We start from the raw sequence: 57,671 nt of genomic DNA, 5'->3' as shown, positions 1-57,671 counted from the left end.
GCGCCTGACTCAGGCGGGCGGGGTCCAGACCGTATTGCTCGAGCAGTGGATCAGGATTCTTGCCTAAGCGAGTGACCGCACCGGCCAGACTCTGGATGTAGCCCACCGACAGGTCACCAAGGCGCAGGGTCAAGGTCGGCATCGTCAAAGCCAGAGGTTTATCAGGCGGGCACCGCCAGCGGGGCCATTGTCAGACGACGGTTCGGCAATTGTCTGACCTGCGTGGCTGGCAAAACTTTGCCCGGCAACGCCCTGATTCCAGAATTGCCCGCGCATGAACACGCTGACCCCTGCCTGTGCACTGCTTTGCGCTGGACGGCCGATCAGGGTCAGGCGATGCCAGGCTTCGCCCTCGCTTGGATTGTCGGCTGCCATATCGATGCTTGAGTGCCGAGGCTTGCGCCACGGTTCCGACCAAGTGGCCTTGCCGATCACAAAGGCAGGCACCGCAATCAGCTGCGCACCGCTCTGATTCAAGCGTGCGTAATTGTCCGCGTACCAACTGTCGCTACCGATCAGCACGGCCAGACGCCCTGCGGGCGTGTCGAGCACATTCAATGGTGCGTCGCTCGCCGTGTGCACGTAGCGTTTCTGAAAACGGTCCGGGTACAGCTGACGCTGAGGCTGGCCGAGCGGCTGGCCATCGCTGCCGAATGTCAGGCTGATGTTGTACAGGGCGCCTTTACCGACTTTCAACTGACCGTTTTCAACGCTTGGTTCCGGCAGCACAATCGAGCCTGCCACCAGTGTTATACCGAACTCTTTGGCCAGGCTGCCGAACAGTGCCTGGTAGTCGCGTGCCATCGATCGTGCCTTGAGGCGCAGATGGGCGTCATCCACACGGTCCCGGCCTTCGGCACTGAGCATCGCCGTGATGAATTGCAGCGGATTGCTCCAGGACAGCCAGTCCATCGCTTCATCGACTGTTGCTGCTTGATAAAGCTCATCCTTCTCGCCACTGGCGAACAGCCAGGTGCCGATATGCTCGGGGAGTACTACCACCGTTCTGTGGTTGATCAGCCCGTAATCGCGGGCCTGTTGCAGATAGGCGGCCAGCTTGCGGTGCAGTCGGTCAGTGTTCTGATAGTCCGTGGGGAACAGCTCCGGCTCGATGCCCAGCAGGTTTCCGCGTTCACTGGGCTCGCCTTCATTGATTGCCAGGCGAATGCGCAGATCAGACAGGTAGTGGCCCGCCGGACGTTGTCCGGTCCAGACTGCGTAACTGACAAGGCTGGCTAAGCTCAGCAGGATCAGACAGATGGCGAAGAGTTTGCGCATAAAAAGGCCGGCTGGCTGCCATCAGGGAATTGTCGACTAGGGTAGGACGGCGTCAGGCGCTTGCCAAGTGCCGCTGCGCGTTTGGATCAATAACTTGTCACTTTCGGTCATTGAGTGTGGGGCTGGATGCGTCTTTACTGTTGCCCATGAGAGGACCCGCAGAGGTCCTTGTTTTCCCGTGATTGACTCGATGGAGCTTCGCCATGACTGCTGCTCATTACCCGCACCTGCTGGCCCCGCTGGACCTGGGCTTCACAACCTTGCGCAACCGGACCTTGATGGGCTCGATGCACACTGGTCTTGAAGAGCGGCCGGGTGGTTTCGAGCGCATGGCGGCTTATTTTGCCGAGCGGGCACGCGGCGGGGTCGGGTTGATGGTGACCGGCGGGATCGCGCCCAACGAAGAGGGTGGCGTCTACGACGGTGCGGCAAAACTCACCAATGCCGAAGAGGCGGAGCAGCATCGCATCGTTACCCGTGCGGTCCACGAGGCTGGCGGCAAGATCTGCCTGCAGATCCTGCATGCCGGTCGCTACGCCTATAGCCGCAAGCAGGTTGCGCCGAGTGCTATCCAGGCACCGATCAACCCGTTCACGCCGCGTGAGCTGGACGAAGAGGGCATCGAAAAGCAGATCGCTGATTTCGTGACCTGTTCCACGCTGGCCCGCAGTGCCGGGTATGACGGTGTCGAAATCATGGGTTCGGAAGGCTATTTCATCAATCAATTCCTCGCCGCACATACCAACCACCGCACCGATCGCTGGGGCGGCAGCTATGAAAACCGCATGCGCCTGGCGGTCGAGATCGTTACGCGGGTGCGTGAGGCGGTCGGTGCGGATTTCATCATTATCTTTCGACTGTCGATGCTGGATCTTGTGGAGGGTGGTAGCACCTGGGAAGAGATCGTCCAGCTGGCCAAGGCGGTCGAGCAGGCGGGTGCGACGCTGATCAACACCGGGATCGGTTGGCACGAGGCACGTATTCCGACCATCGCCACCAAGGTGCCGCGTGCAGCGTTCAGCAAGGTCACTGCCAAACTGCGTGGTTCGGTGAAGGTGCCGCTGATCACTACCAACCGCATCAATACTCCGGAAGTTGCCGAGCGTATCCTCAGCGAAGGCGACGCCGACATGGTCTCGATGGCTCGTCCTTTTCTGGCCGACCCGGAATTCGTCAACAAGGCTGCGGCGGGGCACGCTGAACGGATCAACACCTGCATCGGCTGTAATCAGGCCTGCCTTGACCACACCTTCGGCGGCAAGCTCACCAGTTGCCTGGTCAACCCGCGCGCCTGTCACGAGACCGAGCTCAACTACCTGCCCACCCGGCAGGTGAAGAAAATTGCCGTGGTGGGTGCCGGTCCTGCCGGTCTGGCTGCTGCAACCGTTGCTGCACAGCGCGGACATGAGGTGACGTTGTTCGATTCGGCCAGCGAAATCGGCGGCCAGTTCAATATCGCCAAGCGCGTGCCGGGCAAGGAAGAGTTCTCCGAGACGCTGCGTTACTTCCGCAACAAAGTGGAAGAAACCGGCGTGCAATTGCGCCTTGGCACTCGCATAAAAGCCGAAGACTTGCTGGGGGCCGGCTTTGACGAGGTGATTCTGGCAACCGGCATCGCACCGCGCACTCCTGCCATCCCAGGTATCGATAACCAAAAAGTGCTCAGCTATCTGGATGTCATTTTGCAGCGCAAGCCGGTCGGGCGCAGCGTGGCAGTGATCGGCGCAGGCGGTATCGGTTTCGATGTGTCGGAATTTCTCGTGCATCAGGGCGTGGCCACCAGCCTGGATCGTGAGGCGTTCTGGAAGGAGTGGGGCATCGATACCATGCTTGAAGCGCGCGGCGGCGTGGCCGGGATCAAACCTGATGTGCACGCCCCGGCACGCCAGGTGTACCTGCTGCAACGCAAGAGCTCCAAGGTGGGCGACGGCCTGGGCAAGACCACCGGCTGGATTCACCGCACCGGGCTGAAAAACAAGCAGGTGCAGATGCTAAACAGTGTCCAGTACCTGAAAATCGACGATGCCGGGTTGCATATTCGCATTGGTGAAGACGGCGAGGAAAAGCTGCTGGCGGTAGATAACATTGTGATTTGCGCCGGGCAGGACCCGCTGCGCGAGCTGTATGACGATCTGGTCTCCGCCGGGCAAAGCGTCCATCTGATCGGCGGTGCAGACGTTGCCGCCGAGCTGGATGCCAAACGCGCTATCGATCAGGGTTCGCGTCTGGCCGCTGCGCTCTGATTGAGCTTGTCTGTAAACTGCGCGGATGATTGTTGACGCCCTTGACTGGCAGCCCACTGCTGCGCTGCAACGCTTGAACCTGCCCTGGCTGCAAGATGCCGGGGTCGAGGTAGCGATCCTGCGCCTGGACCTTATTGACTCGCTCATCAGCGGCAACAAATGGTTCAAGCTCAGCGAACACCTGACCCAGGCTGTCGAGGCGGGTGCAGAGGGATTGATCAGCCTGGGCGGCGCACACTCCAATCATCTCCATGCTCTGGCAGCAGCGGGCAGGCGCTTCGGTTTCCCGACGGTGGGCCTGTTGCGTGGTCACGCCCAGCAGACGCCGACGGTACTGGACCTGCAAGCTTTTGGCATGCAATTGCACTGGTTGGGCTATGCGGGTTATCGAGCACGACATGCTGCGGATTTCTGGCTGCCCTGGCAGGCGCAATATCCTGAGCTGTATCCGATTGCCGAAGGCGGTGGCGGGCTTGCCGGTGCGCTGGGCTGCGCAAGGTTGCGGGAGATGGTCGATAGCCAGCTCGGGCACCTTGGCTGGGACGATTATCACGGCTGGTGGCTGGCAGTCGGCACCGGCACAACGCTTGCCGGTTTGCTGTTGGCCGAGGCCGGCGCCCATCCGGTATATGGCGCGATGGCGGTGCCGGACGATCATGGCGTTGCTCAAAACATCGTGGCTGTGTTGAAAGAAGCCGCAGGGTCGCAGGCGAACGCCTCGCCGAACCTGCCCGCTGCCTGTGTCCTGCTGGCGGCCAGCCGGGGCGGTTTCGCCAGAACCGATGCCGCGCTGCTCGACTTCATCGCCAGCAGCGAGGCGCATAGCGGCGTACCTCTGGAGCCCTTGTACACCGGCAAGGCTTTGCTGGCCCTGCACGATGAGGTGCTGGCCGGTCGGTTCAAGTCAGGCAGCCGTCTGGTCCTCGTCCATACCGGTGGCCTGCAGGGGCGGCGCGCGATGGGCCTGTAAGCCTTGTGGCAGAGCCTTTGGCATGAATTCTGCGCAGATCGGTGGCGAGACGTCGGCCATGACTACGTGGATGACACTTCTGGAGTGAGGCATCCGGGTCGCTGTCTCGATAATTGGTCCATTCCAGATCAATACGCTGAGGTCAGCCATGACAACTACCGCCGTAGAGCAAGTCGATCCTGCCACGCTGAAAAAGGTCATCGTCGCGGCGGCCATCGGCAACTTCGTCGAATGGTTCGATTTCGCCGTGTACGGCTTTCTGGCAACCACCATCGCGCTGCAGTTTTTCCCAAGCGGTGACAGCAGCGCCGCGTTGTTGAAAACCTTCGCCGTGTTTGCCGTGGCCTTCGCATTCCGGCCATTGGGCGGGATTTTCTTTGGCATGCTGGGTGACCGCATCGGGCGCAAGAAGACCCTGGCGATGACCATCCTGTTGATGGCAGGCGCGACCACACTGATCGGTCTGTTGCCGACGTATGCGGCGATTGGCGTAATGGCGCCGATTCTGCTGACCGTGATTCGTTGTGCGCAGGGTTTCTCGGCCGGTGGCGAGTATGCCGGGGCCTGCGCCTACCTCATGGAGCACGCGCCACGCACGCAGCGGGCCTGGTACGGCAGCTTTGTGCCGGTGTCGACGTTTTCCGCCTTCGCTGCCGCGGCAGTGGTGGCTTACGCGCTGGAGTCGTCACTGTCGACCGAAGCCATGGGCAGTTGGGGCTGGCGCCTGCCGTTTCTGATTGCAGCGCCCTTGGGGTTGGTCGGCTTGTACTTGCGCTGGAAGCTCGACGAAACCCCGGCCTTTCAGGCTGTCACGCAAGAGCACGCCGTGGCTCACTCGCCACTCAAGGACACCTTGCGCCATCATGCAGCGGCCATGTGTTGTCTGGGAGCGTTCGTGTCGTTGACGGCGCTGTCGTTCTATATGTTCACCACTTACTTTGCGACCTACCTGCAAGTGGCCGGCGGGTTGAGCAGGGCGACGGCGCTGCTGGTTTCGTTGATCGCACTGGCCTTCGCCGCTGCTCTCTGTCCGCTGGCCGGTGCCTATTCGGATCGGGTAGGCCGTCGGGTCACCATGGCAACGGCCTGTACTCTGTTGATGGTCGTGGTGTTTCCGTCATTCCTGATGGCCAGCTCCGGCTCGTTCATTGCCTCGATCGTCGGGGTCATGCTGCTTGCTGTGGGCGCAGTGCTGTGCGGTGTAGTGACGGCAGCGCTGTTGTCGGAAACCTTCCCGACCCGCACCCGCTATACCGCCTCGGCAATCACCTACAACATGGCCTACACCCTGTTCGGGGGCACCGCGCCGCTGGTGGCGACCTGGCTGATCGGTGTCACGGGCAGCAACCTGTCGCCAGCGTTCTACCTCATTGCCGTAGCCGTATTGGCGATGGCTGGCGGCCTGGCCTTACCGGAGACCTCGAAAATCTCGCTGCATGATGTGCCCGTTGCAGGCGAAGAGCCGGTGATGGGATCGATTGCCTGAGCGTCACGATCGGCATGCCATATAAATAGCAGCTGCCAACGCAGTGCGTTTCAACCGCGATGGCACTGGCGACGCAGAGTGCGACCTTAGTGACAGGCCGAAGGAATCCGACGAAGTCGGGCCGGAAACAGGAGCGAGGGGCTTTGGTTACTATGGCCCCTCAAAGTAACTCGCCGAGGGGCGAAAAAGGTGACCTGAGTCGAACCCCAATCCACCTGACATCGCAGAACCGCTGTGCTCTCGGCCGCGTTCCCGCGCCATCAATTCAACAGCGCAGTCGTCTCGGGCACAAAGTCGAATGAGTTCAGACTGAAACCCTGCTCATCCACCTGCAACACCCAGCCCTGACGATCCCAGTCGCCCAGCACAATGCGTCTGGCTGCCTGATCGCCAATCTGCAACTTATGAATCGCGGGGCGATGAGTGTGGCCGTGGACTAAGGTGCGCACGCCGAACTGCTGCATGATCCGCGGCACCTCGTCTGGCGTCACATCGACAATATCATTGGCCTTCATACGGGTTTGCGCACGGCTTTCATTGCGCAACTTGCGCGCCAGCTTGTGACGGGTACCCAGCGGCAAATGGCGCAGAATGAAAAGCGTCAGCGGATGGCGCAGGTAACGGCGCATCCGGATGTAACCTTCATCGCGGGTGCACAGGCTATCGCCATGCATCAATAGCACGCGCTCACCGTTCAACTGCACGACGCTTGGATCGCTCAACAGGGTGCAACCCGCTGCCTTGCAGAAACCCTTGCCGATCATGAAGTCGCGGTTGCCGTGCATCAGAAAAATTCGTGTGCCGCTGTCACTCAATGCGCGCAGGGCCTTGCAGATTGAAAGCTGAAACGGTGACATGGCGTCGTCACCGATCCAGACTTCAAAGAAATCCCCGAGGATATACAGCGCTTCGGCTTCGCGGGCGCGGCCCGCGAGCAGATCCAGAAACGCCCGGGTAATGTCCGGGCGCTCCTGTTCAAGGTGCAGATCGGAGATCAGCAGTATCACTCAACGATCTCGGCTTTCTCGATGATCACGTCTTCTGCAGGTACGTCCTGATGACCGGCTTTGCTGGTAGTCGCAACGCCCTTGATCTTGTCGACGACATCAGTGCCTTCGATCACTTCACCGAATACAGCGTAACCCCAGCCCTGAACGGTCTTGGCGCTGTGGTTCAGGAAGGCGTTGTCAGCCACGTTGATGAAGAACTGCGCAGAGGCCGAATGCGGCTCCATGGTGCGGGCCATGGCGACGCTGTACTTCTTGTTCGGCAGACCGTTGTCGGCTTCGTTCTGGATGCTTGGGCGCTTGTCTTTCTTTTCTTTCATGCCAGGCTCGAAACCGCCGCCCTGAACCATGAAGTTACCGATTACACGGTGGAAAACCGTGTTTTCGTAGTGGCCAGCGTTAACGTATTCGATGAAGTTGGCTACAGTCAGTGGCGCCTTTTCTGCGTTCAGTTGCAGAACGATGTCGCCGTGGTTGGTGGTCAGCTTTACTTTGGACATGTGGAAAGTCGCTCTAATAGTCATGCATGAATGGGCACATTATGACCCTGACGCGCAGTTTACGGACGAGGTTACATTTTTCAGCGCTTTTGCAGCTTTTATGCCCTCAAATGTGCACTCTGTTGTCAGGGACTTGACAGCTTCGGCTATGATAAGCGCTTTGATTTAGTCGGCCTACCCTGGCCGCGCACGTATGTCCAAGGATCCTATGAGCAAGCCCACTCCAGAACCCGCTGCCCATTCCAAGGCAGGCCCAGCCGTACCGACCAATTTCCTGCGTCCAATCGTGCAGGCAGACCTGGACTCGGGCAAGCACAGTAAAATCATCACGCGTTTTCCGCCAGAGCCCAACGGTTACCTGCACATCGGTCACGCCAAGTCGATCTGCGTGAACTTCGGTCTGGCCAAGGAGTTCGGTGGCGATACGCACCTGCGTTTCGATGACACCAACCCGGCCAAGGAAGACCAGGAATACATCGACGCCATCATGAGCGACGTCAAGTGGCTGGGCTTCGAGTGGGCGGGCGAAGTGCGCTACGCCTCGCAGTATTTCGACCAGTTGCACGACTGGGCGGTCGAGCTGATCAAGGCAGGCAAGGCTTACGTTGACGATCTGACCCCCGAGCAGGCCCGCGAATACCGCGGCACCCTGACCGAGCCGGGCAAGAACAGTCCGTTCCGTGAGCGCAGCGTCGAGGACAACCTCGACCTGTTCGCGCGTATGAAGGCTGGTGAATTCGAAGATGGCGCTCGTGTACTGCGTGCCAAAATCGACATGGCCTCGCCGAACATGAACCTGCGTGACCCGATCATCTACCGCATTCGTCATGCGCATCACCATCAGACCGGCGACAAGTGGTGCATCTACCCGATCTATGACTTCACCCACGGTCAGTCGGATGCCCTTGAAGGCATCACCCACTCGATCTGCACCCTGGAGTTCGAAAGCCATCGTCCGCTGTACGACTGGTTCCTCGACAACCTGCCGGTGCCGTGCAAACCGCGTCAGTATGAGTTCTCGCGGCTGAACCTGAACTACACCATCACCAGCAAGCGCAAGCTCAAGCAACTGGTTGACGAGAAACACGTCAGTGGCTGGGATGACCCGCGCATGTCGACGCTGTCCGGTTTTCGTCGTCGTGGCTACACGCCGAAATCGATTCGCAATTTCTGCGAAATGATCGGCACCAACCGCTCTGACGGGGTGGTCGATTTCGGTATGCTCGAATTCAGCATTCGCGACGACCTGGACCACAGCGCGCCGCGCGCCATGTGTGTGCTGCGCCCCTTGAAAGTGGTCATCACCAACTACCCGGAAGGTCAGGTCGAGAAGCTGGAACTGCCGCGCCATCCGAAAGAAGACCTGGGCATGCGCGAGCTGCCGTTTTCGCGGGAGATCTACATCGATCGCGACGATTACATGGAAGAGCCGCCAAAAGGCTACAAACGTCTTGAACCCAATGGTGAAGTACGTTTGCGTGGCAGCTATGTGATTCGCGCCGACGAAGCGATCAAGGACGCAGAGGGCAACATCGTAGAACTGCGTTGCTCCTACGATCCGGACACCCTGGGCAAGAACCCTGAAGGCCGCAAGGTCAAGGGCGTTGTGCACTGGGTGCCAGCGGCCGAGAGCGTTGAATGCGAAGTGCGTCTGTATGACCGCCTGTTCCGCTCCGCCAACCCGGAAAAAGCCGAAGACGGCGCGAGCTTTCTGGACAATATCAACCCCGATTCCCTGCAAGTGCTGACCGGTTGTCGTGCTGAACCATCATTGGGACACGCGCAACCGGAAGACCGTTTCCAGTTCGAACGCGAAGGTTATTTCTGCGCGGACATCAAGGACTCGAAACCCGGTCAACCAGTCTTCAACCGCACGGTCACGTTGCGGGATTCCTGGACCTGAGATATGTCCGAGGGGCAGATAGTGCTTTCTATTTACAACACGCTCACCAAGAGCAAAGAAGTATTCAAACCGCTGGATGGCAACAAGGTGCGCATGTACGTCTGCGGGATGACCGTGTACGACTACTGCCATCTGGGCCATGGCCGCAGCATGGTGGCGTTCGATCTGGTGACTCGCTGGTTGCGCTTCAGCGGTTACGAGCTGACTTATGTGCGCAACATCACCGATATTGACGACAAGATCATCAATCGTGCGCGTGACAACGGTGAGTCGTTCGACGCGCTGACTGCGCGCATGATCGACGCCATGCACGAGGACGAGGCGCGCCTCAATATCCTCAAGCCGGACATGGAGCCGCGTGCCACCGATCACATCGCTGGCATGCACGCGATGATCCAGACCCTGATCGACAAGGGCTATGCCTACGCTCCGGGTAACGGCGACGTGTATTACCGTGTGGGCAAGTTTCAGGGCTACGGCAAGCTGTCGCGCAAGAAGATAGAAGACCTGCGCATCGGCGCGCGGATCGAAGTGGATGAGTCCAAGGAAGACCCACTGGACTTCGTGCTCTGGAAAGGCGTCAAGCCTGGCGAGCCGAGCTGGGAGTCGCCATGGGGCGCAGGGCGTCCGGGCTGGCATATCGAATGCTCGGTGATGTCGACCTGCTGCCTGGGTGACACCTTCGATATTCATGGTGGCGGCAGCGATCTGGAGTTTCCGCACCATGAAAACGAAATTGCCCAAAGCGAAGCGGCCACCGGCAAGACCTACGCCAATGCCTGGTTGCACTGCGGGATGATTCGCATCAATGGCGAGAAGATGTCCAAGTCCTTGAACAACTTCTTCACCATCCGCGACGTGCTGGAGAAATACCATCCGGAAGTGGTGCGTTACCTGCTGGTATCCAGCCACTACCGCAGCGCGATCAACTACTCCGAAGACAGCCTGCGTGAGTCGAAGGCGGCGCTGGAACGCTTCTATCACGCGCTCAAGGGGTTGCCGGTTGCCGAGCCTGCGGGTGGGGAGGCGTTCGTCGAGCGTTTCAGCACGGCGATGAATGATGATTTCGGCACGCCGGAAGCGTGTGCGGTACTGTTCGAAATGGTCCGTGAGATCAACCGCCTGCGTGAATCCGATGTCACCGCAGCGGCGGGTCTGGCGGCGCGCTTGAAGCAGTTGGCCAGTGTGCTGGGTGTTCTGCAGCTCGAAGCCGACGACTTTTTGCGTGCAGGCGCGGAAGGGCGGGTCGATGCAGCGCAAGTGGAAGCGCTGATTCAGGCACGTCTGGCTGCACGCGCGGCGAAGGACTGGGCCGAATCCGACCGGATTCGCGACCAGATCACCGCCATGGGCGTACTGCTGGAAGACGGCAAGGGCGGCACGACCTGGCGTCTGGCGGACTGATCAAGTAAGGCGGCTAGTGACGCGGAACGTCACGAAGTGCATTCCCACGCGGAGCATGGGAATGAAATGACCCGGGAGACTATCGTGCCCATGCTCTGCGTGGGCATGCTGGTCTGGACGCTCCGCGTCCGATCCTCGATGTGCGGTCTGCCGAAAGCCAAAAACTAGACAATCCGCTGTTCCCGCAACCGCTTGTACAGCGTGTTGCGGCTTACCCCCAGACGTTTTGCCAGCTGTGAAATATTTCCGCCAGCCGCTTGAAACAGTTGGCTCAGGTCTTCTGTCGTGTGAAGGCGCACAGTGGATTCCTGAGTTTTCACCGGCTCTCGGCAGTCCTCATCCATGCCCATATCCAGCAGAAAATCCTCCGGCAAGTGCTCGGTACTGATCGGCTGTTCATCTGCCAAAGCCAGCGCCACCTGAATCACGCTGTTGAGCTGACGAATGTTGCCCGGCCATGGGTGATGTTCGAATAGCTCGAGAACCTCTCTGGAAAACCCTGCCCGTTGATGAGCGTCGCGATGCCGTTCCCAAATACGCTGGATGAGTGCATGTTTGTCGGTGCGCTCGCGCAACGGCGGCAACTCGATGTTGAGCCCACTGATTCGATAATAAAGGTCCTGGCGAAAGTGCCCCGTCTGAACCTGATCGCGCAGGCTGCGATTGGTGGCTGAAATCAGGCGTATGTCTACCGGATATAATTCACTGCTGCCCAACGGCTGAACGCAGCGCTCTTGAAGCACACGCAGCAATCGCGCCTGTACCGGCAGGGGCATGTCACCGACTTCATCCAGAAACAGCGTGCCTTTGTCGGCTTTGCGAATCAGGCCAATGCTGCCTTTTTGACTGGCACCAGTGAACGCCCCTCTTTCATAGCCAAATAGCTCGGCCTCGACCAGTTCGGCCGGGATCGCCGCGCAGTTGACAGCGATCAGCGGCTGAGTGGTGCGAGTACTGGCTTGATGCAGGGCTTTGACAAACACTTCCTTGCCGACCCCGGTTTCCCCGTGGATCAGCAGCGGGATGTCTTTTTCCAGCAGCCGCTGCGCCTGATTCACGGCTTTCTCGATTTTTGCATCACCCAGGCTGATCGCCTCCAGATCCAGGCTCCGCGGCGCGACAGGTGCCTGAGCCGGTTGGACGCTGTGCAGCTTCAGCGGCTTGCGGGTCGGACGCTTGAGCAGACATTGAAAGCGATTGTTGCCAAACGCGTGCAGTGCAAACGGCCGCGCTTCTGTCTCGCTGAGCAGTTGCAGGATAGGGCACTTGAACAGCGTTTCGATACTGGCACCGGACGGCGTCGTCCCCAACAAATTGTCAGCGCGTCGATTGGCGCAAAGGATCTGGCCGCTTTCATCAAAAATCAGCAGGCCTGCCCATTGGCTGTCGAGATTGTTCAGGCCCGTATTGAAAATCAGCTGATAGTGCGAGTCGCGGAACTGATCGAGGATCAGTCGGTTTTCCACCGACTGGCTCATCATTTTGACCATACCCAGCGTATGCGAGGGGGGCAGGAAACTGTCGCTGGACACATCCAGCACGGCAATGATGCGTCGATCAGCATCGAAAATCGGTGAAGCTGAACCGGTCATGAAGCGATTAGCCTTGAGGAAGTGCTCGTCCGGTTCAATGTGAATGGCCTGCTCACAGGCCAGTGCTGTGCCGATGGCATTAGTGCCGGTGCCCCGTTCGCTCCAGCTCGCGCCAGCCATGAAGCCCTGTGCCTGAGAGGACTCGACGAAGCGTTGCGCGCCCCAGGATTTGAGCAACTGGCCTTGAGGGTCGGCCAGCAGAATCAGGCAATTGGAGTTGCTTAGAATGTTTTCGTAAACCGGCAGGACTTCCTGATGGGTGGTCTGCACCAGCCCGTGATGGCGCTCCAGCAGCCTGGAAACCTCAGCGCCCGGCAGTTGGCCGAATGAAGGACGCGTCTGATGGCTGAGACCGAAATCCCGGCAGCGCCTCCATGAATCCTGAATGATGATGTCGTGAACGAGCGAAGCGCTGGATTGAGACATGAGGATGCCTGCGAATATGACGTGTTGTTTTTGTTTTTAGGTCCCGTCGGCGTGACCATCCTTGCCCGCAACGTCCGTCCAGTGTCGTTCAGTTTTGTTCAAAGTCAATGTTCATTTTGTTCAAGTGTTCAGTGTTTACTGTTCATTATTGTTCAGCTGTGAAAGGGCTTTCGCCCACTGAATACGGGGGAAGGCTCTGTTTCGGGGCTCGCAAGCAATCTGGCCGAACTGGCACGAATGTCGCTATCTGCAAATAGTCACGCATTCACCCTTAAGAAAAAAACAACAAAGGGCACGCCATGTCTCTCACGCTGGAGCACGTCAGTCGCGCGGTCGATGGTCAGGTCTGGATCGACGACGCTTCCCTGAGCTTTGAGCCAGGATCTTTCAACGTTCTGCTGGGGCGAACCCTGTCCGGCAAAACCAGCCTGATGCGCCTGATGGCCGGGCTGGACAAGCCTGACAGCGGGCGGGTGCTGATGAACGGGGTCGACGTTACAAATCGACCAGTTCGTCTGCGCAACGTCTCGATGGTTTATCAGCAGTTCATCAATTACCCAAGCATGACGGTGTTCGAAAACATCGCCTCGCCGCTGCGTCAGGCCGGTCTGTCCAAGGATGTTATCCACAGCCGTGTGCAGGAAACCGCGAAGATGCTGCGCATCGAAAAATTCCTGCAACGCCATCCCCTCGAACTGTCCGGTGGGCAGCAGCAGCGCACCGCTATGGCCAGAGCGCTGGTCAAGGACGCTGAACTGATCCTCTTCGATGAACCGCTGGTCAACCTCGATTACAAGCTGCGTGAAGAGCTGCGTCAGGAAATGCGCGAGCTGTTTGCAGCCCGCCATACCATCGCAATCTATGCCACTACCGAGCCCAATGAAGCGCTGGCGCTGGGTGGCACCACCACCATTCTGCATGAAGGGCGGGTGGTGCAGAGCGGCAAGACTCCCGAGGTCTATCACCGGCCGAGCACGGTATTGGCGGCCGAGTTGTTCTCTGAACCGCCGATCAACCTGATGCCGGGTCGAATAGACGGTAATGAGGTCAGCTTCGCCAACTTTGTGCATTTCCCGCTTAACGTCGACCTGCGGGCCGTCGGGGATGGTGAGTACCGCTTTGGTGTGCGCCCCAGCCATTTGAGCCTTGTGCCTTCCAACGATGATGATCTGGAGCTGGCGGTCACCGTCGAGCTGGCAGAAATCAGCGGCTCGGAAACCTTTCTGCATGTGCGAAACGAGCTGTTTTCACTGGTTTTGCATCTGCCGGGGGTGCATGCCTACGACGTTGACGCATCGATTCGGGTGTACATCCCGACTCACAAATTATTTGTATTCGATCAGCAGGGCGGCCTGATTCAGGCGCCGGGCCTGCGCATGGCGAGGGTTGCCTGATGGCCGAGATCCGCTTGCAGAACCTGGCGCACAGTTACAGCGCCAAGCCTGGTCCTGACGATTATGCAATTCGCGAGATGAGCCACATCTGGGAGCAGGGCGGGGCTTACGCGCTGCTCGGGCCGTCCGGCTGCGGCAAGTCAACGTTGCTCAATATTATTTCAGGGCTGCTCAGTCCCTCTCAAGGGCAAGTGCTGTTCGACTCGAAAGTGGTCAACGAACTGCCCCCGGAGCGTCGCAACATCGCTCAGGTTTTCCAGTTTCCAGTGATCTACGACACCATGACCGTGTTCGATAACTTGGCTTTTCCGTTGCGCAATCAGGGCCTGGACGAGGCGCGGATTCTCATCAAGGTCAATGAAATTGCCGATGTCCTGGACCTGCAGCCGCTGCTGAAAAAGAAAGCGCGCAACCTCAGCGCGGACGAAAAGCAGAAAGTCTCCATGGGTCGCGGGCTGGTGCGCGATGACGTGTCGGCGATCCTCTTCGACGAACCGCTGACCGTGATTGACCCGCACTTGAAGTGGAAGCTGCGGCGCAAGCTCAAGCAGATCCACGAGCAGTTCAATATCACCATGGTTTACGTCACCCACGATCAACTGGAGGCGTCGACTTTCGCCGACAAGATCGCCGTGATGTATGGCGGACAGATTGTGCAGTTCGGCACGCCGCGGGAGCTGTTTGAAAAGCCTTCGCACACCTTTGTCGGCTATTTCATCGGCAGCCCTGGCATGAACCTGATTGACGTTACGCCTCAACCGGGCGGTGTCGGTTTTGCCGACATTCATCTGCCGCTGCCTGAGTCGTTGCAGCAAAAGCTTGCCAGTACACCGTGGAAAAGCCTGAAAGTGGGCATTCGTCCAGAGTTCGTGCATGTCTGGGACGGGCCTTACGACGATGCGATGTGCGCCGACGTGACCTATGTGGAAGACCTCGGTACCTACAAGATCATTACCCTGAAACTGGCCGGGCAACTGCTCAAGGTTCGTTTGCAGGAAGACAAACCGGTGCCGCACGGCCAGGCCTGGATCAGCTTTCCAGGGCAATGGCTGATGCTCTATGCCGACGATTACCTGCTTGAAGCCGGCCCGGCCAGTGAGGTGTCCCATGCGTAAGGTGCAGAACAACAAAGCCTGGTGGCTGGTGATGCCGGTGTTTTTGCTGGTGGCATTCAGCGCGATTATCCCGATGATGACTGTGGTCAACTACTCGGTGCAGGACATCTTCGACCAGTCCAGCCGCTATTTTGTTGGTACTGACTGGTTCCGTCAGGTCTTGCAGGACCCGCGCCTGCACGATTCGCTGCTGCGCCAGTTCATTTACTCGGGTTGTGTACTGCTGATCGAGATCCCGCTGGGTATCGCGATTGCCCTGACCATGCCCACCAAAGGCCGCTGGTCTTCGCTGTGCCTGATTGTGATGACCATTCCGTTGCTGATTCCGTGGAACGTGGTCGGTACTATCTGGCAGATCTTCGGCCGTGGCGATATCGGCTTGCTGGGTTATACGCTGAACAACGTGCTGGGCATCAACTACAACTACGCCGCCAACGCTTCGGATGCCTGGGTGACAGTGTTGGTCATCGATGTCTGGCACTGGACCTCGCTGGTGGCCTTGCTGTGCTATTCAGGGTTGCGAGCCATTCCGGATGTCTACTATCAGGCGGCGCGGATTGATCGTGCCTCCGGCTGGGCCATCTTTCGGCACATCCAGCTGCCGAAGATGAAAAGCGTGCTATTGATCGCGGTGATGCTGCGCTTCATGGACAGCTTCATGATCTACACCGAGCCGTTCGTGCTCACCGGTGGCGGTCCTGGCAACTCCACCACCTTCCTCAGTCAGACCCTGACCACAATGGCGCTCGGGCAGTTCGACCTGGGGCCTGCGGCGGCGTTCTCGCTGGTGTATTTCCTGATCATTCTGTTGGTGTCATGGGTGTTCTACACCGCCATGACTCACAGCGAAAAGAATTGAGGGGCTGGTCATGAGTCTGCGCAAAATCATACCGCTGTGGATTTACCTGTTGTTTCTTCTGGTGCCGATCTACTGGCTGATCAACATGTCGTTCAAGACCAATACCGAGATCCTCGGTGGCCTGACCCTGTGGCCGCAGGACTTTACCCTGGCCAACTACAAGGTGATTTTCACCGACGAAAGCTGGTACAGCGGTTATCTGAACTCGCTGTACTACGTGTGCCTCAATACCGTGATATCGCTGAGCGTTGCGCTTCCGGCAGCCTACGCGTTCTCTCGCTATCGTTTTCTCGGCGACAAGCACCTGTTCTTCTGGCTGCTGACCAATCGCATGGCACCACCGGCCGTGTTCCTGCTGCCGTTTTTCCAGCTCTACTCGTCCATTGGCCTGTTTGACACGCACATCGCCGTTGCACTGGCGCATTGCTTGTTCAACGTTCCGCTGGCGGTATGGATTCTGGAGGGCTTCATGTCCGGCGTTCCCAAGGAAATCGATGAAACGGCCTACATCGACGGTTATAGCTTTCCGAAGTTTTTCGTGAAGATTTTCATTCCGCTGATTGGCTCGGGTATCGGTGTTACCGCGTTTTTCTGCTTCATGTTCTCCTGGGTCGAGCTCCTGCTGGCGCGCACCCTGACATCGGTCAATGCCAAACCGATTGCTGCGGTAATGACTCGCACGGTCTCGGCGTCGGGTATCGATTGGGGAGTGCTGGCGGCGGCGGGGGTGTTGACTATTCTGCCGGGTATGCTGGTGATCTGGTTCGTTCGCAACCATGTGGTCAAGGGCTTTGCTCTTGGTCGTGTCTGAGGAGTCGAAAAAATGGAGTGGATGTCCTGGACACTGCCCACTGCGGCCTTTTTCATCAGCATCGCATTGCTTCTGGCGGGGATGACCGTATGGGAGTTGCGCTCGGCAAGTATCGAGCGCCGTGGTTTTCTGCCGATTGCCACCACGCGTGGCGACCGTTTGTTCATTGGGCTTCTGGGTAGCGCTTACCTGCATTTGCTGGTGATAGGCGCGACCGACTGGAGTGTCTGGATCGCTTCAGGGGCCTCCCTGGTGTGGCTGTTGGTGGTGATGCGTTGGGGTTAGAGGGCGGCCGGGCGCGATTGCCGGGGTGATCCGGTCGGCGATATTCGAAAAGCGGGACTACATAAAAGCAACATTGGAGATGACTATGTTCAATAAGAAAAACAAGCTGCAACATAGCGTGACGCTGGCGACCATGATGATGCTCAGCGGGTTGAGTGTTTCGGCGTGGGCAGATCAGTACGAAGATGCGGCGAAGAAGTGGGCGGCCAGTGAATTCAAGCCGAGTACGCTTTCCGATGCAGAACAGTTGAAAGAGCTGGAGTGGTTCATCAAGGCCGCCGAGCCGTTCCGTGGCATGGACATCAAGGTGGTGTCGGAAACCCTGACCACCCACGAGTACGAATCGAAAACCCTGGCCAAGGCCTTCACTGAAATCACTGGTATCAAAGTCACCCATGACCTGCTGCAAGAGGGTGATGTGATCGAAAAACTGCAAACCGCCATGCAGTCGGACAAAAGTATTTACGACGGCTGGGTCAACGACTCGGACCTGATCGGGACACACTTCCGCTACGGCAAGGCACTGTCGCTGACCGACCTGATGGCCAGTCCGGAAGGCAGCAAGGTCACCTCGCCGACTCTGGACCTGAAAGACTTCATCGGCACCTCGTTCACCACCGCGCCGGACGGCAAGCTTTACCAGCTGCCTGATCAGCAATTCGCCAACCTGTACTGGTTCCGTGCCGACTGGTTCGAACGTCCCGACCTGAAAAAGAAGTTCAAGGACAAGTACGGCTATGAGCTGGGCGTCCCGGTCAACTGGTCTGCCTACGAAGACATTGCCAAATTCTTCAGCGAAGACGTCAAGGAGATCGACGGCAAGAAAGTCTTCGGGCACATGGATTACGGCAAGAAGGACCCGTCGCTGGGCTGGCGCTTCACCGATGCCTGGTTCTCCATGGCTGGCAGCGGCGACAAGGGCTTGCCTAACGGTCTGCCTGTGGACGAGTGGGGCATCCGCGTCGAGGATTGCCACCCGGTCGGCTCCAGCATTACCCGCGGTGGCGACACCAACGGGCCGGCAGCGGTATTCGCGACTCAGAAATACATCGACTGGCTGAAAGCCTACGCACCGCCTGAAGCTGCGGGTATGACCTTTTCGGAGTCCGGTCCGGTTCCGTCGCAGGGTAACGTCGCGCAACAGATCTTCTGGTACACCGCCTTTACTGCCGACATGACCAAGCCGGGCCTGTCGGTCATGAACGCAGATGGCACGCCGAAATGGCGCATGGCCCCGTCACCCAAAGGGCCGTACTGGAAAGAAGGCATGAAGCTCGGTTATCAGGACGTGGGCTCATGGACCTTCCTGAAGTCTTCCGACGAGAAGAAGCGCCTGGCGGCCTGGCTGTATGCGCAGTTCGTGACCTCGAAAAGTGTTTCGCTGAAGAAAACCATTGTCGGTCTGACGCCGATTCGCGAGTCGGACATCAATTCCAAGGAGATGACCGCGCTGGCACCCAAGCTGGGAGGTCTGGTGGAGTTCTATCGCAGCCCGGCCCGCGTTCAATGGTCGCCTACCGGCACCAACGTGCCTGACTATCCGAAGCTGGCACAGCTGTGGTGGAGCCATGTGGCCGAGGCGGTCACGGGCGAGAAGAGTGCGCAGGAGGCCCTCGACGGTCTGGCCAAGGACCAGGATGCAATCATGACGCGCATCGAACGTTCCAAGGTTCAGGAAGCCAGCAAGTGTGCGCCGAAGATGAATCCGGAAACCACTGCGGAAGCCTGGTACAAGAACGCCGAAGAGAGCAACGGCAAATTCCTCGCGCCACAGCGCAAGCTGGCCAACGAGAAACCCAAGGGTGAAACCATCGCCTACGCTGACCTGCTGAAAAGCTGGGAGGCTGGCAAGAAGTAAGGTTTTGTCGAGGTAAAAAAACGGCACCTTGAAGGTGCCGTTTTTTATTGCTGCAGGCTGATCAGTCGTGCAGGGTTTCTGCGGCGTACAGCGTGTTTTCCAGCAGGCAGGCGCGGGTCATGGGGCCAACGCCGCCCGGAACCGGAGTGATCCAGCCGGCGCGGGGCAGGGCAGTCTCGTAAACCACGTCGCCAACCAGCTTGCCATCGTCCTGACGGTTGATGCCGACGTCGATGACAATCGCGCCGGGCTTGATCCATTCGCCCTTGACCAGGCCGGGCTTGCCAGCGGCAACCACCACCAGATCGGCACGGCTTACATGGCCTGCCAGATCCTTGGTGAAACGGTGGGTCACGGTGACGGTGCAGCCCGCCAGCAGCAATTCCATGGCCATGGGGCGGCCGACAATGTTCGACGCGCCAACCACCACAGCATCCAGCCCGTACAGATCGACTCCGGTGCTTTCCAGCAGGGTAATGATCCCTTTGGGTGTGCACGGTCGCAGCAGGGGAATGCGCTGGGCCAGACGGCCGACGTTATAAGGATGGAAACCGTCCACGTCCTTGTCAGGGCGGATGCGTTCCAGCAGCAGCGATGCGTCCAGATGGGCTGGCAAAGGCAATTGCAGGAGGATGCCGTCGACAGCGGCGTCTTCATTGAGGCGGTCGATCAGATCGGTCAGTGCGGTCTGAGTGGTCTCAGCGGGCAAGTCGTAGGCCTGGGAGATAAAGCCGACTTCCTCGCAGTCCTTGCGCTTGTGAGAGACATAGACCTGAGAGGCAGGGTCGCTGCCGACCAGAATCACCGCGAGGCCCGGCGTACGCAGACCTTGCTGGCTACGTTCGGCGACACGTTTGGCGATCTGCTGGCGCAGGCTGGCGGCGATCGCCTTGCCGTCGATTAGTTTTGCAGTCATGACGCGTGATTAACCATCGAGAGGAAATAAAATGAGCGCGCATTCTCGCATGACATGGCGCGAGGGCAAAGGCGATTGCTTTGTATATTCCGCTAACTCCTTTATCTAGCTGAATTTTTTTCAAAAAAAAGGTTGACGACCCCAGGGGCCGTCTATAAGATTCGTCGCACTTGCCGGGCAGAGCCCAGCACTGGTTAAGCTAGCACTGGTTGATTAGGTCAGGCAGAGTTGCAAATCAGCTCGGTGTGATTGAAAGCCTTTTAGTTTGTTATCGCAAGAATACAAATTATATAAGTGCCCGTAGCTCAGCTGGATAGAGCATCCGCCTTCTAAGCGGATGGTCGCAGGTTCGAGTCCTGCCGGGTGCGCCATTTAAGGCAGCTTTGGCACAGCAAGTAAGTTTTATCGTCACGCGCAATATGGTGGGCGTAGCTCAGTTGGTAGAGCACAGGATTGTGACTCCTGCGGTCGTGGGTTCGAACCCCATCGTCCACCCCATATTAAGAAGGGCGCCAGATTCATAGTCTGGCGCCTTTGCTTTAAAAATCTGAAATGCGGATGTGGTGGAATTGGTAGACACACTGGATTTAGGTTCCAGCGCCGCAAGGTGTGAGAGTTCGAGTCTCTCCGTCCGCACCAGGATAACTGTAGTCGAGTGGTAACGCTTCGGTTGCAAAAGCTACAAAAAGAAAGCCGCCTAGTGCGGCTTTTTTTGTTTTGGCGTATTCGTTCCATCGCCTCGCGGGTCCGGCGGCCCTATTGCCGCCGGTCGAGTGGGGCGTGCTATGTAGATGGATTCGGTCATCGTCCGGCGCAGAGGTTTCCTTATATAGGGGCCGTGCCAGACACGTCGCGAGTGATGCGAGGTGTTTTCCTTTCTCCTCCGGCTGTAGTCCGATTCCTTCTTGTTAACCCGCCCTTTTTCAGTAGGGTGACTTCTTGAGTTTGACCCACTAGAATGCATGCCCTTGATTCTGGGGTCGGAAACGGCCGGCTAACGTCTGTGCAACGAGGAATATCCATGCAAGTTTCTGTTGAAAATACTTCCGCTCTTGAGCGCCGCATGACCATTGGCGTGCCTGCCGAACGCATCGAGACTGAAGTCAACAAGCGTCTGCAGCAGACCGCACGCAAAGCCAAGATCCCGGGCTTCCGCCCAGGCAAGGTGCCTATGAGCGTGATCCGTCAGCGTTATGAAGACGGCGCACGTCAGGAAGCACTGGGCGATCTGATTCAGGCTACTTTCTACGAAGCTGTGGTTGAGCAGAAGCTGAACCCGGCCGGTGCTCCTGCTGTAGAGCCGAAATCTTTCGAAAAAGGCAAAGACCTGGAATACGTGGCTACTTTCGAAGTATTCCCGGAATTCACCGTTGCCGGTTTCGACACCATCGCCGTAGAGCGCCTGTCTGCCGACGTGGCGGACAGCGATCTGGACAACATGCTGGAAGTACTGCGCAAGCAGAACGTTCGTTTTGAAGTGGCCGACCGTGCTGCCCAGAACGAAGACCAGCTGAACATCGATTTCGTGGGCAAGGTCGACGGCGAAGTGTTCGCTGGCGGTTCTGCTACGGCTACCCAGCTGGTGCTGGGTTCCGGTCGCATGATTCCTGGTTTCGAAGACGGTCTGGTTGGCGCCAAGGCTGGCGAAGAGCGCGTTCTGAACGTGACCTTCCCCGAGGACTATCAGAACCTTGAGCTGGCCGGCAAGGCTGCCGAGTTCACCGTGACCGTCAATACCGTTTCCGAGCCAAAGCTGCCTGAGCTGAACGAAGAGTTCTTCAAGCAGTTCGGTATCAAGGAAACCGGTATCGAAGGCTTCCGCACCGAGGTTCGCAAGAACATGGAGCGCGAGCTGCGTCAGGCGATCAAGTCCAAGGTCAAGAATCAGGTCATGGACGGTCTGCTGGCTGCCAACCCGATCGAAGTGCCTAAAGCGCTGCTGGAAAACGAAGTCAACCGTCTGCGCGTCCAGGCTGTTCAACAGTTCGGCGGCAACATCAAGCCAGACCAGTTGCCGGCTGAGCTGTTCGAAGAGCAGGCCAAGCGTCGCGTCGAGCTGGGTCTGATCGTTGCCGAGGTCGTCAAGCAGTTCGACCTCAAGCCTGATGATGCTCGCGTACGTGAAATGATTCAGGAAATGGCATCCGCCTATCAGGAGCCTGAGCAGGTTGTTGCCTGGTACTACAAGAACGAGCAGCAAATGAACGAGGTACGTTCTGTTGTGCTTGAAGAGCAAGTTGTAGATACTGTTTTGCAGAAAGCTAGCGTGACCGACAAATCGGTCTCCTACGAAGAAGCTGTCAAGCCGGTGGAAGCTCCAAAAGCCGACTGATTTCTCTTTTCGTGCGAAAACACCCACAAGCCAGCCTTCGCGCTGGCTTGTGCGTATTCAAGACTCGACTATTTGGGAGTGAATGCAGGACATGTCCCGCAATTCTTATATTCAGCAGAACTCTGACATCCAGGCCGCTGGCGGCCTGGTCCCGATGGTTATCGAGCAGTCCGCCCGTGGCGAACGCGCCTATGACATCTATTCGCGCCTTCTCAAGGAGCGAGTCATCTTTATGGTTGGTCCGGTAGAGGACTACATGGCCAACCTTATCGCGGCACAACTGCTCTTCCTTGAAGCGGAAAACCCGGACAAGGATATCCATCTCTACATCAACTCGCCGGGCGGTTCGGTGACAGCAGGCATGTCGATCTACGACACCATGCAGTTCATCAAGCCGGACGTTTCGACTATCTGTATCGGTCAGGCTTGCAGCATGGGTGCATTCCTGCTGGCCGGTGGTGCAGAAGGCAAGCGTCATTGCCTGCCCAACTCGCGGATGATGATTCACCAGCCGCTGGGCGGTTTCCAGGGTCAGGCGTCGGATATCGACATCCATGCCAAGGAAATCCTGCACATTCGTCATCGTCTCAACTCGCTGCTGGCGCATCACACCGGCCAGAGCCTCGAAACCATCGAGCGCGACACCGAGCGTGACAACTTCATGAGCGCAGAGCGTGCGGCTGAATACGGCCTGATCGACTCCGTGATCAACAAGCGTCAAATGCCTGCCTAAGCGGCTCAAAATGTAGGGGGTCGGCACAACCGACCGCCTGCGGACTTGAAAAAGCCCGCAATAGCCTTCATCTTGTGTTGCAAGCCTACCGGATTGGATCGATCGAATGACTGACACCCGCAACGGCGAGGACAACGGCAAATTGCTCTATTGCTCCTTCTGTGGCAAAAGCCAGCATGAAGTGCGCAAATTGATTGCCGGCCCCTCGGTCTTTATCTGCGACGAGTGCGTCGACCTGTGCAACGACATCATCCGCGAGGAGGTGCAGGAAGCACAGGCCGAAAGCAGCGCGCATAAATTGCCTTCGCCTAAAGAAATCAGCGGCATCCTTGACCAGTATGTAATCGGTCAGGAACGTGCCAAAAAGGTCCTCGCAGTAGCGGTGTACAACCACTACAAGCGTCTGAACCAGCGCGACAAGAAGAACGACGACGTTGAACTGGGCAAGAGCAACATCCTGCTGATCGGCCCTACGGGCTCCGGCAAGACGCTGCTGGCCGAAACACTGGCCCGTCTGCTCAATGTGCCGTTCACCATCGCTGACGCCACCACCCTGACCGAAGCCGGTTATGTGGGTGAGGACGTTGAAAACATTATCCAGAAGCTGTTGCAGAAATGTGATTACGATGTCGAGAAGGCCCAGATGGGCATTGTCTACATCGATGAAATCGACAAGATTTCGCGCAAATCCGACAACCCTTCGATCACTCGTGACGTTTCCGGCGAAGGCGTGCAGCAAGCCTTGCTGAAGCTGATCGAGGGCACCGTGGCTTCCGTTCCTCCGCAAGGTGGTCGCAAGCATCCGCAGCAGGAATTCCTGCAAGTGGACACACGCAACATCCTCTTTATCTGCGGTGGTGCCTTCTCGGGCCTGGAAAAGGTCATTCAGAACCGTTCCACCCGTGGCGGCATCGGCTTCAACGCCGAGGTTCGCAGCAAGGAGGAGGGCAAGAAGGTTGGCGAGTCCCTGCGTGAAGTCGAGCCTGACGATCTGGTCAAGTTCGGTCTGATCCCCGAGTTCGTGGGCCGTCTGCCAGTGCTTGCAACGCTGGACGAGCTGGATGAGGCTGCTTTGATACAGATCCTCACCGAGCCGAAGAATGCGCTGACCAAGCAGTATGCCAAGCTGTTCGAGATGGAAGGCGTGGACCTCGAGTTCCGCACCGACGCGTTGAAGTCGGTTGCCCGTCGCGCGCTGGAGCGCAAGACCGGTGCCCGTGGCTTGCGTTCCATCCTCGAAGGCGTGCTGCTCGACACCATGTACGAAATTCCGTCGCAAAGTGACGTGAGCAAGGTGGTGATCGATGAGAGCGTTATCGATGGTACGTCCAAGCCGCTGCTGATCTACGAAAACAGTGAGCCGCCTGCCAAGGTTGCCCCTGACGCGTAACACACGCAGGTGTATGGGCGTGTGAAGTAATACGGAAGGGGGCCTTTTTGGCCCCCTTTTGCATTTTTCAGCCGTTCATTCGTCTTGTATGAAGAAATTGATCTTGGCGGGTCGTGGCTCTAGAGCTTGTTTTTTTTGGACGCTACCCCCATCTTGGCTTCAAGCTAATTCCATCTGTCCCGGCCAATTGGCCGCCGTAGAGGCGAAATCATGAAGACCACTATTGAATTGCCTCTCTTGCCATTGCGTGATGTCGTGGTTTATCCGCACATGGTTATCCCGCTGTTCGTGGGGCGCGAGAAGTCTATCGAAGCCCTTGAAGCGGCAATGACGGGCGACAAGCAGATTCTGCTGCTCGCGCAAAGAAACCCGGCTGACGACGATCCTGATGAAAAGGCGTTGTACAACGTCGGCACTATTGCCACCGTACTGCAGCTGCTCAAGCTGCCTGATGGCACCGTCAAGGTGCTGGTCGAAGGTGAGCAGCGTGGTTCGGTAGAGCGTTTCATCGAAGTCGATGGCCATTACCGCGCCGACGTCGCGTTGATCGACGAAGTCGATGCGCCGGATCGCGAGTCCGAAGTATTTGTGCGCAGCCTGCTGGCTCAGTTCGAGCAGTATGTGCAGCTTGGCAAGAAAGTCCCCGCAGAAGTCCTCTCGTCGCTCAACAGCATCGATGAGCCCGGTCGCCTGGTTGACACCATGGCAGCGCACATGGCGCTCAAGATCGAGCAGAAGCAGGAAATTCTCGAGATTATCGACCTGTCGGCCCGTGTTGAGCACGTGCTGGCCTTGCTGGATGCCGAAATCGACCTGCTGCAGGTTGAAAAGCGCATTCGCGGTCGTGTGAAAAAACAAATGGAGCGCAGCCAGCGCGAGTACTACCTGAATGAGCAGATGAAGGCCATTCAGAAAGAACTGGGCGATGGCGACGAAGGCCATAACGAAATTGAAGAGCTGAAAAAGCGCATCGACGCTGCCGGGCTGCCCAAGGATGCTCTGACCAAAGCGACTGCCGAGCTGAACAAGCTCAAGCAGATGTCGCCGATGTCGGCCGAGGCGACTGTGGTGCGCTCCTACATCGACTGGCTGGTTCAGGTGCCGTGGAAGGCTCAGAGCAAGGTGCGTCTGGACCTTGCGCGCGCCGAAGCGATCCTCGATGCCGACCATTATGGTCTGGATGAGGTCAAGGAACGCATTCTCGAATACCTCGCCGTGCAAAAGCGCGTGAAGAAGATTCGTGGCCCTGTGCTGTGTCTGGTAGGGCCTCCAGGTGTGGGTAAAACTTCCCTTGCAGAATCTATCGCCAATGCAACCAATCGCAAGTTTGTGCGAATGGCGCTGGGCGGGGTGCGTGACGAGGCTGAAATTCGTGGTCATCGCCGGACTTACATCGGGTCGATGCCAGGAAGATTGATACAAAAGATGACAAAAGTGGGCGTCCGCAACCCGCTGTTCCTGCTTGATGAAATCGACAAGATGGGCAGTGACATGCGCGGCGATCCGGCGTCGGCATTGCTTGAGGTCCTGGACCCCGAGCAGAACCATAACTTCAATGATCACTACCTCGAAGTCGACTACGATCTTTCCGACGTAATGTTCCTGTGCACGTCGAACTCGATGAATATTCCGCCAGCCTTGCTGGACCGGATGGAAGTCATTCGCCTGCCGGGTTACACCGAAGACGAAAAGATCAACATCGCCGTCAAATACCTCTCGCCCAAGCAGATTCAGGCCAATGGCTTGAAGAAAGGCGAGATCCAGTTCGACGAGGAAGCAATCCGCGACATCATTCGCTACTACACCCGTGAAGCGGGCGTACGCGGTCTAGAGCGCCAGATTGCCAAGGTTTGCCGCAAGGCGGTTAAAGAACACGCCATGGAAAAACGCTTCTCCGTGCAGGTTACTGCCGAGATGCTCGAACACTTCCTGGGTGTGCGCAAATTCCGCTACGGACTGGCCGAGCAACAGGATCAGATCGGTCAGGTCACAGGCCTGGCGTGGACTCAGGTGGGCGGTGAATTGCTGACCATCGAGGCTGCGGTTGTATCGGGCAAGGGCCAGTTGATCAAGACCGGTTCGCTGGGTGATGTCATGGTCGAATCCATTACAGCCGCGCAGACCGTGGTGCGCAGTCGTGCCCGTAGTCTGGGCATTCCAGCCGATTTCCACGAGAAACACGACACGCATATCCACATGCCGGAAGGCGCGACGCCCAAGGATGGACCAAGCGCTGGCGTAGGCATGTGTACTGCTCTGGTATCAGCGCTTACACAGATCCCGGTACGTGCCGATGTGGCAATGACGGGCGAGATTACCTTGCGCGGGCAGGTGCTGGCGATTGGTGGTCTGAAGGAAAAACTTCTGGCTGCGCATCGCGGCGGAATCAAGACGGTGATCATTCCGGAAGAAAACGTGCGTGATTTGAAGGAGATTCCTGACAATATCAAGCAGGATCTGCAAATCAAGCCCGTTAAATGGATTGACGAAGTCCTGCAAATTGCGCTGCAATACGCGCCGGAGCCGTTGCCGGACGTGGCTACAGATCTGGTCGCAAAGGAAGAAAAACGCGAGTCTGACTCTAAGGACAGAATTAGCACGCATTAAGACTGGGTAGGCTTCCTTGACAGCTTTTTAGAGCCCTTGTTATAAAGCGGCTCTTTAAAGCAAGCACCAGCAAGCCTTCCAGCGCTCGTTTTGCTTAACACCTAAAACTTAGAAACATACTCAATATAGAGATAAGGGGACTTAGAGTGAACAAGTCGGAACTGATTGATGCTATCGCTGCATCTGCTGATATCCCGAAAGCTGCTGCTGGCCGTGCGCTGGACGCAGTGATCGAATCCGTCACTGGCGCTCTGAAGGCTGGCGACTCGGTTGTTTTGGTTGGCTTTGGTACGTTCTCCGTGACTGATCGTCCTGCTCGCATCGGTCGCAACCCTCAGACTGGTAAGACGCTGGAAATCGCTGCTGCTAAAAAACCAGGTTTCAAAGCTGGTAAAGCCCTCAAAGAAGCTGTCAACTAAGCCTCTCGATGCCTTTGCCCGCTGGGTCGGGTCTGTCCTGATCCAGTAGCGGAGCGGTGGTGCATTCGGTTGCAACACCGAGGGGTTCGAGCCCTACCGCTCCGTCAGTTACGAGAAGGCGCATCCTCGGATGCGCCTTTCTTCTATCCGCTTTCTACCCACGCTCCGCGGTTGGTTAGTCAGTTCAACCGTTTTGGGGGACGCAATGCTGCAGAACATCAGGGACAATTCACAAGGCTGGATTGCCAAGACAATTATCGGAATCATCATCGCTTTGATGGCCTTCACCGGCATCGAGGCGTTGTTTACCGCTACCAGCAATAAGCAGAACGCGGCTGAAGTGAACGGCGAGGACATCTCTCAGAATGAGTTGAGCCAGGCCGTCGACATGCAGCGGCGTCAGTTGGCTCAGCAGCTCGCGCAGCAGTTGGGCAAGGATTTCGATCCTGCGATGCTGGATGAAAAGCTGTTGCGTGAATCAGCCCTCAAAGGCCTGATCGACCGCAAGCTGCTGCTGCAAGGTGCAACGGATGCGAAATTCTCGTTTTCCGACGCGGCACTGGATCAGCAGCTTTTGCAGACGCCTGAGTTTCAGGTCGATGGCAAGTTCAGTGCTGACCGTTTCGATCAGGTCATTCGCCAGCTGGGTTACAGCCGTTTGCAGTTCCGCCAGATGCTTGGCCAGGAAATGCTCATCGGTCAGGTGCGTGCGGGGGTTGCCGGCAGTGCTTTCGTAACCGATGCACAGGTTGACGCTTTTGCCCGTCTGGAAAAGCAGACCCGTGATTTCGCGTCGCTGACCCTGCCCGCCGATACCACGGCGGTCAAAGTGACGGACGACGAAGTCAAGGCTCACTACGACCAGCATGCCAAGGAGTTCATGAGCCCTGAGCAGGTTGTGCTTGATTACATCGAATTGAAGAAGTCGTCTTTCTTCGACAAGGTGCAGGTCAAGGATGAGGACTTGCAGGCGGCTTATCAGAAGGAAATCGCCAATCTGTCCGAACAGCGTCGTGCTGCGCACATCCTGATCGAGGTGAACGACAAACTGAACGACGAGCAGGCCAAGGCGAAGATTGAAGAAATTCAACAGCGTCTGGCCAAGGGTGAAGATTTTGCGGCGCTGGCCAAGGAATATTCGCAGGACCCTGGTTCGTCCAGCAAGGGAGGTGATCTTGGTTACGCAGGCAAGGGTGTCTATGACCCTGCGTTCGAAGACACATTGTATGCCTTGAACAAGGACCAGGTATCGCAGCCTGTGCGTACCGACTTCGGCTGGCACCTGATCAAGTTGCTGGGCGTCGAGGCTCCATCGGTGCCGACCTTCGCCAGTCTGAAAGACAAACTGACCACGGATTTGAAATCGCAGCTGGTCGAGCAGAAATTTGTCGAAGTGACCAAGCAGCTGGAAGATTCTGCGTTTGAATCGTCCGATCTGTCTCAACCGGCACAGGACCTGGGCCTGAAGGTTCAGACCACTGCGCCATTCGGTCGTGAAGGCGGTGAGGGTATTACAGCCAACCGTGCGGTTATCCAGGCTGCGTTCAGCCCGGAAGTGCTGGAAGAAGGCTCCAACAGCAACACGCTGGAGCTGGATCCGGAGACCGTCGTGGTGGTGCGCTCCAAAGAGCATCTGCAACCTCAGCAGTTGCCGCTTGAGAGCGTTGCCAGCTCGATTCGCACTCAACTGGTCAAGGAGCACGCCACGGCCGCTGCCAAGGCCAAGGGCGAGGCTCTGCTGGCCGGGCTGCGTGATGGCAAGATCCCGCTGGCTGCGAAGCAGGATGGACGTGACTGGAAATCGATGGAAGCAGTCACTCGCAGTCAGGAAGGCGTTGATCCTCAAGTACTGCAGACGCTGTTCCGCATGCCCAAGCCTGATGGCAAGGGCAAGCCGGAATTTGCCAGCATTACTGCAGCCGATGGCAGCTTCGTGATTGTGCGCCTCAATGGCGTGAATCAGGCTGCTGCGCCGACTGACGCGGAAAAAGCGCAATACCGTCGCTTCCTCGCGTCGCGTGCGGGTCAGCAGGATTTCGCTGCGTACCGTGCACAGCTGGAAAGCAAGGCGAAGATCGAGAAGTTCTAAGCTCGAAACCCGCACAAAAAAGAAGGCCGCTCACTGAGCGGCCTTCTTTTTGAGTGCAGGAAAGTTGCCTGTCGGAAAAATGCCGCTCGCGAGGAGCGGCGCTTGCCGTCTTACTCTTCCATGCTGCCCATCGCGGTGGTGTTGAAACCGCCGTCGACGTACATGATCTCACCACTGATGCCCGACGCCAGGTCAGAGCACAGGAACGCACCGGCATTGCCTACTTCGTCGATGGTCACGTTGCGGCGCAAAGGAGTCTGCGCCTCGTTGGCAGCCAGCATTTTGCGGAAGTTCTTGATACCCGAAGCCGCCAGTGTGCGGATCGGGCCGGCCGATACAGCATTGACGCGAGTACCTTCCGGGCCGAGACTGCCGGCAAGGTAACGAACGCCGGCTTCCAGGCTGGCCTTGGCCATGCCCATGACGTTGTAGTTGGGCATGGTGCGCTCTGCGCCCAGGTACGACAGGGTCAGCAGGCTGCCATTGCGGCCCTTCATCATTTCGCGACCAGCCTTGGCCAGGGCCACGAAGCTGTAGGCGCTGATGTCGTGAGCGATGCGGAAACCTTCGCGAGTAGTAGCGTCGGTGAAGTCGCCGTCGAGCTGGTCACCCGGAGCAAAGCCGACCGAGTGAACGATCACGTCCAGGCCGTCCCACTTTTTACTCAGCTCTTCAAAGACCTTGGTGATCTCTTCGTCGCTGGCCACATCGCAAGGGAAGCACAGCTCAGGACCTGAGCCCCAGCCTGCGGCGAACTCTTCGACACGGCCCTTGAGCTTGTCGTTCTGGTAGGTGAAAGCAAGCTCTGCACCTTCACGATGCATGGCGGCAGCAATGCCGGATGCGATGGACAGTTTACTGGCGACACCGACGATCAGGACGCGCTTACCGGCGAGAAAACCCATGTGTTGTTCCTCTTCAGGTTAATCGACAGCTACCGGTGCCAAAAAGGCGGCTTCCAGCAGCTGCTGTGTATAAGGATGTTGCGGTGCGGCGAAGATGTCCTGCGCTGCACCCTGTTCGACCACTTGGCCTTGCTTGACCACCATCAACTGGTGGCTCAGCGCTTTGACGACAGCCAGGTCATGGCTGATGAACAAATACGTCAGATTGTACTTGGCTTGCAGCGAGCGAAGCAGCTCGACGACCTGACGCTGTACGGTCCGGTCGAGGGCTGACGTCGGCTCGTCCAGCAAGATAAGCGCCGGTTTCAATACCAGCGCACGTGCAATGGCGATCCTCTGCCGTTGGCCACCGGAGAACTCGTGAGGGTAGCGGTGCCGGGTATCCGGATCCAGGCCAACCTCCCTGAGTGCTTCGATGATCGCCGTCTGTTGCTCGGCGGCCGTGCCCATGCCATGGATTCGCAAGCCTTCGCCAACGATTTCACCCACTGACATACGCGGGCTCAAACTACCAAACGGGTCCTGGAACACCACCTGCATCTGCCTGCGCAGCGGACGGATCTGCTGTTGCGACAGAGATTCTAGCGCGTTGCCCTTGAAACGTATGGTGCCCTGGCTGCCGATCAGCCGAAGAATCGCCAGCCCCAGCGTCGATTTGCCCGACCCGCTTTCACCCACGATGCCCAGTGTTTGCCCTTGCGGCAGGCTGAAGCGTATGCCGTCCACCGCCTTGACGTGGTCGACCGTGCGCTTGAGCAGGCCCTTTTTGATCGGGAACCAGACTTTCAGGTCCTCGACTTCAAGCAGCGGGGCGCCGGCCGGGTTGGTCGAAGGACCGCCGCTGGGCTCTGCGCTGAGCAACACTTTGGTGTAAGGGTGTTGCGGCGAACGGAACAATTCTTCGCACGATGCCTGTTCGACGATGCAACCGCGCTGCATGACACATACTCGGTTGGCTATTTGCCTCACCACGTTCAAATCGTGGCTGATAAGCAGCAATGCCATGCCCAGGCGAGCCTGCAATTGCTTGAGCAATTCAAGAATTTTCAGCTGTACCGTGACATCCAGTGCAGTGGTCGGTTCGTCGGCAATCAGCAGCTCCGGCTCGTTAGCCAGTGCCATCGCTATCATTACACGCTGGCGTTGGCCGCCTGACAGCTCGTGTGGCAAGGCTTTGAGCCGTTTGTGTGGCTCTGGGATGCCTACCAGCTCAAGAAGCTCCAGCGTGCGTTTGGTGGCGTCCTTGCCGGTCAGGCCCTTGTGCAGGCCCAGTACCTCGTTGATTTGTTTTTCGACCGAGTGCAGCGGGTTCAGCGAGGTCATCGGTTCCTGGAAGATCATGGCGATACGGTTGCCACGGATCGAGCGCAGCTTTTTCTCTTCCACTTTCAGCAGGTCTTCACCGCCGTAGCGGACAGTGCCGCTCGGATGACTGGCAATGGGGTAGGGCAGCAGGCGCAGGATCGAATGCGCTGTAACTGATTTGCCCGAGCCGCTTTCGCCGACCAGTGCGAGGGTTTCACCCCGACGGATGTCAAAACTGATGTTCTCGACCACCCGTTGCCGTGAGTCGCCCGTCACGAACTCGACCGCCAGATCGCGGATTTCGATCAGATTGTCATTGCTCATCTTATTTCCTTGGGTCGAAAGCATCGCGGGCGGATTCGCCGATGAACACCAGCAGGCTCAGCATAATGGCCAGCACAGCGAACGCGCTGATGCCCAGCCAGGGTGCCTGCAGGTTGGATTTGCCCTGCGCTACCAGTTCGCCCAGCGAAGGTGATCCGGCGGGCAGGCCGAAGCCCAGGAAGTCCAGTGCAGTCAAGGTGCCGATGGCCCCGGTGAGGATGAACGGCATGAAGGTCATGGTCGATACCATGGCGTTGGGCAGGATATGGCGGAACATGATCGCGCCGTTCTCCATGCCCAGCGCTCGCGCGGCTCTTACATATTCCAGATTCCGGCCACGCAGGAACTCGGCACGCACCACGTCTACCAGATTCATCCAGGAGAACAGCAGCATGATGCCCAGCAGCCACCAGAAGTTGGGTTGCACGAAGCTGGCGAGAATGATCAACAGATACAGCACGGGCAGGCCCGACCACACTTCCAGAAAACGCTGGCCCAGCAGGTCGACCCAGCCGCCATAGAAACCCTGCAGGGCACCGGCGATGACGCCGATGATCGAGCTGAGGATGGTCAGGGTCAGGGCGAACAGCACGGAAATCCTGAAGCCGTAGATCACTCGTGCCAATACATCACGGCCCTGATCGTCGGTGCCCAGCAGGTTTTCCCGGGACGGTGGCGCAGGGGCGGGGACTTTCAGGTCGTAGTTGATGCTCTGGTAACTGAACGGGATGGGCGCCCACAGGGTCCAGCCATCCTTCGCCGCGAGCAATTCCTTGATGTACGGGCTCTTGTAATTGGCTTCCAGCGGGAATTCGCCGCCGAAGGTGGTCTCCGGGTAACGCTCCAGCACCGGGAAGTACCAGTGACCGTCGTAGCGCACGGCGAGCGGTTTATCGTTGGCGATCAGTTCGGCGCCCAGGCTCAGGCCGAACAGGATGAGGAACAGCCACAGTGACCACCAGCCGCGTCGGTTGGCTTTGAAGCGTTCGAAGCGACGGCGATTGAGAGGAGACAGCTTCATATCAATGCTTCCTGCTTTCGAAGTCGATGCGCGGGTCTACCAGGGTGTAGGTGATGTCGCCGATCAGCTTCACCACCAACCCCAGCAGGGTGAAGATGAACAGGGTGCCGAACACCACCGGGTAGTCGCGGTTGATAGCGGCTTCAAAGCTCATCAGGCCCAGGCCGTCCAGCGAAAAGATCACTTCCACCAGCAGCGAGCCGGTGAAGAAGATACCGATGAACGCCGACGGGAAGCCGGCGATCACTAGCAGCATCGCGTTGCGAAACACATGGCCGTAGAGCACCTTGTGGTTGCTCAGGCCCTTGGCTTTGGCGGTGGTGACATATTGCTTGCTGATTTCATCGAGAAAGCTGTTCTTGGTCAGCAGCGTCATGGTGGCGAAGTTGCCGATCACCAGCGCGGTGACCGGCAGCACCAGATGCCAGAAGTAGTCGAAGATCTTGCCCAGGGTGCTCAGTTCGTCATAGTTGTTCGAGGTCAGCCCACGCAGCGGGAACCAGTTGAAGTAGCTGCCACCGGCAAACACCACGATCAGCAGAATCGCGAACAGAAACGCCGGGATGGCGTAGCCGACGATGATCGCCGAGCTGGTCCACACGTCGAACTGACTGCCGTGGCGAGTGGCTTTGGCGATCCCAAGCGGGATCGACACCAGGTACATGATCAGCGTGCTCCATAACCCCAGAGAGATGGAGACCGGCATCTTCTCGACGATCAGGTCGATCACCTTGGCATCGCGAAAGAAGCTGTCGCCGAAATCCAGCGTGGCGTAGTTCTTGATCATGATCCACAGGCGTTCCGGTGCCGATTTATCGAAACCGTACATGCGTTCGATTTCTTTTATCAGTGCCGGGTCCAGGCCCTGTGCGCCACGGTAGTTGGAGCCCGCCACCGATACCTCGGCGCCGCCACCCGCAATTCGGCTGGTAGCGCCATCGAAGCCTTCGATCTTGGCGATCATCTGCTCGACCGGTCCACCGGGTGCGGCCTGAATGATGACGAAGTTGATGATCAGAATGCCGAGCAGGGTAGGGATGATCAGCAGTAGCCGTCGCAGAATATAAGCCAGCATGTTATTGCTCCGCGTTCGCAGGCTTGGCCTGATCAGTGGCTGACGGGGTCGCGGTGGCGGGTTTGACATTCGGCTTCGCCCACCAGGTCATCAGGCCGATATCGGAAAGCGCCTTGGCCTTGGGATGGTCGATGTGATTCCAGTAAGCCACCCGCCAGGTTTTGATGTGCCAGTTGGGTACAACGTAAAAACCCCACAGTAATACGCGGTCCAGCGCTTTGGTATGGGTGATCAGGCTTTCCCGGGAGTCGGCGTTGATCAGCCCGTTGACCAGCGTGTCTACCGCCGGGTCCTTGAGGCCCATGAAGTTGCGGCTGCCCGGGTTGTCGGCGCTGGATGAGTCGAAATACACGCGCTGCTCGTTACCGGGTGAGCTGGACTGCGGATAGCCAGTGACGATCATGTCGTAGTCTCGCGAGCGCAGGCGGTTGATGTATTGCGACACGTCGGCGCGGCGAATCACCAGCTCGATGCCCAGATCACTCAGGTTACGTTTGTAAGGCAACAGAATGCGCTCGAACTCGGTCTGGGCGATCAGAAACTCCAGCTTCACCGGGTTGCCCTGTGCATCTACCATCTTGTCGTCGACGATCTTCCAGCCCGCTTCCTGCAACAGCTGGAAGGCCCGGCGTTGCTGTGGACGAATCATGCCACTGCCATCGGTTACCGGCAGCGTAAAGGGTTCGGTGAACACTCGATCCGGAATCTTGCCGCGCAACGGTTCAAGAATTTTCAGTTCTTCGGCAGACGGCAGACCGCTGGCGGCCATTTCCGAGTTGTCGAAATAGCTTTTGGTGCGGCTGTACGAGCCGTTGAACAGCTGTTTGTTGGTCCACTCGAAGTCCAGCAGCAGAGTCAGCGCCTCACGGACCCTGACGTCTTGAAACACCGGCTTGCGCAGGTTTAAGACAAAACCCTGCATGCCCGTCGGATTGCCATTGGGCAGCTCTTCCTTGATCAGCCTGCCATCCCGGACTGCTGGCGTGTCATATGCAGTTGCCCAGTTCTTGGCGCTGGTTTCCACCCAATAATCGAACTGCCCGGCTTTGCCCGCTTCCAGCGCGACGGTGTTGTCGCGATAGTAGTCGGTGTTCAGCACATCGAAGTTGTAGAAGCCCTTATTGATCGGCAGGTCCTTGGCCCAGTAATCCTTGACCCGTTCATAGCGCACCGAGCGCCCGGCTTTTACATCGGCGACCTTGTACGGCCCGCTGCCCAGCGGGAAGTCCAGGTTGCCCTTGCTGAAGTCGCGATCTGCCCAGAAATGTTTGGGCAGCACGGGTAACTGGCCAAGAATCAGCGGCATCTCCCGATTGCCCTTGTGCTTGAATTTGAACAGCACGCGCAGCGGGTCTTCGACGACCACCTGATCGACGTCGGCGTAGTAACCCTTGTACATGGGCGACCCGTGCTCCATCAGTGTCTTGAAGCTGAACTCCACGTCTTCGGCACGCATCGGGTGGCCGTCATGAAAGCGCGCTTCCGGGCGCAGGTAGAAGCGTACCCAGCTGTTGTCCGGGGCTTTCTCGATTTTACCGGCAACCAGCCCGTACTCACTGAACGGTTCATCCAGGCTTGCACGGGCCAGGGTGTCGTAGATCAGGCCGATGTCATCTGCCGGCACGCCCTTGTTGATGAACGGGTTGAGGCTGTCGAAACCGCCGAAGCCTGCCTGGCGGAACGTGCCACCCTTGGGCGCATCCGGGTTCACGTAGTCGAAGTGCTTGAAGTCGGCCGGGTACTTGGGCGGCTCGTCGTACAGCGTCACGCCATGCTGAGGCGCAGCCTGTACCGTGCAGGCGAGGCTGGCCAACAGCAGGCCGGCCGCTTGCGCGCGCAGGGAATGCAATGGGTTCATCGGGGCTTCTCCAGAGTCTTGAGCCACCACGCACGCAGCCCCAGGGTGTAGGGCGGGGTGGTGACCATGGCGAATCGGTTGCGATAGGCAAGCCGATGATTGTTCAGATACCAGTTGGGAATGCTGTAGTGCTGAGCCAGCAGCACGCGGTCCAGCGCTCGCGCAGCCGCGACCTGTTCATCGCGGGTTTGCGCGCCGAGCAGTTTGTTCAGCAGGGCGTCGACCACCGGGTTGGCAATGCCGGCGTAGTTCTTGCTGCCGTTGATCGCGGCCTGGCTTGAATGAAAATATTGCCACTGCTCAAGACCAGGGCTCAGCGTCTGTTGCAGGGTCATGAGAATCATGTCGAAGTCGAAACGGTCCAGGCGTTGTTTGTACTGGGCGCGATCGACGGTGCGCAGCCCTGCATCGATACCCAGGCGTCGCAGGTCTTCAATGTAGGGCTGCAGGATGCGTTCGAGGTTGGGGTTGACCAGCAGGATCTCGAAGCGCAGCGGTTGCTTGTCGGCGTTGAGCAAGCCCTTGTCCGACAGCGTCCAGCCAGCATCGGCAAGCAGTTTCAAGGCCTTGCGCAGAGTATCGCGCGGGATGCCGCCGCCATCGGTTTTCGATGGGGCAAATGGCTGGGTAAACAGACTGGCGGGCAACTGATCGCGATAAGGCGCCAGCAATAACCATTCAGCCCCGCTCGGCAGGCCCGTCGCTGAAAACTCGCTGTTGGGGTAATAGCTGGTCGAACGCTCATAAGCGTCGCTGAACAGTGTGCGGTTGGTCCATTCGAAATTGAACAACAGCCCCAGTGCTTCGCGTACGCGGATATCGGCGAAGGCCGCGCGCCGGGTGTTCATGAACAGGCCTTGGGTCTGGGTCGGTATGCGGTGCGGAATCTGCGCCTTGATTACCTGACCGTTTGCCACTGCCGGGAAGTTATAGCCATTGGCCCAGTTCTTGGCCTGATGCTCGATGTAGATATCGAATTCGCCCGCCTTGAATGCTTCGAACGCCACATCGCTGTCGCGGTAGAACTCGACTTCCACCCGGTCGAAATTGTATTTGCCGCGGTTGACCGGCAGGTCCTTGCCCCAGTAATCCTTGACCCGCTCGAACACCAGCTGACGTCCGGGCTGCACGCGGGTGATGCGGTAGGGACCACTGCCCAGCGGCGGTTCGAAGGTAGTCGCCTTGAAGTCTCTGTTCTTCCAGTAATGCTGGGGCAGCACTGGCAGTTCCCCAAGACGCAGAATCAGCAACGGATTGCCAGAGCGCTTGAAGACAAACCGGATGCGATGACGATTGAGGATGTCGACGCGCTGCACTTCCTGCAAGGCGGTGCGGTATTGAGGATGACCGTCCTTGAGCAGCGTTCGGTAGGAAAACGCGACGTCGTAGGCGGTGATGGGCTTGCCATCGTGAAAGCGCGCCTGCGGGCGCAGGTTGAACACCACCCAGCTGCGGTCCTCGCTGTATTCAACGGACTGGGCGATCAGCCCGTAACTGGAGGTCGGTTCATCGCCGGACGGGTCGTACTGCCCTGTGCCCACCATCAACGGCTCGTTCAGTTCATTGACGCCGTATTGCAGGAAGTTTCCGGTCGAGACCGGGCTGCTGCCCTTGAATGTGTAAGGATTGAGCGTGTCGAACGTACCAAACGCCATCATTCTCAAGGTGCCCCCTTTCGGCGCCTCGGGATTGACCCAGTCGAAATGAGTAAAGCTGGCCGGGTACTTGAGAACACCAAACTGCGCATAGCCATGACTTTCTGTGATGGCTGCGTTGGCGCAGAAGCTCAAGGCCAGGCTGATGGTTAGCAGGAAGGGACGTATCACGATCCAGGCGACTTGGGCTTTCGGGTCGCTAACAGTAACAGCTTGTTCCAGCTGGAAAAAGACTGCAGGTGACTGCGCCGCCGGGGCTGCATCGGCCACCCGCCCCAAGGTTATCGAAGGGCAAGTGGCCGCGGTCATCAGTGCGGCAGGTAAACGGTCAGGGTCTGACCGGGTTTGAGGGCCTGCCCGCTACGTGGATTCCAGCGCTTGAGATGTTGCATCTCGACGTTAAAGCGCTTGGCGACCAGGTACATCGAGTCGCCTTTCTGGATCTTGTACTGCATGGATTTCTTTTCGCCGTCTTTGGCGCTGGCGACCGTTTTACTGCTGGATTTGCTGGTGTCCTGCATGACCAGCGTCTGGCCGACCTTGAGCTTCTTGCCGGTCAGCTTGTTCCAGCGTTGCAGGTCTTCGACATCCACCTTGTTGGCTTGCGCGATGGTGGTCAGGTTGTCACCGCTGCGCACCTTGTAACTTCGGGTACGTGACGGCTTGTCGTTGCTGGCCAACGCTTCGAACACGGGCTGTGAATTCTGCATGCCCGGCTTGACCGGTATGCTCAGTGATTGACCGACCTTCAGGCGGTTGCCGGACAGCTTGTTATTGCCCTTGAGCGAGCTGACCGTGACCTGATAGCGACTCGCCAGGCTTTCCAGAGTATCGCCCTTGCGTACGCGGTAAGGCTGCCAGGCGACCAGCTCTTCCTGTTTCATGGTCAGCAGGCTGGCAGTCAGCAGTTGCGCCTTGGACGTTGGCACCAGCAGATGCTGAGGCCCATCGACGGTCAGGCGCTTCTTGTAGGCAGGGTTGAGCTGGATAAGCTCATCTTCGTCAATATCGGCAGCGCTGGCCACTTTGGACAGATCGACGCGCTTGTTGAGTTCGACGACTTCGAAATAGGGCTGGTTGGCGATCGGATTGAGGTTGACGCCATAGGCTTCCGGCGACAGTACTACCTGGGACAAGGCCAGCAGCTTGGGCACATAGTCCCGTGTTTCCTGCGGAAGTGGCAGGTTCCAGTAGTCGGTCGGCAGGTTGAGCTTGTCATTGCGCTCGATGGCACGGCTCACTGTGCCTTCGCCCGCGTTGTAGGCCGCCAGGGCCAGCAACCAGTCGCCGTTGAACATGTCATGCAGGCGGGTCAGGTAATCCAGTGCGGCAACAGTCGAGGCCTGGATATCACGACGTCCGTCGTAAAAGCTGGTCTGACGCAGATTGAAATAACGCCCGGTCGAGGGGATGAACTGCCATAGACCTACAGCCTGGCTGCGTGAAACGGCCATCGGGTTGTAGGCGCTTTCGATGACCGGCAGCAGAGCCAGCTCCAGCGGCATGTTGCGTTCTTCAAGGCGCTCGACGATGTAATGCATATACAGGCTGCCACGCTCGCCAGCGTTTTCCAGAAAGGTAGGGTTGTTGGCGAACCACAGGCGCTGCTGGTCGATACGGGGGTTTTGATCGTTGCCTTGTTGCAGTTGAAAGCCCTGACGCATGCGCTCCCACACATCTTGTGGCGGGGCGAGGGGAGTGACGGGCTTGTGAGACAGGAAAATCGGTTTTTGCTTGATGCCGGCGGCCAGATTAGGCGTGCGATGGCTGCTGACCGGGTCGACGCTGGCAGTGCTCTGGCAACCGGCCAGAAGCGCACTCGCGGTGACAGCTATGGCCTGAGCCAACCGAGTCAATGCGTCCGAATGTGAAGGCTTGCTGATAGATGACGACATTGTTCGGGGGGTACATCCAGACGAAAATGTCGGGCGATTCTAGGAAGCAGCCTGCCGTCGGTCAACCTTTCAGAATTTTATTGCGGTTTTATGGTCGGTCAGAACTTATCTTTCCATGCCCTCAAGCTGGCAAAGACCGCACTCTGCGAGGTGTTTTGCCCGCCGCTCCGTTCGTCCGCTTTTTCTTTAACAGATGTTTCCCGGGTTCGCAGGAACGGGTTGGTGCGTTTTTCCAGAGCCAGGTTTGAAGGAAGGCTGATGCGATTTTCACTACGCCAGCGGGTGACTTCGGCGAGGCGTTGGGCAATATCCTGATTATCGGGCTCGACGGCCTGGGCGAAGCGCAGATTACTCAGCGTGTATTCGTGGGCGCAATAAATCAGCGTGCTGTCCGGCAGTTTGGCCAGACGCTCGAGGGAGTCATGCATCTGCTCTGGCGTACCCTCGAACAGACGTCCACAGCCTGCTGCGAACAGCGTGTCGCCGCTGAACAGCAAGGGCGTTGTAGCGTCTTCATGGTAGAAGGCAATATGACCGAGCGTGTGGCCGGGAACTGCATGCACCACAAACTCGAGACCGAGCACTGTCAGTCGGTCATGGTCGACCAGTGCGATATCGCGTGCCGGAATAGTTTCTGCCGCAGGTCCGAGTACGCGTGCCCGGGTCGCCTGCTTGAGTTCCGCCACGCCACCGACATGATCATTGTGGTGGTGGGTGATGAGGATATCGGTCAGCTGGTAGTCAGGATGTTCCGCCAGCCAGCCCAGCACCGGTTTCGCGTCGCCAGGATCGACCACAGCGCATTGCTGGCTCGAAAGGTCTTGTAACAACCATATGTAGTTGTCATTGAAAGCAGGAAGGGCGTGGATCTGTATCATGGCGCAGTTCGCATAGCGGCGGACAATGGTGCATCTTAGAGTCTGTTGCCGCTGTACGCGAGCACCTCTGGAGGAGAACTCATGACCGATGAAGCGTTCGCTCAGGCTGATCCTGAGTGGCTTGCATTGATCCGCGCTGCCCGTGAATGGCTTTCCGGGCCGCTGGGGCAGCTTCTGCTCGAAGAGGAGCGGCGCATTCTCGACGAAGAGCTGGGGCGGTATTTCGGCGGCTATCTGGTGCATTACGGCCCGTCGGCGCAAGCGCCGCCGGTTGCCCCGCAGGTGCAACGCAATGTGCGGCTCGGAGCACCATTGCCGGGCGTCGAGATTGTCTGCGAAGAGCAGGCCTGGCCATTGAGCGAACACGCGGCGGATGTCGTGGTACTGCAACACGGCCTCGATTTCTGCCTGTCGCCCCACGGGCTACTTCGTGAAGCAGCCAGCAGTGTTCGGCCGGGCGGGCACTTGCTGATTATCGGCATCAACCCCTGGAGCGCCTGGGGCATGCGTCACGTGTTCGCTCGGGATGCGCTGCGCAAGGCGCGCTGCATCTCATCCTCGCGGGTCGCCGACTGGCTGAACCTGCTGGGCTTCGCGCTGGAGAAACGGCGCTTCGGATGCTATCGTCCGCCCCTTGCTTCAGCGGCATGGCAGTCACGCCTTGCTGGGCTCGAAAGCCTCGGCGAAGGACGTCAGAGCCCCGGTGGCGGCTTCTACCTTCTGGTGGCGCGTAAACTGGTGGTAGGCCTGAGGCCTGTACGTCAGGTACGCCGCGACCCTATCGGCAAGCTGATTCCCATGCCGATGGCCAAGGTCAGTCGCAACACTCAGGATCATTCCTGAGCAATGCCCTGCTGCACATGAAGCCCATCATTCTGGAAAGGTCGTAATGAGCGATAGCGTTGAACTCTTCACCGACGGTGCCTGCAAGGGAAATCCTGGCCCTGGCGGGTGGGGTGCCCTGCTGGTGTGCAAGGGTGTCGAAAAAGAGCTGTGGGGTGGCGAGGCCAACACCACCAACAACCGCATGGAGCTGACGGGTGCCATTCGCGGGCTCGAAGAGCTCAAGCGTCCCTGCGAAGTGACGCTGGTGACCGACTCTCAGTACGTGATGAAAGGCATTACCGAGTGGATGGTCAACTGGAAGAAACGCGGCTGGAAAACCGCGGCCAAGGAACCGGTCAAAAATGCCGATCTGTGGCAGCTGCTCGATGAACAGGTCAGCCGGCATAACGTGAAATGGCAGTGGGTACGAGGCCATATCGGCCATCCCGGCAACGAGCGTGCCGACCAGCTCGCCAACCGTGGTGTTGACGAAGTGCGTGGCATAAAAAGCTGATATTCGTCAGTCGACGTTCAGTCAAACACTCTGTACGAAATCGAGGATGACATTGCCTGCCGCGTGCGGCGCCACGAGGACGCGGTCCGGTATTTCATGACCCCGTATTTCATGATGAGCCACGTCATTACGCGCCAGTATTGCGCGCAGGTCGTTGAGGCTCGTGGTGCGCAGCCGGATGGAAATCGCATGGGGGCGCTCCCTGGTAATTGCAGGTAGTTCGACGCCCGGAAATTCCAGGGCAGCTGTAGCGGCGTCAATCGCTCGCAATAAGCCGCATCGGGTATCAGCCTCCAGCACAGTACCGTTGTATTTCACTGCATCGCCATAGATAGCTCGCCAGCGGGGTTCAAGCCGTTCGGGGTCTGCCAGATAAGTGATTGCCAGAATCCCGTCTGCGCCATTGGGGTGGTTCTGCCAGCCGCGCACCCAGATCAGTTCAGGACGATGCTGATGGCAGATAAAGTTGGAGGCGTCCGGGAGTTCCGGGTCGATGAAGAGCGCCAACGAAACAACAGCTTCATCGTCGCGACCATCGGGGAGCGTCATTTTTCGACGAAAATCAATACGGCCCTGGCTTTCAAGCCCTGCAGCCGCCATACGCGCGTGGTCATCGTCGGCATCTTTACTGTGCAGCGCCACCAGCGAAACGCCTTCTTCGCCGCGGTCGAGGAATTGACCCAGCTGACGTCCGAAGCAGAAACCGTTTACCGAGTGGGTGCCGAATTTCGAAGCATCTTCGACGCCGATCAATTCGATAAAGTTACTGGGAAACATCATCAACGAGGTGACGGTTCCCCAAGGGTGGTAGCTGACCGGCGACGGCGCGAAGCCCATTCTGCGATACAGCTCCAGAGCCTCGGCATGATTACGCACGGTGACAAGAGGATGATCGATACCCTGCGCAAATTGAGCGACGGCTGTCATGGTAATAGCTCCTGATTAGCCTTTGGATTTTGTCGTAAAGGTCGCCAGAAAAGCAGGGGCATTACCCACCACCTTTGCCGGTGTGCCAGCGACGACCGTTCCAGCGCCCACAGCTTTGAGTACGACCGAGTTGGCCGCCACGATGGCATTGGCTCCTACTTCGATGTTCCCCAGAACGGTTGCTCCGGCGCAAATCAGTGCGCCTCTGCGGATTTTCGGGTGTCGGTCGCCTGCTTCGTTGAGGGTGCTGCCCAGCGTGACACCGTGCCAGAGGCTCACTTGATCTTCGACTACAGCGGTTTCCCCGATAACAAGGCCGATGCCATGGTCGACAAACAGGGATTTTCCGAGCCGCGCCGCCGGGTGAATGTCGATGCTCCAGGTGTTGGCCGCCCAGTTCTGTACTAGCACCGCGCTTTGCTCATCGCCCTCAGCCCACAGTGCATGGGCGATGCGGTATGCCTGAACGGCCTGTATGCCACGGAAGGTCAGAAAGGCCGTGAGGTGATCCGGGCAGGCAGGATTGACTGTTTCCAGATGGTTGATATCGGCAGCTGCTGCCTGAGCGATGGACGGCCTGGCCTTTATGATCGCCTTGAACCAGTCTTCCAGCGCCACGTTACTCGCTTGGACCTGCATCTGTCGGGCAAGGTTCGCAGCGAGCGCATCCTCGAAAGTCGAATAGGCCAGCAGGTGGCTTGTCGCATAATCGCCGAGTACCGGGTTGCGCTCGGTCAGTTGCCGGGCTTGATCGCGAAGGCGCTGCCAGAGAGGGCTCATATCGATCTCCTGTTGCCGATGGGTCGAGTATGGACACGCGGCAGACGCGTCAGCAATCATCGCAAACTCGGAACTCTGTTGCCTTTATCGCAACTCATGGTGCAACTCGGGAGGCGTGCGAGTTCCGGGTAAAATCGCCGAATCCGTTGTATCCCTGCAGCGCCCGCTGACGTTTATCCCTTTCAATTGCGGATGGATCCGACAGGCTCGCAGCTTCCATGGCGTGTTAGAATCGCGGCCTGTAGATGAGGCGACAGTCAATGGCATTGCAAAACCTGGATAACAGATCGATCGTTCTCGATACCGAAACCACCGGTATGCCGGTGACAGATGGTCACCGGATCATCGAGATCGGTTGTGTCGAGTTGATTGGCCGGCGCCTGACCGGTCGGCATTTTCACGTGTACCTGCAACCTGATCGCGAAAGTGACGAAGGCGCGATTGGTGTTCACGGTATCACTAACGAATTTCTGGTCGGCAAGCCCCGGTTTGCCGAAGTCGCCGATGAATTTTTCGAATTCATCAAAGGCGCGCAACTGATCATTCACAACGCAGCGTTCGATGTTGGCTTCATCAACAACGAATTTGCCTTGATGGGTTCGCAGGACAGGGCTGATATCACCCAGCACTGTTCGATCCTCGACACCCTGATGATGGCCCGCGAGCGCCATCCGGGGCAGCGCAACAGTCTGGATGCCCTGTGCAAGCGCTACGGCGTCGACAACTCAGGCCGCGAGCTGCACGGCGCACTGCTCGACTCTGAAATTCTGGCCGACGTCTACCTGGCGATGACTGGCGGGCAGACCAGCCTGTCGCTGGCTGGTAATGCCTCTGACGGCAACGGCTCCGGTGAAGGCTCTGGCAACCGAGGCAGCGAAATCCGCCGTTTGCCTGCCGATCGCAAACCTTGCCGCATCATTCGTGCTTCGGAAAGTGAACTGGCCGAGCATGAAGTCCGTATGAGCACCATTGCCAAGGCATCCGGTGCACCTGCTTTGTGGGTACAAATGCTGGAAGCCGCAGCGCAGACGTCCTCCTGACAGCAACCAGCGAGTGGTGACATGAACGTGGCAAACCCTGCCTTGAGCATTCGGATCGCAGACGAATGCTTCGAGGACTACATTCTCAATAGCGAATTCACGTTTACAGTGCTTGGCTATGCCCAACCGCGTATCGGCGAAAGCGTTGATTCATGGCAGGTTGAGTTGGTCGAGCCGTACAGCAAGAATTATGGTATCGATTCTCAGGAGTTTGCCGATCATCGCGATGCCGCCACGAGTTCGGTGATGGTGGCCTGGCTGGATGACCGCCCTGTTGGCCATATCGTGATGAGCACTCACTGGAGCGGGTTCGCCTACATCGATGAATTGGCGGTAGACGAGTCGGCGCGTCGTCATGGGGTCGCGCGTTCATTGCTCGATGTCGCTCAATTCTGGAGTCGCAAGCGCAATCTGCCCGGCATCGTTCTGGAAACCCAGAACAATAACCTGGGTGCCTGCAGGTTGTATGAGCGTTGTGGATACGTGGTAGGCGGGGTGGATCATATGCGCTATAGAGGCATAGATCCCAACACACGTGAAACGGCGATTTTCTGGTATCTGATCTTTTCTGACTAGCAACTTCCCGCTGGCAGCGGCAGCTCGAGCGGGAGTTCTGCCTGTATTACGACGGTGTACGGGTGATTTTTACGCCCGATTGCACCAGTTGAAAGTCTTCACCACCCAGATGCTTGACCCGGTCACCAATTGCCAGTCTGTAAGTGATTACCGGCTGCCCGCCCTGCACCTCACCCGGCTGCGATTCCTGGAATTCATGGACCGGGTAGACGCGACCTTCGGCGTCTCTGGCATGAAATTGTCCGACGAGAACTGAAGCCATTTGCTCTGTAACCTCTGAAACTGAATATAACTGCTGGTTTACGAATCCATCGAGGCTAGTAGACCACTGATCTATAGGTGAGTTTGCCGGCAGGAAAAAAATAATCCGGGCGGTTGTGGCGCGTCGGGGAATTGACCAGGGCAATGGTCGTCTAAAGGCGGCTGTTGTTGTATACCTGATCTTCCCTATTAATCAGATGACGGATATTTTCATGAGCCAGGTTCATACCATTGCCGTATTGGTCGGCAGTCTGCGAAAAGACTCCATCAACCGAAAAATTGCGCTTGCCCTCGCGGAGCTGGCACCTGCCAGCCTTAAACTGAATATCGTCGAAATTGGCGATTTGCCTCTGTATAACGAAGACATTGATGGCGCTTCTCCGCCGCCAGCCTACAGTGCATTTCGCGACCAGTTGGGCGCTGCCGACGGCGTGCTTTTTGTAACACCGGAATACAACCGTTCGGTGCCGGGTGCCCTGAAAAATGCCATTGATGTGGGCTCGCGTCCTTACGGCAAAAGCGCTTTCAGCGGCAAACCCGGCGCGGTCATAAGCGCTTCTCCGGGTGCTGTCGGTGGCTTTGGTGCCAACCATCACCTGCGCCAGTCTCTGGTATTTCTGGACGTGCTGTGCCTTCAGCAGCCTGAGGCATACCTGGGTGGCGCTGGAAGCTTTTTCGATGAAGCGGGCGCACTGTCCGACAAGACACGGCCATTTCTGGAGAAGTTCATCAACGCCTTCGCTGCATGGGTTGAAAAGAACGTCCAGCCTTCCGTTAATTGATGTGAGCGACGTGCGCCTGCGGACCCATTGCTTTATGTAACGCAGGCGCGTCGTGCTACCTCAATAAGCTGTTTCCTTTTCCTCTGCCACGTGCCCCGGCGCAGTGAGCGATGAGGGCTATTCAAAGGAAACAGCACATGCCAACAGTACTTCCCTATTTTTTCAGCGACTCTCTGCGCAGCCGATTCACACAGGACATTCATGACGCAGTCGGCAGCTCACGCATCAGCAGTGAAGATGGCAAGTGGCTGCAATTATTGGTCGGAGTAAGTGTCGAGCCCAACAGCGATGCACCCCGTCCAAGAGCTGATCGGCTGATCATAGGCGACAATTCGCCCGATAACGCCGAAGTTGCGGGTGCCTTGTTAATCAGCGACCCCACGCCAGGTGTCGCGCCAGTCTTTTTGAGTACCCTGACCTTCGGGGTTGAGCGATTCGAGAGCCGCACTTCGCTGCTAATTGCCTTGCAGCAGCGGTTTGGCGACGTCAGCGATATATCGACTATCGAGGCAGAGCGTGTCGAGGGCTCGCTCTTCGAAGCGCGTACGCTGGCGATCATGCGCCAGCAGGCCGGGCATCTGGAACGCCTGTTGGTCCAGTTGCAGGGGCTGCCGGACCTGCGAGCTGCGGCAGGCAAGGCCTTGCAGACGGCGTTAGTGCAGAGAGGCGTCGCAGACAGCGTCGACGTTTTCAGTCAGGTGGTGCAGATTCTGGGCACTGATCCCGGAGCCAATCCGGTGGTGTCATCGGTAGTGGGCACTCAGTATCTGGCTGATGCTGCTGTGCAGGCATTTTCCCTGAACGTTCTTCCGACGGGTCTGATACGGCAATTTCTGGATGCGCGGGGCCTTGTCTTGCCGCAAGCGCAGAGCGAGCTTTTCGAGCTGGCGCTGGCTGACGTGGTTTCGGGAGTTCGCGATGCATACGAGCAATTGCTGTCTGACTACTGGATGTCAAAACGACAGGACGGCCGTACAGTAAGAGACTTTATTGGTCATGCGCTCGCTGAGTGTTTTCTTCAGCATCTTTTATCGAGCCGGGCACATGGCACGATGACTGAAGCAGAGTATCGCTGTTTGCTCAGCCTGTTACCCTCGCAACCTGGCAATGCACAGTCGATACGCGTTCAACGGTTGTCAGTCACCGTTGCGGGACAGGAGCCTGTCAAGCTGGTGGGCGTGTTCCTGATTGATTTTCCCGCAGAACAGCCGTCGAGTGCGTTTCTCTACTTCTCGCTGTCGGGCTTCTTGCGCTTTGATGATCCGGCTCGTGCAATAGCGCACGTACTGAGCGACCCCTCACGTGCCGAGCTGCTGTTTTATTCATCCTTGAACGATCACCTTGCCATTAAAGAGAAGGGTAAGGTCGAGTCGTATCAGGATGCGTTCGCCAACGTGTTTTTCAGTGAATTCGCTGACTCTGTGATCGCTCTGCAAAAGCGCAATCTGCGTTATGTCCTGGGCCTGCCACCGATCCAATATGAAAAAAATCCGGTTCGGGTTGATGATGCACTGGATATTCGCGGACTCCTGGATGGCCGGCTATCAAACCTCCACGACTCAGGGCGCTGGCGTCCGGAAGTGCTGCCCTTTGGCCAAACCTGGGGAGCCTCGATCCAGGCTAGCGTGGGGGAGCATCCGAAGCTTGTTTCCGAGCCTTCTTACAACTGGATTGGCAAACTGAAGAAGCTTGATGTGTTGCTTGAGCGCGTTGATGTTCTGCATGCCGGTGTTGAGGGCTGCATGCGTCACGCGCTGAACCGTTACCTGGCTGTAATTGGAGGACCACCTCTGGATGCCCGCGCCCTTTGGATCTTGCCGGCTGCCATGGATGCGGTGCCTGTGCGGCTGCTTTCGTTGGCGCTTGACCGCGTTTGCGGCTACACGCAGGACCCCCTGTCAGACAGCGTGGTGGTGGCAGGGCTGATAACTCCGGTTCTGAATCGGCCATTGCAACGCCTGCCGTTGGCATTGCTCGAACACATACTGGTCTGTGTACAGGAGGAGTTTCCTCGCCGCTTCGAAGAGCAAATCAGCCAATTCTATTCACGTACGGTTCGTCAGCTGGATAGCAGCGAGCGCCCCGGTGTGATATCCGGCCTGGTCCGCGAGTATGCACTGCGCCTGGAATTGCTTGTTGAAAAGCGTACAGGTTTGCTTCCCGAGTCGGTCATCGAGAGCGTTCAGCAATTACTGGACCGGCCACTGCCTGGTCTCAGGGAGGCGCTGGGTGAGTCACAGGTCGATGCGTTCACCGTTTCTGTTCAGTTCGATCCTGAATCACCTGCAATCCAGGTGCCCAACGCGTTCGTGATCAATAACAGGCTTGCTCACAGCTCGCCCGCTCTGTGGGTACTGAGCAAGGGACTTGTATGTTTCGAAACCCTGCAGGCACTGAAAGACTATGTTGCTGCGCGGTTGACAGGTTTCGAACTGGTTTCGCACTTGTCGGGGGTTCTTGCCGAGCCGGACAGGCAGAGGCTGCTTGATCATCGTACCCGGACTGGCACGCTGGATCTCAAGGTAAAACTGCAACGCATTGAAGAGCATTTCATCGAAACGTTACAACGTGGCGAGGTGGAACGTCAGCGAAGCACCGTGGCGTATCTTTATCAGCAGGCCGTGACCTGGCGGGTACCGTCAGAACTTTTCGTCAACCTGCTGAGTGCAGGAGAGCGCGATGACCGAAATCGCCAGGCTCTTGGCTATCTGGGCGTTGCCATCCAGTTCATCATCTACAAAGCCATCGTCCCTTCATGGGTCAGCGAAGCGTCGGGGACTGATCAGATTACGCTGGTGAATGCCCTGCAGCGGTTCTATGTGACCTGTGTCGGCCAGAAAGATTTTTTGTTTGATATACCCAGTCTCTATGACTACTGCTGCGAGCGACTGAAAAGCAGGTTCAACACCGATTTCACCGAGCCTCGCCCTGACCCTGAAAGCGTCCGGGTGACAATGGCGCATTACATTCCCGTCCCGGTCGCACCGGGGCAGACACCCCAGTCGATACCGGCGGCCACACAATCAGTCAGCGAAACCCTTGTGGAATATGCCATCGACCGTTTCCTGTCCAGGCAGGACGGGGTCATCCTTCTCTCATCAGCGGACGATAAGCCACTGAACGCGTCGCTCACTCCGGCTTACGTTCGTGATCTGGTGAGGTCGCTGGACATCGCTGCGGGTTACCGGAGCATGCTCGAGCCGATCCTTGCCGCGACTGCTCCTGATTACCTCAAACGACGCAAACTGTTCGTCGATCAGATCCCTTCGCTGGATATACTGCGAGCGTTTGCGCTCAGGCTCAAGAATGAGTTGTCCGAGCAAGCTTATATGGTTATCGAAAACGTTCTTGATATGCCTGATGCCATTGCACGCCTTCCCGTCAACGGCTGCAAGATGGTATTCAGCCCCCTGCAGTTTCTCCCTGCCAAGGAAGGCTGGGAGCCGACCCTCGTACTCAATACGTATCTGATGGGGCCGCATGAAAGCCAATCGGGACCGTGGGTGCTTTACGCGCCACTGCACGACGAATTTGTTTTCAAGGAGTACCCGGACCAGGCTGCGCTGTTGAGGGACATCCATACCTCTACCTATCTTCAAGCGTACATTCTGGATCGTGTTGATCCCCATTTGCGCAAAGTCTATGACAAAGGTGGCTTCGTGGAGCCGCATCTCCCTTTCAGTGCAGAATCCTCTTTTGACGTGCCCTTTGATACTCCTGCACCGGTGACCGTGCAAATCGATCCCTATAACGGTAACTGTCTGCTGCTGATGTTCGAGGGCGCTCTGGATACCCTGAAGTTACAAGTGCAACAGCACAGCGTCACTAATGCCGAACAGCGCCGCGCTGCTTCCCGGTACCTGTTCACTCTGGGGGCCGAGCAAGTCATGGCACTGATGCCGGGGCGTCTGGGTGCATTGGTTGGTATCATCCAGGGGCAGGCGCTATTGAATCTGTCGGTCATCTCGGCCGGGGGGCAGCACTGGGGCAAGGCCCTGTCGGAGTTCATGGCTGCCTTGAGCGTAATGATCTCTTCCGGGCAGAACTCTTCGGCATTCACATCACGTACGGTTGACGAGACCAGCACGTTACCGGACGACGCTGCTCTGTCCGACACGCTTTTGCAACTGGAAGATGAGCCCAATGAGTCCGGGTTTTCCTGGAGCAATAGCTCACTGACGCAGCAGATAAGAGACCGCCTGCGCGAATTCGAAGCTCATGAGATCGCCTTGGACACGCTGCAAAGGGATGAGCTGTTAAGTGTCTACCGCGATCCGGCCACCGATAGAAAGTATGCAGCCATTGGTGGTAAGACCTATGAATTGCAGTCCGATGAGGACGGTTGGTTCATTATTGCGGGCAAGAAGATTGGCCCCTCGGTCAGTCTTGATGCCGATCAGCAATGGAAACTCGATATTCAGGGCGGACTAAAAGGTGGCGGTGGTGCGCTTACCCGTATTGAAGGCAGCGTCATTGATGATCTGGTTGACGACCTGATAGTCATCAATGCTCGAGGTATGTCCGAGATTCGACATTCCTATCGAGAAATGGCCCAGGCCATCGAAGATGCATATGTTCAGGCTCAGCATTATCTGGAAAACTGCCTGGCCAACCTGACCAGGCGATTGCCGGACGGAAAGCCAGATCCACGGACGGAAAAGATACTGGCTGATTTTTTTGCTCAGAAGGTCCCGGATGAGCATGTGTATAAAGTCACCAAAAAGGCCGTTACCAAGATTTACGAGGAGTTGATGAGCCCTTCGATGTCGCCTATCGACTCCAAGCGTTACGTGGTCGGCATTAACCGGGTGGGCAACGAGTCCGCCAGTGCGTTTATCTTCGAAGCTGACCCATTAAGGCGGGTTTTTCTGACTGAGCAGTTCTTTCGTTTGCCTACCTACCGTTTCAAGCTCAACGTCATTCGCTCGGGTGAATTCAAGCATGGTCCGCATTATCGCGCCACGATCCTGATTCATGAGTTATCTCACCTGGTGCTCAAGACTGACGACATTGCCTATCTCGAATCTCAGGCGCCGTTTGTTGATTTGCTGGATGACGCATCGGAGTATCGACTGCGCATCAGAAACGAGCTGACCTATCAACAGCAGAAGACCCTGTCCTACCACACTGACCGCGACAAACTGTTCAGGCAGCTGGATGAAGACGTGTGGCGCGACTTGAGGCGAACGGACGGTAATGGTAAGCAGACGATTCTGCGGATAGCGGGTAAGAAGACCCTTGATGAGGCTCGAGACGTGTTTTACGACGATGTTCGCAAGCGTATCGACATCACGCTTAAAAACGCCGACTCGGTCGCGTTGCTGGTGACACTGCTTGGGCGGGAGCGATTCATGACGCGCTGACAGCATGCCCCGGCGACAGGCATCGCCGGGGCAGTCGCGTTTATCAGACCAGGTAGTGACGCAGTTCGCGGGCAATCAGCAGACGCTGGATCTCACTGGAGCCTTCGTAGATCTGGGTGATGCGCGCGTCGCGGTAGTACCTTTCGACAGGGTAGTCTTCCAGGTAGCCATAGCCGCCATGAATCTGGATGGCTTTGGAACACACCCACTCGGCCATTTCCGAAGCGAACAGCTTGGCTTGCGAGGCTTCGGACAGGCAGGGCTGCCCGGCGCTGCGCAGGCGCGCGGCATGCAGAATCAACAGCCGCGAGGCATTGATGCGGGTGTGCATATCGGCCAACAGGTTGGCGATGCTCTGGTGCTCGATGATCGGCTTGTCGAACTGCACGCGCTCACGCGCATAGGCCAGCGCGGCCTCAAACGCGGCGCGGGCGATGCCCAGGGCCTGCGCCGCGATGCCGATACGGCCACCTTCCAGATTGGAGAGGGCAATTGACAGCCCCTTGCCGCGCTCGCCCAGCAGGTTGGCCGCCGGAATTCGGCAATTGTTCAAGGTGACGGCGCAGGTGTCGGACGCCCTGATGCCCATCTTGTGTTCGCTGCGGTCAACCACGAACCCCGGGTTTTCGGTGGGTACCAGAAACGCTGACAGGCCCTTTTTACCAAGCTGCGGGTCGGTCACGGCAAACACAATGGCCAGTTGTGCGCGTTTGCCGTTGCTGACGAACTGTTTGGCACCGTTGATGACCCACTCATCACCTTGCAACTCGGCACGAGTGCGCAGGTTATGTGCTTCGGAGCCCGCATGCGGTTCGGTCAGGCAAAAGCAGCCTATAGCCCGACCGGTGGCGAGCTTTTCCAGCCAGGTGTGTTTCTGCTCATCAGTCCCGTAATTGAGCACTGGCCCGCAGCCAACTGAGCTGTGTACGCTCATCAGCGTGCCGGTGGCTGCGTCGGCTGCGGAGATCTCTTCAACCGCCAGCGCATAGGCGACGTAGTCGATGTAAGTGCCGCCCCATTGCTCCGGCACCACCATGCCTAAAAGGCCCAGCTCGCCAAGTTTGGCGACCAGCGCATCATCGATCCAGCCGGCCTTTTCCCAGGCCTGGGCGTGCGGGGCGATTTCGTTGCGGGCAAAGTCGCGCGCCATGTCGCGAATCATTACCTGTTCTTCGGTCAATTCAAGGTCGTGCACGACTTAATTCTCCACACCGCTGAAGAAACCCTGCACATGCGCGCTGCTGACGTCCTGCGCGCTGGCGTGTTTCCATTGCGGCTTCTTGTCTTTATCGATTATCAGGGCGCGTATGCCCTCAATCAGGTCGCCGCGCTCGAACCATTGGCGGTCCAGGTGCAGTTCCATGGCAAAGCAATCCTGTAGTGGCAAGTGACGGCCACGACGGAGCATTTCCAGGGTCACGGCCATCGCCAGCGGCGAGTGACGCTTCATGCGGCCGACGGTATCCAGCGCCCACTCGCGGGTGTCGCCGATGACCACCTCTTGCAACTGCTCGAGTATGCTGGGGATATCCGGCAAGCCGAAAAAATGATCAATCGCCGGGCGCAGGGTTTCCAGAGGCGGGTAGGGCAGGCGCTGGGTCGCCAGCTTGGCGAGGGCACCCTGCAGGTCCTTGAGCGGCGTCGATTTCCATTTCAGGTGGTCGAGCATATGGTCGAGGCGAGGCAGCATTTCGCTGTTCATCGACCAGTTGGCAAGCCCGCAGTACAAGGCATCGGCAGCGCCGATCTGGGACCCGGTCACGCCCAGCCAGGTGCCCAGCTCGCCTGGAAGACGCGACAGGAAATAACTGCCACCGACATCCGGAAAGTAGCCAATGGCGACTTCCGGCATGCCTAGCCGGCTGCGTTCGGTTACCACGCGCAGGTCAGCGCCCTGGACCAGGCCCATGCCGCCGCCCAGCACCAGACCGTCCATCAGGGCCAGTATCGGTTTGCGGTAACGGTGAATGGTCAGGTCCAGCTCATACTCTTCGGCAAAGAATGTGTAGTGCAGGTCCTGGCCGTTCTGATGGCTTTCGTACAGTGAACGGATATCGCCGCCAGCGCAGAATGCTTTGCTACCTGCGCCGCGCAGAACCACTGCATGAACAGACGGGTCGTCAGCCCAGAGGTCAAGCTGCTGGCGAAGTGTGCGGACCATATCCAGATCGATTGCGTTCAGGCCTTCCGGGCGATTGAGGGTCAGGTGACCCATGTGGTTACGCACCTCGACAACGATCGAATCCCGGCTGGAGGGTTGCCGAACCGAGCGGGCCGATGAAACCTGTGAACTCATTCTGAACTCCTTGTTCGGTTGCGCTTTCTTCTTGTTCGAGTCTTGTTGGAGCGTCGCAGAAGATCCTAGCAGCGCAAATGTGCAAAGCAAAACTGCGTTTAAGCATAGCCTGAAGTTTTACAAAGCCACTATTTAGAGCGTTTGCGGCGAGACTGAGTTTAATGCGCCGGGCTGACCGGGGTGAATCATTGCCTGGCTGATGAGTATTATGACTGTCATTAGTGTCACAAAAGGGAATTCCTCGGGTGCACCCATGAAAGTCTCCATGACCGTTCTCTATGACTGATAAATATGCCCCGCGCGAGTGGGCCGCCCATGAGCGTCCAACCATGCCCGGCTCGCCTTCGACGCCTCTGCATTCCGATGCGCGGCGCTGGGCATTTGCGCTGGTGGGGGTGATCGTCGCGCTGACTGGCGGGCTCGGCAACGCGCTGGTGGTTGCCAACCTGCCCTATTTGCAGGGTGCGCTGGGTGCGACGTCGCAGGACATCGCTTGGCTGCCGGCTGCGTACATCATGACCAATGTGTCGATGAACCTGCTGCTGGTGAAGTTTCGTCAGCAGTTCGGTTTGCGCGCGTTCACCGAACTGTTTCTGGTGCTTTATGCACTGGTGACGCTGGCGCACCTGTTCGTCAACGATATTGACTCGGCCATCGCCGTGCGTGCGGCGCACGGCATGGTTGGCGCTGCACTCAGTACCCTTGGGCTGTATTACATGATTCAGGCGTTTCCGCAGAAATGGCGGCTCAAGGCGCTGGTGCTCGGGCTTGGCACCGCCCAGCTGGCGACGCCGCTGGCCCGGCTGGTGTCAGAAGACTTGTTGCAGATCGCCCAGTGGCGCGGTTTGTACCTGTTTGAACTGGGTATGGCGCTACTCTCGCTGGGTTGCGTACTGCTGCTCAAGCTGCCACCGGGTGATCGTTTCAAGGCGTTCGAAAAGCTGGATTTCCTGACCTTCGGCCTGTTGGCTGGCGGTTTTGCGCTGCTCTGTGCCGTTCTCTCGCTGGGGCGCATTGAATGGTGGCTGGAAGCGCAGTGGATAGGTCTGGCGTCGGCGGCCTCCATTGTGCTGATCTGCGCCGGACTGGCCATCGAGCATAACCGAAGCAAACCGTTGCTGATCACGCGCTGGCTCGGCAGCGGGGCGATTCTGCGTCTAGGGCTGGCCGTTATCCTGTTTCGCGTGGTGCTGTCCGAGCAGTCAGTGGGCGCCGTAGGCTTTCTTCAGGCGCTGAACATGGGCAGTCAGCAACTGCACACGCTGTACATGGTGATGTTGCTGGGCAGTGTGGCCGGGTTGGCGGTCAGTGCGCTGACCATCAACCCTGCGCACCTGATCAAGCCATTGCTGATTTCTCTGGCGATGATGGCAGTCGGTGCCTGGATGGACAGTCATTCGACCAATCTGACCCGTCAGTCGAACATGTACCTCAGTCAATTCCTGCTGGCATTCGGCGGTACGTTTTTTCTCGGTCCGACGCTGGTGCTGGGGATCAGTGGTGTACTGGCCAACCCGCGCAACATGGTGAGTTTTTCGGTGTTGTTCGGGATCACACAAAACATTGGCGGCCTGATCGGGTCTGCTGCACTGGGCACTTTTCAGATCGTGCGCGAGAAGTTTCACTCCAGTCACATCGTTGAGCACTTGACCCTTATCGACCCGCTGGTTCAGGCGCGATTGCAGAGCTACAGCGCCAGTTACAGTTCAGTGATTGCCGACCCGTCGCTGCGCAACACTCAAGGCATGCGCGCGATGGCTACGGCTGCGACCCGAGAAGCCAATGTGCTGGCCTACAACGATGTGTTCATGCTGATCGCCCTGATTGCCGTACTGACCATGATCTGGATTTCAGCCCGGGTCCTGTGGCTGAAAATGACCACTCAACCTTTGGCGTTGGCACCTGTAGCACCTGCCGCTTCGCCTTCCGTATCCAATTCCGGCGTTAAATCTTCATGAACGAATCCACGACCTCAGATACAGAAGCAACCCGCAGCGCGCCGCCACCTGCACCGTTGACGTCGCCGGTGACCAGCAAGCCGCGCTCGACCCGCAAGCGAGTCGTGTCTTCGGTGATTTTCGCTGCCGTCGCGCTGGTCGGGGTGCTGGTTGTGCTATACGCCTGGCAACTGCCACCGTTCGCAAGTCCGATCGAGAGCACCGAGAACGCCCAGGTAAAGGGCCAGACCACGCTGATCGGGCCGCAGTTGAGCGGGTATGTTTACGAAGTGCCGGTTCAGGACTTCCAGTTCGTCAAGGCCGGCGACTTGCTGGTGCGTCTGGATGATCGTATTTATCGCCAGCGCCTGGATCAGGCCATTGCGCAACTGGCGGTACAGAAAGCCTCGCTGGCCAATAACCTGCAACAGCGACGCAGTGCCGAAGCGACCATCGGCCAGCGCCAGGCTGAACTGCAGAACAGCATCGCCCAGAGCCGCAAGAGTGCTGCCGATCTGCGCCGCAATCAGGCACTGGTGACCGATGGCTCGGTATCGAAAAGCGAGCTTGATGTGACCCGTGCTGCCGATGCGCAGGCAAATGCCGCGGTCGCTGAAGCCAGGGCGGTATTGCAGATCGCCCGTGAGGATCTGCAAACGGTGATCGTCAACCGTGGCTCACTGGAAGCTTCAGTGGCCAATGCTCAGGCGGCCATCGAACTGGCGCGCATCGACCTGGACAACACCCGCATTGTCGCCCCGCGTGACGGGCAGTTGGGGCAGATCGGCGTGCGCCTGGGTGCCTACGTCAACTCGGGTGCACAATTGATGGCGCTGGTACCCGAGCAGCGCTGGATCGTTGCCAACATGAAAGAAACCCAGATGGCCCATGTGCGCCTTGGCCAGCCGGTAAGCTTTACCGTCGATGCGCTCGACGGTCACGAGATGCACGGCCACGTACAACGAATTTCGCCCGCCGCAGGTTCTGAATTCAGCCTGCTGCCTGCCGATAACGCGACCGGCAACTTTGTGAAGATTTCTCAGCGCATCCCGGTGCGCATCGTGGTCGATGCCGATCAGCCAATGCTCGAGCATTTACGGCCGGGCATGTCGGTGGTGGTGAGTATCGATACCAGCGTAGAGGGTGATGAACCATCGGGTCCCGAGGCACGATAATCTCGCCACCCCTATTGTGCGACGCAGAGCGTCGCGACCTGCATTCCCACGCTGGAGCGTGCGGAACGATCATCGCGACTATCGTGCGGCGCTCCGCGTCGCGACCTGCATTCCTACGCTGAAGCGTGAGGAACGATGATCGCAACTATCGTGCGGCGCTCCGCGTCGCGACCTGCATTCCCACGCTGGAGCGTGCGGAACGATCATCGCAACTATCGTACGGCGCTCCGCGTCGCGACCTGCATTCCCACGCTGGAGCGTGCGGAACGATCATCGCAACTATCGTGCGGCGCTCCGCGTCGCGACCTGCATTCCTACGCTGAAGCGTGAGGAACGATGATCGCAACTATCGTGCGGCGCTCCGCGTCGCGACCTGCATTCCTACGCTGGAGCGTGAGGAACGATCATCGCAACTATCGTACGGCGCTCCGCGTCGCGACCTGCATTCCCACGCTGGAGCGTGCGGAACGATCATCGCAACTATCGTGCGGCGCTCTGCGTCGCGACCTGCATTCCTACGCTGGAGCGTGAGGAACGATCATCGCAACTATCGTGCGGCGCTCCGCGTCGCGACCTGCATTCCTACGCTGGAGCGTGCGGAACGATAATCGCAACTATCGTGCGGCGCTCCGCGTCGCGACCTGCATTCCTACGCTGAAGCG

At 58.0% G+C, this 57,671-nt stretch carries 44 protein-coding genes and 3 tRNA genes (1 of these 47 running past the window's edge); 28 read left to right on the top strand and 19 right to left on the bottom strand.

The genetic code is table 11. From position 1 onward, the window contains the following. Both RYA97_RS20275 and RYA97_RS20270 read right to left on the bottom strand, forming a co-directional pair. Nucleotides 1-142: the 5' end (the start) of an AraC family transcriptional regulator gene (locus RYA97_RS20275; RefSeq protein WP_117140541.1), read on the bottom strand. It extends 899 nt beyond the left edge of the window; 142 of the gene's 1,041 nt are visible here — the first part of the coding sequence; the start codon lies at nucleotides 140-142; the stop codon falls past the left edge of the window. A 2-nt stretch (nucleotides 143-144) separates the two neighbouring features. Further along, complete coding sequence (locus RYA97_RS20270; protein ID WP_057404102.1) at nucleotides 145-1,278, bottom strand: nitrilase-related carbon-nitrogen hydrolase; 1,134 nt, start codon at nucleotides 1,276-1,278, stop codon at nucleotides 145-147. A 203-nt stretch (nucleotides 1,279-1,481) separates the two neighbouring features. On the opposite strand from RYA97_RS20270, the gene RYA97_RS20265 reads away from it, so the two are divergent. From RYA97_RS20265 to RYA97_RS20255, 3 genes are all read left to right on the top strand, one after another. Next, on the top strand, nucleotides 1,482-3,521 hold the full coding sequence (locus RYA97_RS20265) for an NADPH-dependent 2,4-dienoyl-CoA reductase (protein WP_058408484.1): 2,040 nt from the start codon (nucleotides 1,482-1,484) through the stop codon (nucleotides 3,519-3,521). A 25-nt stretch (nucleotides 3,522-3,546) separates the two neighbouring features. Continuing rightward, nucleotides 3,547-4,491 carry a 1-aminocyclopropane-1-carboxylate deaminase/D-cysteine desulfhydrase gene (locus RYA97_RS20260; protein WP_117140540.1) on the top strand — a complete coding sequence of 315 codons (945 nt, stop codon included), beginning with the start codon at nucleotides 3,547-3,549 and terminating at the stop codon, nucleotides 4,489-4,491. A 148-nt stretch (nucleotides 4,492-4,639) separates the two neighbouring features. Then, the gene (locus RYA97_RS20255; protein ID WP_005733175.1) at nucleotides 4,640-5,977 is read left to right on the top strand and encodes an MFS transporter; all 1,338 of its coding nucleotides are present in this window, start codon (nucleotides 4,640-4,642) and stop codon (nucleotides 5,975-5,977) included. A 260-nt stretch (nucleotides 5,978-6,237) separates the two neighbouring features. On the opposite strand, the gene lpxH is transcribed toward RYA97_RS20255, so the two are convergent. Then, nucleotides 6,238-6,984: a UDP-2,3-diacylglucosamine diphosphatase gene (gene lpxH / locus RYA97_RS20250; protein ID WP_054078125.1), complete on the bottom strand. Its 747-nt coding sequence runs from the start codon at nucleotides 6,982-6,984 to the stop codon at nucleotides 6,238-6,240. Continuing rightward, nucleotides 6,981-7,484 carry a peptidylprolyl isomerase gene (locus RYA97_RS20245; protein ID WP_004661308.1) on the bottom strand — a complete coding sequence of 168 codons (504 nt, stop codon included), beginning with the start codon at nucleotides 7,482-7,484 and terminating at the stop codon, nucleotides 6,981-6,983. The genes lpxH and RYA97_RS20245 overlap by 4 nt, the downstream gene beginning before the upstream one ends. A gap of 208 nt (nucleotides 7,485-7,692) precedes the next feature. On the opposite strand from RYA97_RS20245, the gene RYA97_RS20240 reads away from it, so the two are divergent. Then, the gene (locus RYA97_RS20240) at nucleotides 7,693-9,387 is read left to right on the top strand and encodes a glutamine--tRNA ligase/YqeY domain fusion protein (protein ID WP_002552724.1); all 1,695 of its coding nucleotides are present in this window, start codon (nucleotides 7,693-7,695) and stop codon (nucleotides 9,385-9,387) included. A 21-nt stretch (nucleotides 9,388-9,408) separates the two neighbouring features. Continuing rightward, a complete protein-coding gene (gene cysS / locus RYA97_RS20235; protein ID WP_011168154.1) occupies nucleotides 9,409-10,791 on the top strand; it encodes a cysteine--tRNA ligase in 1,383 nt (460 codons plus the stop codon). Between the two features lie 164 nt (nucleotides 10,792-10,955). On the opposite strand, the gene RYA97_RS20230 is transcribed toward cysS, so the two are convergent. Beyond that, complete coding sequence (locus RYA97_RS20230) at nucleotides 10,956-12,809, bottom strand: sigma-54-dependent Fis family transcriptional regulator (RefSeq protein ID WP_117140539.1); 1,854 nt, start codon at nucleotides 12,807-12,809, stop codon at nucleotides 10,956-10,958. A gap of 299 nt (nucleotides 12,810-13,108) precedes the next feature. Between RYA97_RS20230 and RYA97_RS20225 the strand changes: the two genes are divergently transcribed. The 6 genes from RYA97_RS20225 to RYA97_RS20200 all read left to right on the top strand — a co-directional run bounded on the left by RYA97_RS20225 (nucleotide 13,109) and on the right by RYA97_RS20200 (nucleotide 19,131). Continuing rightward, complete coding sequence (locus RYA97_RS20225; protein ID WP_002552727.1) at nucleotides 13,109-14,203, top strand: ABC transporter ATP-binding protein; 1,095 nt, start codon at nucleotides 13,109-13,111, stop codon at nucleotides 14,201-14,203. Beyond that, nucleotides 14,203-15,318: an ABC transporter ATP-binding protein gene (locus RYA97_RS20220; protein ID WP_005733169.1), complete on the top strand. Its 1,116-nt coding sequence runs from the start codon at nucleotides 14,203-14,205 to the stop codon at nucleotides 15,316-15,318. Before RYA97_RS20225 ends, RYA97_RS20220 begins: the two co-directional genes overlap by 1 nt. After that, entirely contained in the window at nucleotides 15,311-16,177 is an 867-nt protein-coding gene (locus tag RYA97_RS20215; protein ID WP_002552729.1) for a carbohydrate ABC transporter permease, read from the top strand. Before RYA97_RS20220 ends, RYA97_RS20215 begins: the two co-directional genes overlap by 8 nt. Before the next feature lie 10 nt (nucleotides 16,178-16,187). Next, a complete protein-coding gene (locus tag RYA97_RS20210; RefSeq protein WP_003315280.1) occupies nucleotides 16,188-16,988 on the top strand; it encodes a carbohydrate ABC transporter permease in 801 nt (266 codons plus the stop codon). Nucleotides 16,989-17,000: 12 nt separating this feature from the next. Continuing rightward, the gene (locus RYA97_RS20205; protein ID WP_002552730.1) at nucleotides 17,001-17,273 is read left to right on the top strand and encodes a DUF2160 domain-containing protein; all 273 of its coding nucleotides are present in this window, start codon (nucleotides 17,001-17,003) and stop codon (nucleotides 17,271-17,273) included. An 85-nt stretch (nucleotides 17,274-17,358) separates the two neighbouring features. Beyond that, the gene (locus tag RYA97_RS20200; protein WP_117140538.1) at nucleotides 17,359-19,131 is read left to right on the top strand and encodes an ABC transporter substrate-binding protein; all 1,773 of its coding nucleotides are present in this window, start codon (nucleotides 17,359-17,361) and stop codon (nucleotides 19,129-19,131) included. Between the two features lie 61 nt (nucleotides 19,132-19,192). Here RYA97_RS20200 and folD read toward each other — a convergent pair whose 3' ends face one another. Next, nucleotides 19,193-20,047: a bifunctional methylenetetrahydrofolate dehydrogenase/methenyltetrahydrofolate cyclohydrolase FolD gene (folD, locus tag RYA97_RS20195; protein WP_016982407.1), complete on the bottom strand. Its 855-nt coding sequence runs from the start codon at nucleotides 20,045-20,047 to the stop codon at nucleotides 19,193-19,195. A 294-nt stretch (nucleotides 20,048-20,341) separates the two neighbouring features. On the opposite strand from folD, the gene RYA97_RS20190 reads away from it, so the two are divergent. From RYA97_RS20190 to RYA97_RS20150, 9 genes are all read left to right on the top strand, one after another. Further along, nucleotides 20,342-20,418: transfer RNA gene (locus tag RYA97_RS20190), tRNA-Arg, on the top strand. Nucleotides 20,419-20,469: 51 nt separating this feature from the next. After that, a tRNA-His gene (locus RYA97_RS20185) sits at nucleotides 20,470-20,545 on the top strand. A 56-nt stretch (nucleotides 20,546-20,601) separates the two neighbouring features. Beyond that, nucleotides 20,602-20,686: transfer RNA gene (locus tag RYA97_RS20180), tRNA-Leu, on the top strand. Nucleotides 20,687-21,068: 382 nt separating this feature from the next. Further along, nucleotides 21,069-22,379, top strand: a complete 1,311-nt coding sequence (tig, locus tag RYA97_RS20175) for a trigger factor (protein WP_002552733.1) — start codon at nucleotides 21,069-21,071, stop codon at nucleotides 22,377-22,379. Between the two features lie 91 nt (nucleotides 22,380-22,470). Beyond that, nucleotides 22,471-23,112, top strand: coding sequence for an ATP-dependent Clp endopeptidase proteolytic subunit ClpP (gene clpP, locus RYA97_RS20170; RefSeq protein ID WP_002552734.1), 642 nt, complete (start codon nucleotides 22,471-22,473; stop codon nucleotides 23,110-23,112). A gap of 106 nt (nucleotides 23,113-23,218) precedes the next feature. Further along, on the top strand, nucleotides 23,219-24,502 hold the full coding sequence (clpX, locus tag RYA97_RS20165) for an ATP-dependent Clp protease ATP-binding subunit ClpX (protein WP_002552735.1): 1,284 nt from the start codon (nucleotides 23,219-23,221) through the stop codon (nucleotides 24,500-24,502). A 210-nt stretch (nucleotides 24,503-24,712) separates the two neighbouring features. Beyond that, complete coding sequence (lon, locus tag RYA97_RS20160) at nucleotides 24,713-27,109, top strand: endopeptidase La (protein WP_002552736.1); 2,397 nt, start codon at nucleotides 24,713-24,715, stop codon at nucleotides 27,107-27,109. 146 nt (nucleotides 27,110-27,255) lie between these two features. Further along, entirely contained in the window at nucleotides 27,256-27,528 is a 273-nt protein-coding gene (locus RYA97_RS20155; RefSeq protein ID WP_002552737.1) for an HU family DNA-binding protein, read from the top strand. Nucleotides 27,529-27,733: 205 nt separating this feature from the next. Further along, nucleotides 27,734-29,617, top strand: a complete 1,884-nt coding sequence (locus RYA97_RS20150; RefSeq protein WP_004667782.1) for a SurA N-terminal domain-containing protein — start codon at nucleotides 27,734-27,736, stop codon at nucleotides 29,615-29,617. A 110-nt stretch (nucleotides 29,618-29,727) separates the two neighbouring features. Here the strand turns inward: RYA97_RS20150 and fabI are convergent, their stop codons facing one another. The 8 genes from fabI to gloB all read right to left on the bottom strand — a co-directional run bounded on the left by fabI (nucleotide 29,728) and on the right by gloB (nucleotide 40,533). Continuing rightward, nucleotides 29,728-30,522 (bottom strand): enoyl-ACP reductase FabI, encoded by a 795-nt coding sequence (gene fabI, locus RYA97_RS20145; RefSeq protein WP_004660733.1) that lies wholly within the window; start codon nucleotides 30,520-30,522, stop codon nucleotides 29,728-29,730. Between the two features lie 18 nt (nucleotides 30,523-30,540). Beyond that, on the bottom strand, nucleotides 30,541-32,151 hold the full coding sequence (locus RYA97_RS20140; protein WP_005743883.1) for an ABC transporter ATP-binding protein: 1,611 nt from the start codon (nucleotides 32,149-32,151) through the stop codon (nucleotides 30,541-30,543). A gap of 1 nt (nucleotide 32,152) precedes the next feature. Continuing rightward, on the bottom strand, nucleotides 32,153-33,172 hold the full coding sequence (locus tag RYA97_RS20135; protein WP_002552741.1) for an ABC transporter permease: 1,020 nt from the start codon (nucleotides 33,170-33,172) through the stop codon (nucleotides 32,153-32,155). A 1-nt stretch (nucleotide 33,173) separates the two neighbouring features. After that, complete coding sequence (locus RYA97_RS20130) at nucleotides 33,174-34,247, bottom strand: microcin C ABC transporter permease YejB (RefSeq protein ID WP_005733152.1); 1,074 nt, start codon at nucleotides 34,245-34,247, stop codon at nucleotides 33,174-33,176. Nucleotide 34,248: 1 nt separating this feature from the next. Further along, entirely contained in the window at nucleotides 34,249-36,105 is a 1,857-nt protein-coding gene (locus RYA97_RS20125) for an extracellular solute-binding protein (protein WP_016982405.1), read from the bottom strand. Then, nucleotides 36,102-37,931 carry an extracellular solute-binding protein gene (locus RYA97_RS20120; RefSeq protein ID WP_029241053.1) on the bottom strand — a complete coding sequence of 610 codons (1,830 nt, stop codon included), beginning with the start codon at nucleotides 37,929-37,931 and terminating at the stop codon, nucleotides 36,102-36,104. Before RYA97_RS20120 ends, RYA97_RS20125 begins: the two co-directional genes overlap by 4 nt. 137 nt (nucleotides 37,932-38,068) lie before the next feature. Further along, nucleotides 38,069-39,655, bottom strand: coding sequence for a LysM peptidoglycan-binding domain-containing protein (locus RYA97_RS20115; protein ID WP_117140537.1), 1,587 nt, complete (start codon nucleotides 39,653-39,655; stop codon nucleotides 38,069-38,071). A 98-nt stretch (nucleotides 39,656-39,753) separates the two neighbouring features. Then, nucleotides 39,754-40,533 carry a hydroxyacylglutathione hydrolase gene (gene gloB, locus RYA97_RS20110; RefSeq protein WP_016982403.1) on the bottom strand — a complete coding sequence of 260 codons (780 nt, stop codon included), beginning with the start codon at nucleotides 40,531-40,533 and terminating at the stop codon, nucleotides 39,754-39,756. Between the two features lie 81 nt (nucleotides 40,534-40,614). Here gloB and RYA97_RS20105 point away from each other — a divergent pair, with 81 nt between their 5' ends. Further along, a complete protein-coding gene (locus RYA97_RS20105; protein ID WP_005733148.1) occupies nucleotides 40,615-41,376 on the top strand; it encodes a methyltransferase domain-containing protein in 762 nt (253 codons plus the stop codon). Nucleotides 41,377-41,422: 46 nt separating this feature from the next. Next, nucleotides 41,423-41,872, top strand: coding sequence for a ribonuclease HI (rnhA, locus tag RYA97_RS20100; RefSeq protein WP_002552748.1), 450 nt, complete (start codon nucleotides 41,423-41,425; stop codon nucleotides 41,870-41,872). 21 nt (nucleotides 41,873-41,893) lie between these two features. Here rnhA and RYA97_RS20095 read toward each other — a convergent pair whose 3' ends face one another. Both RYA97_RS20095 and epsC read right to left on the bottom strand, forming a co-directional pair. Continuing rightward, complete coding sequence (locus RYA97_RS20095) at nucleotides 41,894-42,799, bottom strand: VOC family protein (protein ID WP_057401447.1); 906 nt, start codon at nucleotides 42,797-42,799, stop codon at nucleotides 41,894-41,896. A 15-nt stretch (nucleotides 42,800-42,814) separates the two neighbouring features. Next, a complete protein-coding gene (epsC, locus tag RYA97_RS20090; RefSeq protein WP_117140536.1) occupies nucleotides 42,815-43,579 on the bottom strand; it encodes a serine O-acetyltransferase EpsC in 765 nt (254 codons plus the stop codon). 260 nt (nucleotides 43,580-43,839) lie between these two features. Here epsC and dnaQ point away from each other — a divergent pair, with 260 nt between their 5' ends. After that, a complete protein-coding gene (dnaQ, locus tag RYA97_RS20085) occupies nucleotides 43,840-44,619 on the top strand; it encodes a DNA polymerase III subunit epsilon (RefSeq protein ID WP_002552751.1) in 780 nt (259 codons plus the stop codon). Nucleotides 44,620-44,640: 21 nt separating this feature from the next. Beyond that, a complete protein-coding gene (locus tag RYA97_RS20080) occupies nucleotides 44,641-45,195 on the top strand; it encodes a GNAT family N-acetyltransferase (protein WP_004664371.1) in 555 nt (184 codons plus the stop codon). Nucleotides 45,196-45,241: 46 nt separating this feature from the next. Here RYA97_RS20080 and RYA97_RS20075 read toward each other — a convergent pair whose 3' ends face one another. Further along, entirely contained in the window at nucleotides 45,242-45,457 is a 216-nt protein-coding gene (locus RYA97_RS20075) for a hypothetical protein (protein ID WP_005743892.1), read from the bottom strand. 211 nt (nucleotides 45,458-45,668) lie between these two features. Here RYA97_RS20075 and RYA97_RS20070 point away from each other — a divergent pair, with 211 nt between their 5' ends. Then, complete coding sequence (locus RYA97_RS20070) at nucleotides 45,669-46,238, top strand: NADPH-dependent FMN reductase (protein WP_004660698.1); 570 nt, start codon at nucleotides 45,669-45,671, stop codon at nucleotides 46,236-46,238. Between the two features lie 137 nt (nucleotides 46,239-46,375). Further along, nucleotides 46,376-51,601 carry a dermonecrotic toxin domain-containing protein gene (locus tag RYA97_RS20060; RefSeq protein WP_117140535.1) on the top strand — a complete coding sequence of 1,742 codons (5,226 nt, stop codon included), beginning with the start codon at nucleotides 46,376-46,378 and terminating at the stop codon, nucleotides 51,599-51,601. A 43-nt stretch (nucleotides 51,602-51,644) separates the two neighbouring features. Here the strand turns inward: RYA97_RS20060 and RYA97_RS20055 are convergent, their stop codons facing one another. Together RYA97_RS20055 and RYA97_RS20050 are read right to left on the bottom strand one after the other, a co-directional pair. Then, on the bottom strand, nucleotides 51,645-52,796 hold the full coding sequence (locus RYA97_RS20055; RefSeq protein WP_004664374.1) for an acyl-CoA dehydrogenase family protein: 1,152 nt from the start codon (nucleotides 52,794-52,796) through the stop codon (nucleotides 51,645-51,647). 3 nt (nucleotides 52,797-52,799) lie between these two features. After that, entirely contained in the window at nucleotides 52,800-53,897 is a 1,098-nt protein-coding gene (locus tag RYA97_RS20050; RefSeq protein ID WP_117140534.1) for an enoyl-CoA hydratase/isomerase family protein, read from the bottom strand. A 278-nt stretch (nucleotides 53,898-54,175) separates the two neighbouring features. Between RYA97_RS20050 and RYA97_RS20045 the strand changes: the two genes are divergently transcribed. Together RYA97_RS20045 and RYA97_RS20040 are read left to right on the top strand one after the other, a co-directional pair. Next, a complete protein-coding gene (locus RYA97_RS20045; protein WP_117140533.1) occupies nucleotides 54,176-55,855 on the top strand; it encodes an MFS transporter in 1,680 nt (559 codons plus the stop codon). Then, nucleotides 55,852-57,009, top strand: a complete 1,158-nt coding sequence (locus tag RYA97_RS20040; protein ID WP_005733139.1) for an HlyD family secretion protein — start codon at nucleotides 55,852-55,854, stop codon at nucleotides 57,007-57,009. Before RYA97_RS20045 ends, RYA97_RS20040 begins: the two co-directional genes overlap by 4 nt. Nucleotides 57,010-57,671: the final 662 nt, after the last annotated feature.

It is taken from the genome of Pseudomonas syringae group sp. 26L6 (assembly GCF_032587815.1).
GTDB lineage: Bacteria > Pseudomonadota > Gammaproteobacteria > Pseudomonadales > Pseudomonadaceae > Aquipseudomonas > Aquipseudomonas amygdali.
Note: the sequence above shows the minus strand (reverse complement) of the source record. Positions and strands in the feature narration are given on the sequence as shown.

What these genes read in the sequence shown, in the direction of transcription:
- RYA97_RS20125 (WP_016982405.1), bottom strand. Translation starts at nt 36,105, where the DNA reads ATGAACCCATTGCATTCCCTGCGCGCGCAAGCGGCCGGCCTGCTGTTG.
- fabI (WP_004660733.1), bottom strand. Translation starts at nt 30,522, where the DNA reads ATGGGTTTTCTCGCCGGTAAGCGCGTCCTGATCGTCGGTGTCGCCAGT.
- RYA97_RS20135 (WP_002552741.1), bottom strand. Translation starts at nt 33,172, where the DNA reads ATGAAGCTGTCTCCTCTCAATCGCCGTCGCTTCGAACGCTTCAAAGCC.
- RYA97_RS20140 (WP_005743883.1), bottom strand. Translation starts at nt 32,151, where the DNA reads ATGAGCAATGACAATCTGATCGAAATCCGCGATCTGGCGGTCGAGTTC.
- RYA97_RS20115 (WP_117140537.1), bottom strand. Translation starts at nt 39,655, where the DNA reads ATGTCGTCATCTATCAGCAAGCCTTCACATTCGGACGCATTGACTCGG.
- rnhA (WP_002552748.1), top strand. Translation starts at nt 41,423, where the DNA reads ATGAGCGATAGCGTTGAACTCTTCACCGACGGTGCCTGCAAGGGAAAT.
- RYA97_RS20060 (WP_117140535.1), top strand. Translation starts at nt 46,376, where the DNA reads ATGCCAACAGTACTTCCCTATTTTTTCAGCGACTCTCTGCGCAGCCGA.
- tig (WP_002552733.1), top strand. Translation starts at nt 21,069, where the DNA reads ATGCAAGTTTCTGTTGAAAATACTTCCGCTCTTGAGCGCCGCATGACC.
- dnaQ (WP_002552751.1), top strand. Translation starts at nt 43,840, where the DNA reads ATGGCATTGCAAAACCTGGATAACAGATCGATCGTTCTCGATACCGAA.
- folD (WP_016982407.1), bottom strand. Translation starts at nt 20,047, where the DNA reads ATGACTGCAAAACTAATCGACGGCAAGGCGATCGCCGCCAGCCTGCGC.
- RYA97_RS20240 (WP_002552724.1), top strand. Translation starts at nt 7,693, where the DNA reads ATGAGCAAGCCCACTCCAGAACCCGCTGCCCATTCCAAGGCAGGCCCA.
- RYA97_RS20210 (WP_003315280.1), top strand. Translation starts at nt 16,188, where the DNA reads ATGAGTCTGCGCAAAATCATACCGCTGTGGATTTACCTGTTGTTTCTT.
- RYA97_RS20220 (WP_005733169.1), top strand. Translation starts at nt 14,203, where the DNA reads ATGGCCGAGATCCGCTTGCAGAACCTGGCGCACAGTTACAGCGCCAAG.
- RYA97_RS20200 (WP_117140538.1), top strand. Translation starts at nt 17,359, where the DNA reads ATGTTCAATAAGAAAAACAAGCTGCAACATAGCGTGACGCTGGCGACC.
- RYA97_RS20255 (WP_005733175.1), top strand. Translation starts at nt 4,640, where the DNA reads ATGACAACTACCGCCGTAGAGCAAGTCGATCCTGCCACGCTGAAAAAG.
- gloB (WP_016982403.1), bottom strand. Translation starts at nt 40,533, where the DNA reads ATGATACAGATCCACGCCCTTCCTGCTTTCAATGACAACTACATATGG.
- RYA97_RS20230 (WP_117140539.1), bottom strand. Translation starts at nt 12,809, where the DNA reads ATGTCTCAATCCAGCGCTTCGCTCGTTCACGACATCATCATTCAGGAT.
- lon (WP_002552736.1), top strand. Translation starts at nt 24,713, where the DNA reads ATGAAGACCACTATTGAATTGCCTCTCTTGCCATTGCGTGATGTCGTG.
- RYA97_RS20130 (WP_005733152.1), bottom strand. Translation starts at nt 34,247, where the DNA reads ATGCTGGCTTATATTCTGCGACGGCTACTGCTGATCATCCCTACCCTG.
- RYA97_RS20215 (WP_002552729.1), top strand. Translation starts at nt 15,311, where the DNA reads ATGCGTAAGGTGCAGAACAACAAAGCCTGGTGGCTGGTGATGCCGGTG.
- RYA97_RS20245 (WP_004661308.1), bottom strand. Translation starts at nt 7,484, where the DNA reads ATGTCCAAAGTAAAGCTGACCACCAACCACGGCGACATCGTTCTGCAA.
- RYA97_RS20080 (WP_004664371.1), top strand. Translation starts at nt 44,641, where the DNA reads ATGAACGTGGCAAACCCTGCCTTGAGCATTCGGATCGCAGACGAATGC.
- epsC (WP_117140536.1), bottom strand. Translation starts at nt 43,579, where the DNA reads ATGAGCCCTCTCTGGCAGCGCCTTCGCGATCAAGCCCGGCAACTGACC.
- RYA97_RS20105 (WP_005733148.1), top strand. Translation starts at nt 40,615, where the DNA reads ATGACCGATGAAGCGTTCGCTCAGGCTGATCCTGAGTGGCTTGCATTG.
- clpX (WP_002552735.1), top strand. Translation starts at nt 23,219, where the DNA reads ATGACTGACACCCGCAACGGCGAGGACAACGGCAAATTGCTCTATTGC.
- RYA97_RS20070 (WP_004660698.1), top strand. Translation starts at nt 45,669, where the DNA reads ATGAGCCAGGTTCATACCATTGCCGTATTGGTCGGCAGTCTGCGAAAA.
- RYA97_RS20270 (WP_057404102.1), bottom strand. Translation starts at nt 1,278, where the DNA reads ATGCGCAAACTCTTCGCCATCTGTCTGATCCTGCTGAGCTTAGCCAGC.
- clpP (WP_002552734.1), top strand. Translation starts at nt 22,471, where the DNA reads ATGTCCCGCAATTCTTATATTCAGCAGAACTCTGACATCCAGGCCGCT.
- RYA97_RS20095 (WP_057401447.1), bottom strand. Translation starts at nt 42,799, where the DNA reads ATGACAGCCGTCGCTCAATTTGCGCAGGGTATCGATCATCCTCTTGTC.
- RYA97_RS20205 (WP_002552730.1), top strand. Translation starts at nt 17,001, where the DNA reads ATGGAGTGGATGTCCTGGACACTGCCCACTGCGGCCTTTTTCATCAGC.
- RYA97_RS20050 (WP_117140534.1), bottom strand. Translation starts at nt 53,897, where the DNA reads ATGAGTTCACAGGTTTCATCGGCCCGCTCGGTTCGGCAACCCTCCAGC.
- RYA97_RS20265 (WP_058408484.1), top strand. Translation starts at nt 1,482, where the DNA reads ATGACTGCTGCTCATTACCCGCACCTGCTGGCCCCGCTGGACCTGGGC.
- RYA97_RS20040 (WP_005733139.1), top strand. Translation starts at nt 55,852, where the DNA reads ATGAACGAATCCACGACCTCAGATACAGAAGCAACCCGCAGCGCGCCG.
- RYA97_RS20075 (WP_005743892.1), bottom strand. Translation starts at nt 45,457, where the DNA reads ATGGCTTCAGTTCTCGTCGGACAATTTCATGCCAGAGACGCCGAAGGT.
- RYA97_RS20260 (WP_117140540.1), top strand. Translation starts at nt 3,547, where the DNA reads ATGATTGTTGACGCCCTTGACTGGCAGCCCACTGCTGCGCTGCAACGC.
- RYA97_RS20045 (WP_117140533.1), top strand. Translation starts at nt 54,176, where the DNA reads ATGACTGATAAATATGCCCCGCGCGAGTGGGCCGCCCATGAGCGTCCA.
- RYA97_RS20225 (WP_002552727.1), top strand. Translation starts at nt 13,109, where the DNA reads ATGTCTCTCACGCTGGAGCACGTCAGTCGCGCGGTCGATGGTCAGGTC.
- RYA97_RS20150 (WP_004667782.1), top strand. Translation starts at nt 27,734, where the DNA reads ATGCTGCAGAACATCAGGGACAATTCACAAGGCTGGATTGCCAAGACA.